We start from the raw sequence: 57,671 nt of genomic DNA on the forward strand, positions 1-57,671 counted from the left end.
AGCGATAACCACATCCGCTTGAGCCATCAATTTCATTGCTGCTTTCGAACCTTGGTAGCCTAAAGGACCACACCATAATGGGTGACTCGCAGGGAAAGAGTCATTGTGTAGGTAGCTGTTCACTACAGGTGCACCTAGTCTTTCTGCTAATGCCGCACACTCTTGAACTGCATCAGCCATTACCACACCGCCACCGGAAATGATGACTGGGAATTTCGCTTCAGCTATCAAGTCTGCTGCTTCATTCAGAGATTTCTCACCACCAGGACCACGGTCTAAACGCGCTGGTTTAGGGATTTCAGTTTGAGTTTCACCGTAGAAGTAGTCACGAGGAATATTTAGCTGAGTTGGACCCATTTCGCTCATCGCACGGTCGAAGCATCGGCCTGTGTATTCCGCCATACGATCTGGGTGCGTTACGTGTCCTTGATACTTAGTGAACTCTTGGAACATTGGAAGCTGGTTACATTCTTGGAAACCACCTAAGCCCATTGTTTTAGTGCCTGTCTCTGGCGTCACAATTACGACCGGGCTATGTGCCCAGAACGCAGCTGCAATTGCTGTTACACAGTTACTGATACCCGGGCCATTTTGCCCGATGACTACACCGTGGCGACCCGATACACGGGAGTAACCATCTGCCATGTGGGCAGCGCCTTGCTCGTGTACTACTGGGACCAATCGAATGCCAGCAGGAGCAAAGATATCCATTGCGTCCATAAATGCCGACCCCATGATGCCGAACATATCGGTAACATCATTAGCAACCATAGTTTCAACGAACGCTTCTGATGGTGTCATTGTTACTGTGCCGGAAACAACCGTACGTTTTTCTTGCTCGCTCATTCTTCCATTCTCCTTGAGTTAACCAAAATTTCATTTTTCGGAATGAATTGTCTCTTTTTCGAATTCATTTTCACCTTAGTAGTAGAATTTTTGCGCGTCAACTTTTTATATTAAATTGGAACAATTCATTCTAATTAATAAAACCGGATCACATTATTGGTAGTTTTTCGTACAAAAAGTGCCGTTAACTTAACTGGAGCTGTTAATAATCGATGACATATCGCGATAGCAGCGACAAGTGATGAGCTATATAGAGGGAAATATGATGAAAGAGGCGGAATTGGTACCAACGCAGCCGGTAAGCGTGAGAGAACGCTTTGGCATCGACAGTAACCTAACGGTGATGGCATTTGAACATCCGGGTGAATATGTGCCGAGAGTCGATCCTAATTACTGTTTTGACCCCGAAGTGACGCTGGCTATATTGGCAGGGTTCACCTCCAATCGTCGCACATTGATACAAGGCACGCACGGAACGGGCAAGTCTTCTCACATTGAGCAAATTGCCGCGAGATTGAATTGGCCGTGTTTGAGGATCAACCTAGACGGACACCTGAGTCGATTGGATTTCATAGGTAAAGACAGCATCGTCATTAAAGACGGAATGCAGGTAACAGAGTTTAAAGAAGGCATTCTTCCTCAGAGCATTCAACAACCCATCGCACTGGTGTTAGATGAGTACGACGCTGGTCGTCCTGACGTGATGTTTGTGATTCAACAACTATTAGAGCAAGACGGGAAATACACCTCTTTAGAACAAAACCGAGTGATCACACCTCACCCTTCTTTTCGCCTGTTTGCTACCTGCAACACGCTTGGCTTGGGTAACTTTTCAGGTTTGTATTCGGGTACTCAAGTGCTTAACCACAGTCAATTAGATAGATGGAACATCATCGCTACGCTCAACTATTTAGACCCACAACATGAAACCAAGATCGTGTTATCCAAGCTTTCAAATCTGAATAATGAAAGTGGCCAGCAGTTAGTAGAGAAAATGATCGCGACCGCAGGATTAACGCGTAACGGGTTTCGGGCTGGCGACCTTTCGACTGTGATGTCTCCGCGAACAGTGCTCACTTGGGCTGAAAACATCCAAATATTCGACGATGTAGCGACGGCATTTAGGCTTTCATTCTTAAATCGCTGCGAAGACGAAGAGAAAGAACTGGTTAGCGAATACTATTTCCGTTGCTTTGGTGAAGCCTTGGAAGCGCATACTCAAAACTATTCGCACTCGGAGTCATAAACCATGGCCAATGTTTCTTCTCAGCAGAAAAAGATCCTCGATATTGGTGTGTCTGTCGCCAGAGCAATCAGTGGTGAACTCGATCTGAACTATCGGGGAGAACGACTCTATAAAGGCAATAGCCCCTGTTATTACCAGTCTGCTCACACCAACGATCTCACCTTTGTGTCTCGTCATGAGTTAACAAACAGCAAGCTCTCAATGCAAGGCAAGATCGATTCATCAGCGCTGCGACTGCTGCTTTCCGACGCTGAACTTCACTACTCACTGAGACCGAAAAACGAAGTCGAACGTCTGTTATATGATTTCTGCGAACAAGTGCGAATAGAATCTCAAGTCCCGCCTTATCTAAAAGGCGTGACCACCAGTATTCAATTCAACTTTGCGTATTGGAGCGACCAATATCATCAAAATGGCTTTACCGAATCACGAATAGGCATGTTGCTGTTTACTCTGATGCAAGTGATTCACACCCGCTTAACTGGCGTTCCGGTGTCTGAGCCTATCGCTGAGACCATTGAATCGATTCGCGCCGGCATCGTGCCTAATTTTGGGCATAGCCTGAAGCGCTTAAAACAACATAGAACCGACCAACAACAGTTTGCACACTGCGCCAATGAGCTTGCGTCTCTAGCACAAGAGCTCATTAACCAAGAGCAAGAGAGTAATAACTCGCCGACACCAACGGTTGAGGAAGACATCAAGATCCTAGCGCAGCTTGCCCTTATCGTTGATGGTGACATTCAAGATCAAGACGTCGATACCGACATCACAGGCAGTAGCAAGGTATTCGAGTTGTCGGGCGCCAATTATCAGGTCTTCAATTCAGAATTTGATCAAGTCATCTCAGCAGACAAACTCGTCAGGCGCGCCCTATTACTCGAACTGAGACAAAAGCTCACCGATGACATCATGGCGAGACAAGTCAATACTCGCCGTTTAGCCGCTATACTTACTAGCTTTGTTGCCACACCACAGAGGAACCGACGTCAGGACCATTTAGAAGAAGGCATTGTTAACGCCCCCACCATCACCAAGCTCATCACGTCGCCATTGGATCGCACTGTCTTTTATCAACCTGATATCGGTGCATCTCATCAATGTGCTATCACGTTTTTGATGGACTGCTCAGGCTCAATGCAAAAGCACAGTCACAAGCTAAGTCTGCTGATGGACACCATTCTCAAATCCGTAGGATTGGCTGATATCCCATTTGAGATCATTGGCTTCACTACCAACAACTGGAACGGTGGCAAGGTTTATCGGCAGTGGCTTAAACAAGGCCAACCAAAACACCCAGGCCGCTTGAACGAAGTTCGGCACATCGTGTTTAAGGGTTTTGATACGCATTGGAGACGATCTCGCCTTGGCATTGCGAGTCTTCGTAAAGCAGACGTCTTTAAAGAGGGGATTGATGGCGAAGCGGTGCAGTTCGCTAGCCAGCGGTTGCAACAGCACACTGCTCAAAGAAAGGTTTTGATCGTGTTCTCAGACGGCTGCCCAATGGATACCGCCACCAGCACTGCCAACGATCAGTTCTATTTGGATAACCACCTCAAACAAGTCATTGAACGTGAGTCGACCAAAAACGGAATTGAGATTCATGGCGTGGGGATGGGAGTGGATTTGAGCCCGTACTACCGCAACAACATTACCTTGGACGTACAAGAGAGCTGCTTGTTCGGGCTATGTAGGAACATCTTTGAGATGCTAAAGCGCTGACGTGTCAGTGAGGAGGGTGTCGTCAAGCATTAAACGAGAATCAAGCCCTCCTCCTTCAAAGATAATTTTGATAAAGAAAACGTTCTAAGCCAAAAACAACGACCATGCAGAGACCGCCATCAAGTACCCACCAATCAACATCAACACAATAAACACCAGCTTTCTGAGTTGATCATTGGACAACGGTGGTGGGAAACGTCGAGCAAACATCGTGACAAGCGCCACCAAGGGAACAGCAATAGCAGATAGCCACAGTATGCTCTGTTCCATGTCGCCTGCAGCGTAGACATTGACCGTACGTGACATCGACGTACAAGCGAACACCATCAGCAGTGTGCTTCGCACCAGATCGAGAGAAAAAGGTTGCCGATAGAGATGATAAACAATCGGTGGACCTGCCATCCCAAATAACCCACCCGCGAGCCCAGAACTAAAACCAGATAACAAGAAAGTTACCGTTGCCGAACGGTCCTTTCTGGTTTTAGGTTTGAACATAAAACTCAAACCTGCGAATAGCACCATCGCACCCAATAGTCCTCGGAGAATATGCGTTGCCGAATCGCTTAACTCGTCCAGCAAGTACACCCCCATCGAAACGCCGGGAATAATACCGATGACCAACACCACCAGAATCTTGAGTTCCCCAAGCAGTGGCTTACCCATCAATGCGACCAAGCAATTGAACAAGGTCACAATACTGACCACAGCGGCTATAACGGGTAAGGAAACCAGATTAAGGCTAACCGTTAAACCAATCACGATGATACCGAGGCCAAATCCGGTGACAGTTTGAAAATAGGTACCCACCGCGATGGTGGCAAGAATAGCGAGTAAAACAGGTAACTCCATCAGCAGTCCTAGTTAGGTTGTTTTTGGGGGTTGATTTGAATGTGAGTATCAGCTTCAGGAGCTAGATTTTAGTATCTAAAATCAAATGTCGATTCATCTCTTTTTTCAGAATCAGCCGCCACGTCAGTCTTTGAATTTGCTGTTTTTCCTTGCTGTGCTTGTACCGCGGTCACCGCGATCACATTAAAGATGTCTTGTGCGTTACACCCTCTTGATAAGTCATTCGCAGGTTGATTCAACCCTTGTAATAGTGGACCAATCGCAACTGCCCCACCTAACCTTTCCGCAAGCTTATAACCAATATTACCGGCTTCTAAATTGGGAAATATCAACACGTTCGATTGACCTTTCACCTCTGAATCTGGCAGCTTTTTCGCGGCAATCTCAGTCACAATCGCGGCATCGAGTTGAACATCCTGATCGACGGCGATTCCGGGACAACGTTGTTTCACTAACTGAGCCGCGTTACGAACCTTATCGACCGATTCATGCTTGGCACTACCGTTGGTCGAAAACGACAGCATTGCGACTTTAGGTTCTTCCATCAGTAGCGTTTGAGCACTGTTTGATGCGGCCACTGCAATCGATGCTAGCTCGGTTTCATTAGGGTTAATCACCAACCCACAGTCACTGAAAATCATGCCGCCTTTAAGATTATGGAAAGGCTCACACAACATCATCAGAAAAAAACTGGACACCAATTCACTGTCTGGCGCGGGGCCGATAATCTGAAGCGCAGCTCGCACCACATCAGACGTGGTATAAACCGCACCATTAACTGTGCCATCCACCAGCCCCTCTCTGACCATCAAATTGGCAAAAACGAGTGAGTCTAGAACCAGCTCTAGCGCATCATCGTAAGTCATACCTTTCGCTTTTCTTAATGTATACAACCGCTCAGCGAGGACTTCTTTGAGTGATGACGCTTGTGGGGAAACAATGTGAATGCCTACAAGATCAATGTGATGTAATTCTGCAGCAGCGATGATCGCTGGTTCATCCCCTACTAGGGTGATGTGAGCGAGCTGTTTGTCTATCGCCATTCTTGCGGCTGCTAGTACTCGCGGGTCCTCAGCTTCACTCAAAACCACTCGCTTACGATCTAAGTGAGCCTTATCAATAATCCGTTCAATCGCCTTCATCTTAAATTCCATTTATTGAGATTAATTGTTCCATAATTTATATTTATATTATTGGAATAGTAAAAAAGATCAAATTTTATTCAGATAATTGAAGAATAATGGTTTGGTATGTACACTCTTAGGCATAGACATATCGCAAGGATGGATCATTATATGCAAACAGAAACACCACCAGTTCAAGGGGATACACCGACTCTCCGACTTTTTGCACTATTAGAGGTGATAGCGCAAAAAGACGAGTTTATTTCTCTTCAAGGATTAGTCGAAGAAACTGGACTGCCAAAACCTACGCTGCACCGAATGCTTCAGCAGTTAGAAGCGGCAGGCATCATTCAAAGAGACGGCGATGAGAAGCACTACAGCTCAGGTATTCGACTCAGAAAGCTTGCCGAAAACCTATTGTTGAATAGCACCATGCACAGTGCCCGACGCACTATTCTTGAAAACCTGAGAGCAGAAGTTGGCGAAAGCTGTAACCTAACGGCGCTATCAAGTGGCGAGATCATCTATCTTGATCGTGCAGAAACTGAAGCACCCCTTCGTTTTCATCTACACCCAGGTTCTCGCGTCCCAGTACATTGCTCAGCAAGCGGAAAACTGTTTTTGGCGCACATGTCTAAGTCACAGCGCAGACGATTAATTGAAAATGTGCCACTGACTCAGTACACAGTGAACACTATTACAGACTATTCGATGTTAGAGAAAGACATCGAAGAAGCGAAAATCCAAGGCTTTGCGATTGATGACGAAGAGTTTTTGCCGGGCTTAGTCTGTATCGCGGTACTGATCCCGTCATCTACGGGTCAATCAAACCTCGGCCTAGCGATACAAGCGCCTGTAATTCGAGTCAAACCTGATGAAGCGATCAAGTACCTACCCGCTCTTCAAAAAGCAGCAAAAGCGCTCGCTAAGATAGAGTCTGATAATTGGAGTCAACAATAGGTCATTTTCTTAGACCGCTTCGAGTGGCTATCGCTTCGAAAGCAACAACTTAAGCACGGACGAACTAACGAGCTAACGAGCTAACGACCACTATCTTCGACCAATCAACGGTTGGTCGAAGTCATTTGAACACTCGCCAACCCGCATATAAGCAACACGTCTAAAGTAATCACAACAAAGGAATCACGATGCTAAACATTAAGAACCAGCACTTACTCTCTTTTATGGTGACAGAAGCGAACAACGCAGTTGCAGTCACAAATCCAGCGACAGGTGAACTCGTCGGACACGCACCTATTTCATCACAAGCAGAGTTAGCAAACGCGATTGAACGTGCTCATGTTGCACAGAAAGAGTGGGCCAAGGTTCCAGCTAAATCTCGTGCTGCATCACTGCACCGTTGGCACCAACTGATCCTTGAAAACAAAGAAGATCTGGCTCGAATCATGACGATTGAGCAGGGTAAACCGTTAGCAGAAGCGACAGGCGAAGTCGTGTATGGCGCGAGCTTTATTGAGTGGTTTGCAGAAGAAGCCAAACGTACTTATGGTGATTCTATTCCTAGCACAGTCGCTGGCAAACGCTTGGTGACCATCAAGCAGCCTATTGGAGTCGCGTGTGCAATTACGCCATGGAACTTCCCTATTGCAATGATCACTCGTAAGGCCGCTCCTGCCCTTGCTGCTGGCTGTAGTTTTATTGTGAAGCCCTCAGATGAAACGCCGCTTTCTGCATTTGCTGTGGTTGAATTGGCTTACCAAGCGGGCATTCCTAAAGATCTACTCCAAGTCGTACTTGGCGACAGCCCTGAACAGATTGGCGAGCTTTTCACATCACACCCACTGATCAAAAAGATCTCTTTTACTGGTTCGACTCGAGTCGGCAGTATCTTGATGGCTCAAGCGGCAAAAGGCATTAAGCGTACCTCAATGGAACTGGGTGGCAATGCACCGTTTATCGTGTTTGACGATGCGGATATCGACGCTGCAGTTCAAGGCGCAATGGCGTCGAAATTCCGTAATGCGGGACAAACATGTGTCTGTGCAAACCGTTTCTATGTTCACAGTAAAGTATACGATGAGTTCGTGGCTAAATTCGATCAAGCGGTTCAGCAGCTTAAGATTGGTAACGGCTTAGATGAGGGTGTCACCATTGGTCCTGTTGTCAGTCAGAATGCGAAGAACAACATCCAAGCATTAATAGACAGAGCGGTAGAACAAGGCGCGACACCTGTGACGCCAACTCAAGAGCTTGATGGGCTTTTCCTTCAACCTGTCATTCTTAAAAATGTGAAACACAGCATGGACATTGTTCAGCAAGAGATCTTTGGTCCTGTCGCTCCTGTGATGCAATTCGAGACAGACGAAGAGCTTATTGAGATGGCAAACGACACCATTTATGGATTAGCGTCGTACTTCTACAGTCAGAACATTCATCGAGTATGGAACATCGCAGAGGCACTTGAGTACGGTATGGTCGGTATTAATGATGGTCTCATCTCAACCGAGGTCGCGCCGTTCGGCGGTGTTAAGCAATCAGGTATTGGCCGTGAAGGCGCAAAAGAAGGCATCGATGAATACATGGACATTAAGTATCTTTGCTTTGGCGGAAAATAAGGTTGGTAGTAACTAGGTTTCGGCAGTGATTAGGGCTCAGAAATAATTAAGTTTTAGTGATCACTAACCTACCCCACTCCCCACCTTTCTCACCACAAAAATGAATCAAAAAAAGCCGCGCTATAAAAGCGCGGCACCTTGGGCTCGGTTAAAGGGGGTTTCTTTTTTTTTAGTATTTTACATTCTCTGTTTTTGTTATTGGGTTGCTTCTCTATCCCTGCGCTTTCAGTTTTAGACGCATAGCATGCAGCACTGGCTCGGTGTAACCACTAGGTTGAGCGCAGCCTTCGAATACCAACTGACACGCTGCTGAAAATGCGATGCTGTTTTCAAAGTCAGGTGCCATATTACGGTAGCTCGGGTCGCTAGCGTTTTGCTCGTCAACTACTGCGGCCATGCGCTTCATGGTTTTCATTACTTGGGCTTCATTACAAATCCCATGACGTAACCAGTTCGCAATGTGTTGGCTCGAAATACGCAGCGTAGCGCGGTCTTCCATCAAACCTACATCGTTAATATCTGGCACCTTAGAACACCCGACGCCTTGGTCAATCCAACGCACTACGTAACCAAGAATACCTTGCGTATTGTTGTCCAATTCGTTTTGGATATCTTGAGCTGTCAGCTTTTGATTACCTAATAGCGGAATAGTCAGAATATCATCAACGTTCGCTCTCACACGCTCGCGAAGCTCTTTCTGGCGGCTTGGTACACTCACCTTGTGATAGTGCAAGGCATGCAAAGTCGCGGCAGTTGGAGAAGGAACCCAAGCAGTATTTGCGCCCGCTTGTGGGTGTCCGATTTTCGCGTCCATCATCTTCGCCATATTGTCTGGCTCTGGCCACATACCTTTACCAATCTGGGCTTTACCTTGCAGGCCACAAGCTAAGCCAAGATCAACGTTCTGATCTTCGTATGCGCCAATCCAAGTCATGGTTTTCAGCTGTGTTTTAGGAGCGAATGGTCCCGCTTCCATACTGGTGTGAATCTCATCACCCGTTCGGTCTAAGAAACCTGTGTTGATGAACACAACACGATCTTTAGCCGCTCGAATACATTCTTTAAGGTTAACCGAAGTACGACGCTCTTCGTCCATGATGCCAACTTTGATCGTGAATCGATCTAGCCCTAATGCATCTTCAATGCGACCAAACAGCTCATTGGTGAACGCGACTTCTTCAGGACCATGCATCTTAGGTTTAACAATATTGATGCTGTTCGCGGTCGAGTTTTGGTAAGCACTGTTCCCTTTTAAATCGTGCATTGCGATTAGCGAAGTGACCATGCCATCCATAATTCCTTCAGGGACTTCGTTACCGTCTGCATCAATAATGGCAGGGTTGGTCATCAGGTGGCCCACATTGCGTATGAACAACATGCTGCGACCTTTCAGCGAGATCTCACCGCCCGTCACGCTAGTGTATTGGCGGTCTGGATTAAGGTTACGAACGATGGTTTTGCCGTTTTTCTCTAGCGACTCTTGTAAGTCACCTTTCATCAAGCCTAACCAGTTACGGTAAGCCAACGCTTTATCTTCACCATCGACCGCAGCTACTGAGTCTTCGCAATCCATAATCGTAGTCAGTGCCGATTCCACCAGCACATCTTTAATACCAGCCACATCAACGCTGCCAATTGGTGCGCTTGGGTCAATTTGAATTTCAATATGTAGATTGTTGTGCTTAAGCAGAATACTTGAAGGGGCACTCGCATCACCTTGATAACCAATGAACTGGTTGCGATCAATCAGAGTGACTTCTTCGCCGTTGTCTAAGGTCGCTGTCAGTGTATTGCCAATACTGACGTTGCTGATGCTGTATTTAGTCACGTCTTTATGGGAAACACCGTTTAACGGTGCAGCATCATCAAGGAAACCTCGAGCGTAGCTCACTACTTTAGCGCCACGAACCGGGTTAAAGCTTCCACCCTTTTCGGCACCATCACTTTCACTGATGACATCGGTTCCGTAGAGCGCATCGTATAAACTGCCCCAACGCGCATTAGCTGCGTTAAGTGCAAAACGTGCATTCATAATAGGTACAACAAGCTGCGGACCCGCTTGTGTTGCAATTTCAGGCTCAACGCTGGCGGTCGTTACTTGAAAGTCATCGCCCTCAGGAACTAGGTAGCCAATCTGCTGTAAGAACTGTTTGTACTCGGCCGCATCTAGCGTTTGTCCCGCACGCTCTTGGTGCCAAACGTCAATTTGATGTTGAAGATCTTCACGCTTGATAAGCAGTGCGCGGTTCTTGGGAGCCAAGTCTTCAAGGATAGTTGCAAATGATTGCCAAAAGTCTTCAGCGACAATGCCTGTTCCAGGAATTACCTGCTCATTAATTAATTGGTAGAGGGTGCTATCAATGTTCAAGCTTCCCTGTTGAATACGACTGCTCATAAAATCTCTCTCAAACTAACTGATGACTACTCATTAAATCTACGTAACTGGCTTAAATTCACGTTACTAGCTCAAATTTACGTTACTAGATTAAACTTACGCAACGGACATAAATTTAGCTAATTTATGCCAGTTATACTGGATATTCACAAAAAAAATACCCTACAAACCGTGTTATTCCGTAACGCCACTCTCGATTTCATTAGCGACACTTTTAATCAAGCGACGCATCCACTGATGGTCGGGATTGGTTTGCAACAATGGACTCCATGCCATCTTCACCTCAAAGGGTTCAATCGCAAATGGCGCAGGCTTGATCAACAATCTAGGGTTATTGCGCTGCAGTTGAGCCGCTTTGGTTGGAATGGTCAGGATCAGATTCTTTTGTTGTGCGAAGAGAATCGCCGACAAATAGTGTCGAGTAAACACCGTGATATTGCGCGTTTTACCAATGCGCATTAATGCTTCATCTATCCAACCTAGCTTTTGCGCTTCGCTTGGGTTGATCCCAACTCCGGTTCCCATTCCAGTCTTACTTACCCAGATATGCTGCGCCTTTAGATAAGACAAAATATCGAAGTTGTCGGCTATTGGGTTATCACAACTAAATAGGCAAGAAAACCCGTCGTGCCAAAGGCTCATCTGGTGGAACGACTGTGGAATATCGTCAAATCGATTGATAATTATATCAACGGTACCTTGCTCTACATCCTGATAACTCACGTCACTTGGCGTCATGATATCCAGTCGTATTTTCGGCGCGATCTCGCTTAACCTTTTCAGAAGAGGTTGAATAATGGTCGACTCAGCATAGTCACTTGCCATGATACGAAACACGCGTTCACTGTCTTCTGCATTAAATTCCGTGGTCGGCTGCAGTGTCTTCTCTACATTAACCAAAATGTTTCGAATCAGTGGCTGCAACTTATGTGCTCGTTCGGTCGGTATCATCCCTTCACTGGTTCTCACTAACAGCGGATCTTCAAAAAGATCACGCAATCGGCGTAGGCCATTACTCATGGCTGGCTGAGTAATACCCAGTTGATTTGCTGCACGCGTTACGTTTCTTTCACGTAGCAACATGTCTAAATACACAAGTAAATTAAGGTCTACACGAGCAATATTCATAAGAAAAATGCCGAACATAATAACTATAAATTAACAAAATTATCACACACATGGTTATTCTTTGTCCATGGTTAGATTTAATCCAAATCAAATGACCTCGCCAAGTTGGCCAACATGTCCACGTGAAACTAAGGAATAGTTATGTCGCAAATTACACAAGATATCGAAAAGATTGAAGTTGCAAAAAGCGCTGCTGGTGCTCCATGGGATGCAATTAACCCTGAATCTGCAGCCCGTATGCGAGCTCAAAACAAATTCAAAACAGGTCTGGATATTGCGCAATACACGGCAGATATTATGCGTGCAGACATGGCGGCTTACGACGAAGATAGCTCTCAATACACTCAGTCTCTGGGTTGCTGGCATGGTTTCATCGGCCAACAAAAGCTGATTTCGATTAAAAAGCACTTTGATGGCAAGACAGACCGTCGTTACCTATACCTTTCAGGTTGGATGGTCGCGGCACTTCGCTCTGACTTCGGTCCACTTCCAGACCAATCAATGCATGAGAAAACCTCAGTTGCAGGCCTAGTAGAAGAGCTATACACCTTCCTACGCCAAGCGGATGCTCGTGAACTAGGTGGCTTGTTCCGTCAGCTAGACGCAGCACGTGAAGCGGGTGATGTGAATCTACAAGACCAAATCCAAGACAAAATCGACAACCACGTAACACACGTAGTACCAATCATTGCGGATATCGATGCAGGTTTCGGTAACGCAGAAGCGACTTACCTAATGGCTAAGCAAATGATTGAAGCGGGTGCATGTTGTCTACAAATCGAAAACCAAGTAGCCGATGAGAAGCAATGTGGTCACCAAGACGGCAAAGTAACGGTTCCTCATGCTGACTTCCACGCAAAACTTCGCGCACTTCGTTACGCTTTCCTTGAACTAGGCATCGACAACGGCATCATTGTTGCTCGTACCGATTCACAAGGTGCTGGCCTAACAAAAGAAATCGCGGTAGTGAAAGAACCTGGCGACCAAGGTGATATCTACAACTCATACCTAGACGTTGAAGAGATTGATGTTGCAGATATGGCTGAAGGTGATGTTTGCTTCAATCGTGACGGCAAGCTAGTTCGTCCTAAGCGTCTGCCTTCAGGCTTATACCAATTCCGCGAAGGTACTGGTGAAGACCGCTGTGTATTCGACTGTATTGAAGCAATCAACGCGGGTGCTGACCTTCTTTGGATTGAGACTGAGAAACCACACATCGGTCAAATCAAAGAGATGATGGACGGCGTACGTGAAGTTCACCCTAATGCGAAACTGGTTTACAACAACTCTCCATCATTCAACTGGACATTAAACTTCCGCCAACAAGCATACGATGCAATGGCAGCAGCAGGTAAAGATGTATCAGCTTACGACCGTGCAAGCCTAATGAGTGCGGAATACGATGAAACTGAACTGTCTGCAAGCGCTGACGAGAAGATTCGTACATTCCAAGCAGACGCATCTCGCGAAGCGGGTATCTTCCACCACTTGATTACTCTGCCGACTTACCACACAGCAGCACTGTCTACCGACAACCTTGCAAAAGAATACTTCGGTGACCAAGGCATGTTGGGCTACGTTGCTAATGTTCAACGTAAAGAGATTCGCCAAGGTATCGCATGTGTTAAACACCAAAACATGTCTGGTTCAGACATGGGTGATGACCACAAAGAATACTTTGCTGGTGAAAATGCACTAAAAGCAGCGGGTGAAGCGAATACGTCTAATCAATTTGATTAATCGCTAACGCTAAAGCCTCCCCCGCCCTTCTCTCTTACTTAGGTAAGATCCGGGGGAAGGCTTTGAGATAAAGCTACTACTGCCAGCTTTATCTCAAAGCCTCAGATTTGTGTTCCACACCACGGTTAACCGAACAACTTCTGTTTAAGCTAACTGTATACATATTTGTTCAGATTCCTATTTGTTGAGATTCTTATTTTTTGAGAGTGCCTATGACTTCAATACCGACACACCTACAAGATGCAAAAACACTGTTATCAGAAAATGGTTTCGCAACGGGTGATACTTGGTATCACGGCACATCTTCAGCTTTACTCGCGTCTATTCAAGGTCAAGGGCTAAAGCGCTCTGGAGACAAAGCGCTCAATGAAGCCGCTTCAAAAACCATGGCGACCATCGGTAACAACTACACCGAATCGGTTGAACCAGTGTTTCTCACCCAAAGTAAAGAACTGGCGTATTACTGGGCTCAGCAAACCATTCGCGAGCGCAGCACTCGTTTTGAGGGTGAAGAGCGCCCTATCGTATTAGCAGTCAATCTATCTGAAAAACAACAAGCCAAAGTAAGGCCTGACGTTGGCGCAATGAGCCTATTAATGATGAGTGTTGGCGAGCAATTCATGGCTCACTTAACTGAGATCTATCAAAAGAACAACATCGCAGGCCCAAGCATCGAACTGCGCACTGCGGATCGTATGGATTATCTCAATAAACTTGGAATGGCCTACATTGATGAAGACATCAGTCGTGCTTGCGTGCAAGAGCTTTATGAACCAGAGCTGTCAGAGCCGGAACTGACCAGTTAATCAGGTTCATTACGTAAGCACTATTCAGAATAAAAAATGGCTCCTAAGTAGGAGCCATTTTTTATGTGCGAAGTTATTCACATGCTAGTTAATCAATAGACCAGTAAATTTATGGACCAGTTGATCTATGGACACAGACGACCTTGCTGTGCAGGTTGCGTCATTTCAATGTCACCTTGTAGTGAGCGATACACAACGGTATTCCACACTTCACCATTATCCATTTCAAACTCAATAGCGTAATTCAAACCCGCGACAACCTGAGTTCGCACACTCAGAATCTGCTTTAGCTCAGCTGAAGTGTTCATTTGGCCAAGAACTGCATTTAAAGCTTGCTTAGCTTGTGGTGTGATAGCGCTTTGCGACCAACCACCTGTCAGGTTTTTAGTGCTACAGATCGGATTCGTATTCTCTTGTGATTGAACTGGAACCTCAGATTTCTGACTGCATCCTGCTAACACAGCGACACTAAACAAGGTTGCTACTCCAAGTAATGATGTTAATCGTACTTTCTTCATAAATTCTCTCTACCTCTGTCATTCACGAGGCGTTACCCGCAATGATGTTTCATATGCAGACAAGCTTAAACCTCGAATGTCATCACTTCATCAGAAATTATGTTGTAACTAATCTGTAAATACAGAGCACTGTCAGAAAACCAAAGCCGGACAATAAGCAGACAAGTAAGTATTTGAGAATACACTAATTTAGGGGTTCATGAATTGATTGAAAAATGGCGAAACCATGTTGTTTAGGATTAGTACAAGTAGTAAACTCCCACTTTAAATGCAGCTTGTTTTTGAGAAACTAAACGCACAAAAAGTTAGGGCAACTTTATAAAGTAACTACTCTCAAACATCAGCCATAGATACATCTCTCATAAACGGGTACAAGTCACATAAAAATAATTAGATAAACTTAGGCGGTTCACTACATGGAATTAATGTCGTCTTTAGGTTCACTGTTGGCTAGCAGCCTGCCTATCGAAAAAAAACAACACGCACTGGTTGAACTCGTACTCCACACTTATCAACCACAACAGCGCACAGCTCTTTTCAAAACCGTGACAGAATATCGTCGAAACCAATTAGAATTGCTTTTCCCTGAACATCAAGCAAAAAGCGACTCAGTAATGTTTGAAGTGATGGACTACCGCGATCTGATTCAGCGCTATCCAAATACCTTATCCACAGAGGTTGCTCTCTTAGAGGAAGCTGTAGGGCAATGCTATATACATTGGTTGGACTTTTGGTGTGAATGTGAAATTTCCGCAATCAAAGCAAAATTACCATTAAGCACCCATGCCCTTTATCCTATGGATCTACCCATTAAAGATAGTGCTTACTATGGTGTGATCATTGACCAAATAGAAAATAGTCAACTCATAGTACAAACGCCAACTCGCCCTCAAGGACTACCAATCAGCGATGCTATTGCTTTAAGCAACCTTGAGGTTTTTATTAAAGGTGAGAAGTGGTATGAGATGATACCTTTACTCCACTTATCACAAACAGGTAAGCACTTTATTCTACTCAAACACCCAACAGATGAAGCCTTTCCAACCCTAGTCTCTTCAGCCCTAATTCAAGATTGGTCAAAATATGAAACTTGGCTAAGCTACGCCCCCCCTTTCTGTAACGACAAATGGAAGTACAGTTTATCCAGACGTGGCTATGAAGGACTTGCAGAGCTACATATTTTTACTCCGCCGGCCCTATCAAAGTGTGACTCTATTCCAGAGTTCGATAGTAAGTTCCAATTACAATTAGCCGAAATGCAAGCTGTATGTGAAATTCTACGCCTAACCGTGAGTGGAAATATTCAACAAAAAGTCTACTTCCTTTATCTTGCTCAAAAAGAGATGCTCAACTTGTTACATCAAGCGGGCTATAAAATTGGTTTCACCATTATAGATCAACCTTTGATACTCGATTTTTACAAGGCTATCGAACCACAAGCATACTTGCCGCTAGGGTCTTGTGACTTGAACGAAACGAACTTACTGACTTACCGCGGGTTATGGAATATTGAACTGATGTTGAAGGCATTCAATCATGTCAACTTTCGAGACTATAGACGGTGCCTCCGTGAAAATAAAAATACAGCGTGGCAAATAATATGAAGACGTTTGATCTTGGGCTAGAGGCGATATTCTATGCTAAAGCCATCACTCTGCTTGCAACGGTCGCTGTTGTTGTAATGTGGCTGTTCTACTATTGTTATCGCCTTAAACAAAAGAACGAAGCGATAGTGGGGACACACCATGTACCTTACATCGCATATTCCATCTGTATTATTACGTGGATCAGCAGTAATGCCTACTTCCACACTGGCTTGTTGCCAGGACTTGGCACCACAGCAGCCATATTCGCAGCAAAGTTGGCCAACCTCAGCTCTTTCCTTGCTTTTGCCTTTGCGTATTACTTCTCGTGTCAGCTCGCAGCCGAAAACCGCAGTGGTAAAATCCATAGGTGGCAACAAACTATTCTCGCGAGCATGACGGGCTACTCTTTCTATATCAATTTGACCCCAGGGTTAACGGTAGAAGATGTCACCATTACGGCTCCAAGCCAATTCGTGATCGAGTTTGGCCCGCATACACCCTACTTTTTCATTGGGGTTATCAGCTTGATTGCCCTTACACTGACTAATCTAGTGACCATGCGTGCCAATAGCAGCAAACTAACATTAGCCAAAACCAACTACATGATTACAGGTATCTTGGTATTCATGCTATCTACAGCAACGATTCACATTGGCGTTGCCTATTTCCTACGTGATTTCTCGCTCACCTGGCTCCCCCCAGCGTTGTCGCTCAGTGAGATGTTGTTTGTAGGCTATGCTCTGCTGACCTCTCGCTTCTACAGTTTTAAATACCTTACATACATAAGCCTTAATGTGCTGCTGGTGTGTGCAATTTTAGTGATACCTTTTTGTACGGTATTTATTCCCCTAACCGACGGTAACCAATGGCTATTAGCGATACCCATCTGCGCGATTATCGGCATTACATGGAGTCCAATCTACAAACGTGTAAGTCCTTACTCCTCATTGCTTGTCTATAGAAACAAAAAGACACCGGTACAACAGATACTCGCATTAGAAGAAGGCTTTAAGTTGTCGATTGACGATGCCATGCGTCGTTTAGGTCGCCAACTGCAAATCCCAGAAGATAAGCTTCGACTAGTTAACAGTAATTACAACGAAACCTTCTACGAAGATTACCTATCTAGCAAAGAGTCCGTTCTAGTGTTCGATGAGCTTTCTGAAGAGCTAGATGATACTGCGCTCGCTAAACGGTCGCTAAAAGCACTTTATGACAAGATGAGTTCGAACAACACCGCGTTGGTAATGCCACTATTCGGACACAAAAAATCAGTCACACACTTGCTAGTATCATCGCACAAAAGCAACAATCGTATGTTCTCTAATGAAGAAATCTCTGCACTGCAAACCTTGTTAACGCGTGTACAAAGCACCATCGAAGCCGATAGACGAATTCGCCAAAGTCGTGCTCTTGCTAACTCGATCGCTCATGAGATGCGTAACCCACTCGCTCAAGTGCAACTGCATTTTGAGGTGTTAAAGCAGCACATTGATAATCAAGCACCAACTCAACAAATCTTGACTGACATTGAGAATGGCCAAGCAGCGATTCAACGCGGGCGGCAACTGATTGATATCATCTTACGAGAAGTCAGTGACAGCTCGCCTGAGCATGGACCAATCACCATGACATCTATCCACAAGGCCGTGGACCAAGCCGTCAGCCACTATGGCTTTGAGAACGAGAAGATCATTGAGCGAATTCGTTTACCACAACACGCTGATTTTGTGGCAAAACTAAATGAAACTCTATTCAACTTCGTCATTTTCAATCTGATACGCAATGCAATCTATTACTTTGATTCTTACCCAGACAGCCAAATTGAGATCAGCACCAAAACAGGATCTTACGAGAACGTTCTCACATTTCGTGATACCGGCCCCGGCATTGACGAAGCCATTGTTCATAAGGTCTTTGATGACTTTTTCTCTTTCCAAAAAAGCGGTGGTAGCGGCTTAGGACTGGGTTATTGCCAACGAGTGATGCGCTCATTTGGTGGCAGAGTGGAATGCCATTCCAAACTTGGTGAATTTACTGAGTTTCACCTGTACTTCCCTATTGTACCCAATGCTCCAAAAGCGGAGACGCTGCGTACGCCTTATTTCAACGGTTGGAAACACAACCAATCGACGGAAGATAAAGCCGAAGCTGATGTAAAACCAGAGAGCCAAACTCCAAGCGGTGATATAGAACCTGAACCGGCAAGTACGCTAACAGAAAGTAAGCAAACAGAACGCACGCAAGCAGAAAATCAACCAGCATCAAGCCATCTTGCACCGACGGTACTTATTGTTGATGACAAAGAAGTGCAACGCACGCTTGTTCAGATGTACCTGAGCCGACTTGGCGTAAATAGCTTGCAAGCTAAAAACGGGGAAAATGCTGTCGAGCTGTTCAGATCACACAAAGTTGATTTGATCTTAATGGACGTACAAATGCCGATAATGAATGGCTTTGACGCAAGCCAGATCATCAAGGCGCGCTCACCTCAAACACCAATTATTGCTTTGTCTGGTGAATCAGGACAACGAGAGCTAGACATGATCAGAAAACTGATGGACGGTCGCCTAGAGAAGCCAACCTCTTTGAACGCACTGCAACACCTACTGGACAACTGGCTAGAGAAAGGCTGGGCGCCAAACGCTTCTAAAGAAACAGAAAATGAATAGCTGACTACGGTTAAGTGAATCAATTAAAAAAAACGATTAGAACTCACTGATGGTTGGCCTCAATCATCGCTGTTTCGATCAAATCCAGTAACCACTTGTATTTGGCAGAATGTTGGTTTTTCTTATGAAGATAGGCAAATACCTCCATTTTCTCTGCATCTTCTTCTAATCCTTCAATCACAATCGAGCGTAATACTCCCTTGTGCTGTTCGATCACCGGAGGCATGCAGGGTGCGATCATGTTGGTATGCTTAATCGTTTCTATTAACCCAACAACTGACGTCGTTCGAAGCGCCATATTAATCGATTTACCTTGGCTTAAAACTTCTTCTTCCAATCGCGAGTGTTTGTTTTGATCGAAGTAAGCAAGGTCAACATGCGCAAATGGAAAGGACAACAAATCATCAATCTGTGCTACATCCTCTTTAAAAGGATGGTCGACTCTTACTGCCAATACAAATTTTAGGGTCACGAGAGGCACAGCAATGATCTCGGCGGGCAGGTTTTCAGCTTCAAAGTGAATAACAAAATCAATCTCGTCACTCTTAAGTCTTTCCAGTGAATCTTGGGAGCTAGTATGACTAATCAACCTCGAAAGTGGACTTTCATCTGAGAGTTGATGAAACAGAGAGGGTGTTAACCAAGGCAAAAGGTGCGGGTTCGCCTCTATCTTAAAATCTTCGCTTAGTTCGGCAGGAGTAAACTGTTTACCCTCTTCTATCGCCGTGACCAACCCGTCCAATAGTGGAAATACACGTCGATACAGTTCATCAGAATAAGGCGTCGGGAGAAACTGCTTATTGGACAAAACAAATAGCTCTTCACCTAATGATTCCTTAAGCTTTTTGACGCTTTGGCTTACCGCTGGTGTCGAGACAAACAGCTTTTCAGCTGCTTTGCGCAAGCTTTTTTCCTGATATACCACCACAAACACTTTCAATAAGTTCAAATCGACATTATTCAGTTTCATACCCAAACCATAAACCAATACTTAACGAATAGTTAAGTTTATATGAATTAACTTAACGATGTCCACTTTGTATAGTTACCTCACCTTCACGCAGTACACGGATGTAGTGAGATAAATTTATGAGGCATCTATGTTATTACAACGTTCAATCCTTTCTCTAACTCCTTTGTTTCTGGTGAGTGTCGCTTTCGCGGAAGAAGCCGAAATTCAAGATATGTCAGATCCGTTAGCCGTCTATACACAAGGTGGCTTCGGTTACACAGACAAAGGCTTAAACCTGAAAATCGGGCAAACCTATGACACTGGTAGCGATACGACCATGGGTATGAATGTCTTCGAAGTCAAAGGCATCGCTGGTGAAGCCATTGGTTGGAATAACCGAGGCGCAGATGACAGTATCGATTCGATTCGTTTCAGAAACTTCGGCGTAGACTTAACCAATGGTCGAGGCACACAAGTCGATATGTCTTGGGATTTCGATAGTAATCAAGGTAGTGCGTCATACAGCTTTATACAGGCTCTTCCACAAATGGGCATGTTTAACTTCTATCCGCTTGCGGGTGTTGGTGTTGCTGCAGGTGAGGAGTTGGTTGAAGGCTCTGGAGGCAACCTCGACGCGGATCAACTTCGTGATCGCTACAACATGCACGGTACTTTCTACGTGGCGGGTATGTACGCAAAAATGCAACTTACCGACAAGATTTGGTTGAACTATAACCCTATGTATTTAGGCACGATGTCTGGTTCATCAACGTTCAAAGATTATGGATTCGAGGGCAGTGATTCTGTACTCGCACATGAGTTTGCTGCGAGCTACCAGATTAACCCAAGGGCGAACGTTCGTTATTTTGCAAACTGGACAGAAAACACCAGTATCGAAGACGGTGATCACCGCATCGAATTTAACTATCAGTTTTAAGCAGTCACTTTCTGTTTGGATGAGCTCTTTCAGTTTGAACCAATGATTTCGGTTCAACGAGCCATTCCCGTTTTGACGAATAATTTTGAGTTTTTGAGGACACATTATGAATATGATATCTAAAGCCTTTGTCGGTAGTTTCACTTGCCCATTACGCTCAGCTGCCATGCTAGTTTCTGTAACAGCCTTGTTTTCAGCCACAGCGATAGCAGGCAACGGTGATGCGACAGAAACGATCCAAACGCGAGCAGGTGACTTTACTTTCGAAACCGACTTTCTTCATGGCATTCCAACACAAGAAAGCTCAGCAAAACTGTTCGAACTGATGGACTATCAACGCGCGTCACAAGCTTACATTTGGTCCGTGCCTTTGGTGTCAAACTACGCATGGAAACAAGCCTATGCCGACATGGGTGCAGAGGATGGTCAAATTACTTATGTTGAGTCTCATGAATCTAAGCTAGGAGGTTTAACTTACAATACCTCTACGCCTTACGCGATTACTTGGTTTAACGTAGAGAAAGAGCCCGTTATTGTAGAAATCCCCACAAATGAACTGCGCGGCGCAGTACACACTATGTGGCAAATCGGTATTTCTCAGATGACTGAGCCGGGCGTCTACGTGGTAAAAGCCAAAGGTTCTGAAACGCCGAGTAACCTGCCAAAAGGCGCAAAAGTATTTGAGTCTGATACCAATAATGTTTTCTTGGGTGTTCGCTTAATGGCTAAGTCAGATCAGCAACGTATGAAAGACTTAGAAGCATTAAAAATTACTGACCTTAACGGCAAGCCGCTCAGTAGCAAAGGCGTGAACTTCCCTGAACGTGGTGACGATGCTAAGCACCCACGTGGTATGGCATTTTGGGATACGTTGAATGAAGCGATCCAAGCCGAACCTGTGGCAGAGCGCGACCGCATAATGCACGACATGTTACGCCCACTAGGTATTGAAAAAGGCAAAGCATTTACCCCATCAGCTCAGCAGCGTGACATCTTAGAACAAGCTGTAATCATGGGGGAAGCTATGGTTAAGAATATCGATTTCAACAAAACAGAACGTCTACCACATGCGGCTTACGGTAAAGAAGGGAATTCGTGGGAAATCGCAACGGCTTCAACACCAAACCAAGACCGTCACTATGGTATGGACCTCGATGGACGTGCAGCTTGGTTTTATGAAGCCGTCACTAACGACATTGCAATGCACGGTTTTGAAAATGGCGGTTGGGGACAGATCTACCTAGACAACTACCGTGACGACAATGGCAAAGGGCTAAATGGCAGTAACCACTATACTTTGACGCTAGATGGAGATGTAAATTTCGCCGATTTGTTCTGGACAATTACTGTCTACAACGTAGAGAACCGCGCCATCATCGACAACGATATTGAACGTGCCGACGTGGGTTCAAACATCGAAGGAACGGTCAAAGACGCACAAGGTAATTACACCTTCCACTTCTCGCCAACTAAGCCAGCAGGTGTGAATGAAGCGAATTGGGTGCAAACTCGAGAAGACGAAAACTGGTTTGTTTACTTCCGCGCCTACTCACCAAGTAAAGCATTTGTAGCGCAGCAGCCTGAAACCTTGTTGCCTAACTTTAAACGTGTGGACTGATCATCTAGAGCGAATCACAGATCATTTATCTATGCGTCTAAAAACTAACAGGCTCATAGAGCAAAAGAAAAGAGGAGCCTCAGAGCTCCTCTTTTTCTTTTCTATCTTCACTAATAACCGGGTAAGACCTTGATAGGTTTAATCTAAAAGTGAACGAACGTAGTCTGCAATGTCTGGGTTTTGGCAATGATCAAACAAGCATTGTTGGAAACGCTCACTGCCAACCGCTGTTTTCACGAGCTCTTGGTCGATTGCTCTTAGAGAATCAATAAAGTTATCTTTTACCACCGCCGCTTTCACTTCATTCAAAATTGCTGCGTTACGTTGCTGTGGTTCTGCACGTTCTAGTGGATACCCATTACCACGCTCGCCTGTGAACGCTTTTTCAAAGATATAACGAATGTTGAGTTCACCTGCCCAGCCAAAGCCTTTAGCAAAAGCGAGAGCGAGAGCATTACCGTTATTGATTTGGTTAAACAAGAAAGCATCTGATGGCTCTAGGCAGTAACCACAAACCACACCCGGATGCAGGTTCAATGACATCAAAGCACCTTGCCCTGTTCCACATCCCGTCACAACAAAGTCCACAGCCTTTGAGTTAATGAGAATACTCGCCATGATACCTAAGTGGATATACGTTAAGTGGTGATCATTCTCGTCGGTCATACCTAGATTAAAAACATCATGACCAATGCCACCCGCCACTGACTCTAGCTCAGCTGCAACCATGGCATTTTTACCTGCCTGACTGTTTTCCATCATTAGTGCGATTTTCATTTATGTTCTCCTGCAAGATTGCTGCAAATTTAAAATTCTTAACCGTGTTTGTTACAAGGTCAGTTAACGAGCTAACCAACCACCATCAACAGCAATGGTATAGCCGTTAATGTAATCCGATGCTGATGAGGCTAAGAACACACAAGGACCTGCGATATCTTGCGGTTTACCCCAACGTTCAGCCGGAATACGCTCAAGAATCGCTTGATTGCGCACAGCATCTTCACGCAGAGCTTGAGTATTGTTCGTTTCCATATAACCGGGTGCTATCGCATTCACATTGATATTGTCGCGCGCCCATTCGTTCGCCATCGCACGTGTCACTCCCATCACAGCACTTTTTGAAGCCGTATAGGAAGGAACTCGAATGCCACCTTGGAATGAGAGCATCGATGCAATATTAATGATCTTTCCGCCAGTGCCTTGAGCCTTAAACTGCTTTGCAACAGCCTGAGACATAAAGAACACAGTCTTAGTGTTCACGTTCATTACGTCATCCCAATCTTGCTCTGAGAACTCAATAGCATCTTGGCGGCGAATAATTCCTGCATTGTTCACGAGAATGTCGACTTGGCCAAACTCAGCCAAAGTGCGCTCTATAACCTCTGGAATACACGCTTGATCGAGAAGATCAGCACTCACGTTTAGGAACGAATGACCTGCTGCACTCATTTTCTCAATAGTCTCTTCAGGTTCTGTTCGGTTAACACCGACAACCTTACAACCAGCTTCCGCTAGGCCTAATGCAATACCTTGCCCAAGCCCCGTGTTGCAGCCAGTCACTATCGCTACTTTACCTTCCAGACTGAATGACTCTAAGATCATGCTCGCTTCCTCAATTACATTGGATTCATTGCGTATCATTACTACCAATAATTAAATAATACAATAAGATGTAAATGCGAGGGCGACGTTGTAGAAGTTCGATCTTGCACCAAAATCAGTCAAGCAAGTTGAAACGAGCACCACAAACTAAATGAATGGGAGAAGTGATTTGAAGAAGAGAAGCCTATAACCCACCATGAACCATGAACTCGAAGATCACGTAAATCAGATATTTTAGGGATTTGGCAACAATTCCATGATTTAAAAGAGTAAAAGGGTTATACATAATGATGTGTTATCTAAAATACTGAAATTATCATGACGCTCAAAGAGATCCTTAACATTCCCAATGTCCGCTACTTCTTAATGTTTCGAAGCAGCTACTTTGCGCGTTTTTACTACCCTATATTCACCCTACTCTATTTAGATTACGGGCTAACTCTTTCTCAATTCGCGATGCTTAATGTAGTTTGGGCAGCCACCATTGTGCTTGCTGAGGTGCCGTCGGGCGCGTTCGCTGATACCTTAGGCCGCAAGAAACTAGTGGTGCTGTCTTCGATCGTGATGTTTGTTGAGATCGCCATGATAGCGCTAGTGCCAACCGGAAACCCCGACTTGGTGTTCATTGTCTTTCTGATTAACCGGATACTCAGTGGCTTAGCAATGGCACTGGCCAGCGGCGCCGACGAGGCATTGGCTTACGACACCTTAAAAGAACAAGGCAATGAAGAGTTGTGGCCGCGAGTGCTGCAAATCCAGCTTCGTGTCGCCTCAACCGTCGGTATCTTTGTCACATTGATTGGTGCGGCGATGTACGATGTAAACTTCATGGCGAACATCTTTGATTTCCTTGGATTAGCCGAGCCAGAAAGCACTAAAGATCTGATGCGTATTCCTGTGTTCGCCACCCTATTTGTTGCGATGATCGCTATCTATGCAGCGATTAATATGCGCGAAGAGAAAAAGGTGATGCCAAGTGACCAAACCAAATTGGCAACCACCATCTCAAGTCTTAAATTGACGATCGATGCGGGTAAGTGGGTATTTGCTACGCCTTACGTGCTGTTCATCTTGCTCTACTACAGCCTATTCGAACACACCTCACGCATGTTCCTAACCATGAACAGCCAATACTATCTGGCCATTGATATTCCAATTATCTACTTTGGTTTTATTGGTGCGGGTATCAGCTTGCTTAAGATTATATTGGCAGGACAAAGCCGTAGGCTAGCAGAAAGCATGGAGGCTAAAACCTTCATTGTAGTTATGGGATTGGCAAGCATGGCAACTTATTACTGGATCAGTTTAGGTTGGTCGATTTACGGAGTCATTCCGGCACTGGTATTAATCTTTATCATCATGACGATGAACATTTTCATCAGCTACCACCTGAATAAAAAGACCGAATCACACAACAGAGCCACGGTTCTCAGCTTTAAAGGGCTGATGTTTAACCTCGGATACGGCCTGATCGGTATCTTGTACGCTTACTACTATAAGTTGGTGTCTCAGGGCTACACCGAACAAGAGATAGAACAGAACCTTGCCTTCTTGGCCTCACTGTCTTCGTTTTTCTATTACTTCACCTTACTGTTCATTACGATCAGCGCACTGTTCTATTTCAAGAACCGAAAAGAGCCAATTTTTTGAGGCGGCTAGCTATATTGTGTTGAAGTTCAACGAGCTAACTCTTCAAAGGTTAGCTCGCACAAAGTTCTGATTTACCCAAATAGACTATCGCCTGAAAATGGACGCTCAATAAACAAACAAGCCCCTTCTTCTATTGGTTAAATTTGTTAATATAATCATAATTTTATATAACACACGGAAGCGTCATGTCATTTAGTTGGATAGCCTTTACTCTTCTCGCAGCCTTCAGCCAATCTTGGCGCAATGCCTTTCAAAGCAAGTTAAGTGGCACCATGAGTGTTGCTGGTGTGACGCTGGCGCGTTTTATCTGGGCAGGCCCAATCGCCTTAATTTATCTGTGCGCCCTCTATCAATGGAAGCCAGTATCCACACCTGATTTTTCGGGTGAGTTTGTTTTCTACATTATTGCAGCAGCCATTATGCAGATCCTCGCGACGGGCTTAATGGTGATGTTATTTAAGCTCGAAAACTATGCGATCGGAGCAGGCTTAGCTAAGTGTGAAGCCCCCGTATCTGCTGTGCTATCCGTATTGTTTTTTGGTACTGCTTTAACACTAACAGGTTGGGTCGGCGTGCTTATCGGAACATTAGGCGTACTAATCATGAGTAGTTCTTCTGGTTGGCGAAGCTTGTCTCCGAAAGTATTTTTGTTAGGTATGGCGTGTAGTACCGCTTTTGCTTTAACGTCTCTTTGGGTACGTGAAGCTAGCTTGAGCATAGGGCTTCCCTTCCCCCATAGCGCTGCTTGGGTGCTGTTTCTGGTGATAACTCTTCAGACATGCATTATCTGTACGTATCTCTTTTTCAGAGAGCGAGACACGCTGCGCCAGATATTCAAGAAATCTAAACTGGTCATCATGACAAGCTTAGCGAGTGTTATCGGTTCTCTGGGTTGGTTTAGCGCAATGTCACTTCAAGCCGTGCCGTACGTAAAGACACTCGGGCAAGTCGAAGTGGTCTTCATGGTGTTGATATCCTATTTCTGGTTAGGGCAAAGCATCGCGCGCAAAGACATTCTTGCGCTCATCTTGCTTTCTATCGCAGCGGTATTGGTTATGTGGCAGTGACGAGCTCGTTAATATGACTAGGACAAATTGAAGTCATATTGCGACCGTTTGTTTTCGCTTGATATAACGCTTTGTCGGCTCGGCTAATAAAACCATTCCAACTCTCATGTGGGTGAAGCTGAGCAACACCAAAACTCGACGTCAGAAACATCTCATTTCCTTGCACTGCTGAGATCTCTGAAATAGACAATCGCAGCTTACAAGCAGTAGCCTGTGCTTGTAGGAAATTAACATTAGGCAATAAAATCATTATCTCGTCTCCGCCAAAACGAAACGCACTGGCTTTGGGCGATGTTTTTATCGCACTTTGAACCATTTCAGCAAAAGACTTGATCACGAGGTCACCTACAATGTGTCCGTGTTGGTCATTGATCGACTTAAAATTATCAATATCCATCATAATGGCACTGACAGGCGCAGTCTCCGCCTGCTTCATGATAACTGGAACCATCTCATCTAATGCTCTGCGGTTTCCCAGTACCGTTAGAGGATCGCTGTAGGAGAGTTCGTGAATAGAACTAAGCAACCTTGCGTTAATCAGCCAAAGCATTGTAAAGCTCATCGACACAATAAGAACGATACTCACTAAAAAGGCAAGTTGATGAATGAGCGTGGCCGCCATGAAATCCTGGAGCTCAGCGGAAAATAGTGTCACCACAACTCGAAAAACCATAAACCCGCCATATATCGTAAATGACAAGGCCATCATCCGAATACCTAGAGTCAAGTCATCACGCCGGCCCTTTAATACCGCAAAGGCAGTGCAAAGAGTCACAAAAGCCAGATATAAACTAATGAGGATAATTCGAGCCTTGATGGAAGGCTCATAGAACGTGAAGTAAATAAAACATGGCAAAAGAGCCAACATCATTAGACTACTGAGGTAGGTGCATTTGAGAGAGTATTCTCGAAACAGACATAAGCTATACAAGGCGAGATGAAAACCAAGCGCAATGACCATATTGGCACCAATAACGGTGACCCAATCAGGGAACTCCCCTCTTAGGCTCAACATCAACGGCCCAGTTCCGATAACAAATATTGAAATGGAAAAGATTGAAAGCCCTTTAATGGACTGTTGAGTGAATTGAAATAACAACAAGCCAATACAGTAAATGAAAGAGAACAAAATAATAATAAAATTAAGTGTTCTCATATCCAGCGAAAAACCATCCATGATTTTCTATCTTCCATACGCAAACCAAATCACAACATGGTTAATAATCATACAAGCCAAAGAAACATTCACTATATGAATCTTTATATTTTATAAAATAAGGGATAGATCACATATGCAGAGATTCTTGTCGCATGAGTCCATGATCTGAATAGGCATGTAAAACTCGTCCACACATGGCTTCATAGCATCACGGAATCTACAGGCTTCTGCACTCGTTACTTGGTTGAATGACGACTGTCTGGCATTATGCGCCCAAGAAACCTGTGGTTATTACACAGCAAAGAATGAACGAAGGTAATCAGTGGTAGAAAACAGCCAACAATTAAGTGACCGTTACGACGAATATGGTTACTTTGTTATCAGAAATTATTTCGATGAAGCTCAAATTGCATCGCTTAGAAAAGTCGTGCTGAAATTCCATGAATCATGGAAAGCAGACAACGAAGAATTCTATAAAGAAGAAGCATTTAACTCGTCTTTAATTACGGGAAGCGAATATTTGCTCGCCGACGATAGAAGCGTGCTTTTCGACTTCATCAGCTCGAAGCAAGTGATGGGCGTGGTTGATGCGGTGATTCCGAACAAACCGGCATTCATGAATACACAGCTGTTCTTCAACCCGGTAAATCCGCAACAAAAAGACTTCTGGCATCGTGACTGTCAATACGACTACGACGTTGATGACCAAATGAAAGTCATCATGGAAACCCAGGTATTGCATCTGCGAGTGCCCATTTTTGATGAGCCCGGTATGGAGCTTATCCCCGGCACTCACAAACGCTGGGACAATGAAGAAGAATACAACGTTCGCCAAGAAGAAAATGGTAAAGTGAGCAGCGATGATATCTCTGGTGGCAAGCAGATACCGTTAGAAGCGGGCGACTTATTGGTGTTTTCAGCGGATATGATCCACCGAGGCCGATATGGCTTGGATCGTTTGGCTTTGGATATTTTGATCTTCGATTCGGCGGCAGACTATGTCGACTACGTTGATGACGATTGTTTACCGACTCCAGCCATGCTGAGCAATATTACCGACCCAAGATTGTTTATGAACACGCTACACTTAAAATCGATGCTTTGCTCGTAAGAGATTAAAACAGTTACATCAAAAGTCACATGACTTGAAAATAATAACAAATATGTTCACATTTATTTCATAGCGCTCGCAATAAGATAGCTTCATATTCAATATTCGAGATAAGTAATATGAAAAAATTAATTACTAGCATGTCACTACTTACAGCACTTGTTTCGGGTGCTGTTTTAGCCGAAGTGAATGGTGAAGATTTTAACGAATTCCCTAAACAAGATGCTGCGCACTGCTTTGGTTGGGCGGCAGGCTTAGATAAAGACCAAGATTACGCTAAGTTTATTGTCGAGCTATCGAAAGATCGCACAGTGAGTGTCAAAGAAGATCCTTATATAATGGAAGAGTTCGGCACTGCAATGGGTTATTCAGAAGCGATGTTAGAATTTGCCGGGAAAGAAGCTGCGGATGCTAAATATAAACTAGTCTGCGATCCAATCAAACAAAGCTATGGCTTTTGATCGCGAGGTTTCACCGCTACGTCAAAGACTTGATACAAAGGCTCCACATGGAGCCTTTAAAGTGTACTGACTCAGTCAGGGATTCCGAATAGTAAAACTTATTTATGAACCTTCGCGATTTTCATTCCATGTATCCAGAACAAATTTTAATTGAACCAGGCAACAACTCGTTCTTTCAAGCTCGCATTCTTTCTCCAAATCCAATACAAGCCTTCCTCTAGCTCTTCAACGCTCATACGACTTGGCTGATAAACCGGATGGCTACCATCGTACTTGGACCAATCTTTAGTAAGAAGTCGCCCTTCTCGCTCTAGCTGATTAAAAGACTCCGAACCGGGAAACGGAATAATGTAGTGCGGGATCACCTTATCAACCTTGATATCTTCGACGAACTTCTGCGTTTGTTTGAAGATAGAAGTGTCATGTTCATCAAAACCGAACAAAAAATCTCCCCATACTTCAATACCATGAGATCTTATCTCAGCGATGTACTCTTTCATTTTAGATGGTTTCACAAAGCCTTTTTTCTGAGCCTTTAAAGCCTCTTCAGATGGCGTTTCTATGCCTAATAATACAGCTTTGAACCCTGACTTCACCGCAGCACTAAGCAATTCGGTGTCACGAGCAATCAAGACTGTCGTTTCCCCATAGAAGCTCATGTTAAGCGGCTCAATGGCTTTAAATAGTGCCAAAGCATATTCACGGTCATGAGTGAGATTGTCGGAGTGTAACTCAACCCACTCAATACCTAATGTCTTGAGATCCGCTAACTCGCTGACGATATTTTCGATTGGCCTTTTCTGGAACTTATCAAAGAACCTTGGCACTAAACAGAAGTTACATTTAAATGGGCAACCTCTTGTCACAACTACTGACCATGTATAATTGTACGCTTCAGGATTGATGATATTTGTTGGGTATGGATTGAGCATACTGAGATCGACAGGCTCGGAGCTTTCATAAATAGGCTGTAGCGAACCAAACTCTGCGTCACGTAGTAACTGAACCCAGTAGTTCTCAACTTCTCCCATCGCCAAACAATCCGCATATACTGCCGCTTCTGAAGGGTTAAACTGAGTATGTAACCCCCCGAGGATCACTGTTTTGCCTTTTTTCTTATATTTAGAAGCTAGCTCATAAGCCCGATAAGCATCTGGAGTCGACATAAATATCACCACCAAATCAGCATCATTATAAAGGTCGGCTTTTGCACCTATGGTCTCATCAACCATATCTAGCTTGTACCACTTTGGTGTCGCAGCAGCGGCGGCAAAGATGTTTTGTGGAGGTCCCCCCGTAGAGGCTTTGTATTTTGAGTAATCGCTGCCAGCAGACGCTTTAATTAAATAGATTTTCATAACGTATCCTAGTTATTAAATTTTGCTTTGCTACAAAGAGCTAAAAAACTCAAAGACTCTATTGTCCATATAGAAATATACCCCTCCCATCACAAACCAACTGATGATGATTAAGGTAAACAAAACTGGATGTTCTTTTAGCTCAATACGTTCAACAAAGAAGGCTTCTTTTGCGCGAAGATTTTCCCATCCCCAAAACCAACAAAATAACCCCCAAATCAGAAGTAGATGAAACTTAAGAGCAAACAAGGCCATGGTCAGAGCCAGCAATGTTTTCCACTTAGACATTACTTCAGGCACGTTCATCTTTCTTAACTCCCAGTTATTAAACTAGGAATCATTGTAAATAGGTGTTGGTCAACTTTTGGTTAACTAATTTCAATTTAAACAATCGATTGCCAACAACATCGATGTTAAGCAATATTAGCGACCCAAGATTGTTTATGAACACGCTACACTTAAAATCAATGCAGTACTCATAATCCATAAAGGTGCCCTAACTATGACTGACACTAAGCAAAATACCCGAATTAGCCAGTTCCGTTTCGGTCAGCCAAAAGAATCTCTCAAGTTAGAACATGTCGCTTTAGGGGCGCTAGACAAAGATAAAGTTCGCGTACAAATTGAAGCGACTAACATCAACCCTAGTGATCTGTTGTCGATTTATGGTGTGGGCCAATACAAACATAGCCACCAGCCGCCGAGAGTACCGGGATTTGAAGCGGTAGGAAGAGTTGTAGAGTCCAGTCATACTGAGTTTGCGGTAAATCAGCGAGTGCTCGTAGCAACCAGTGGAACATGGCAGACCTATGTCGATGTATCACCTGATGACCTGTTCCAAATTCCTCAGCATCTAGAAAATGGCTACGCCTGTCAGTTGTACATTAATGCGCTAACTGCATGGGTGTTGACGACAGAAGTGGCTAAGCTGACCCAAGAAGATGTGTTGATCATCAACGCGGGCAGTTCAGCCATCGGTAAGATCTTCTCCCAGTTATCAGCATCACTCGGCTTCAAAATCATTGTCGTTACATCACAGCCGACACAATACCCAATCACTTCCAGTTGGGTGTTAGATGCAAACGACGATTTAGCTTCTCAAATTAAGGCGTTAGGCTTGCCGATGCCAACTGTTGCCTTTGATGCGATTGGCGGCTCACCCGGAACCGATCTTATTCACACCCTTGGCAACAATGGGCGCTTTATCAACTATGGGACGCTGTCTCTGGATTTTTACGAACCACGCTTCTTTGAGTACGCGAAAAGCCAAGACATTGATTTCAAAACCTTCTTCTTACGTTATTGGGAGGAAGCGGAAGGTAAAGATGTTCGCCGTGATAAGTTCACGACCATGCTAGATCACTTCATCACAAACGACATTCAACTCGACGTTGACCGCTATCTGCCATTCGATGAAGTGCAAACCGCGATTGATCTCATTGAATCGAAAACCACACGCTTGAACGGCAAGATCATCTTGCTGCCTGTATAGTTTGGTGGAATTGAGCACACACTATTTACGCCAAACAAGATACAGAACGAATAACCCGCCAAGCGCTGCTGTCACAATACCTACTGGCAGTTCTTGTGGCGCTAATATGGTTCGGCTAATCACATCCCCAAACAGTAAAAGCACCGCGCCCCATAAGGCAACCAAAGGCAGAGCTCGCTTGTGAGTGACACCTGAAAATGGTCGAACTAAGTGGGGTACCATCAAGCCAATAAAACCGACCACTCCGGTCATCGATACAATCGACGCAGTGCAAAACGCACAACAAAGAAAAATCTCGCTTTGTAGGCGGTGCACATTGATCCCCAATGAGCTTGTCGTCTGTTCACTCACCAACAAAGTATCGAGCTCGCGATAACGTTTGAAAATCAACACAATAAGACACAACACGCCCGCCAAGGCAAAAATCAAATTATCCCAACGTGCGAGCCCTAAGCCTCCCATCGTCCAGAACAAAATCGAACTCGCCGCTCTCTGGTCGCCTGAATAAATCAAAAAACTCGTGATGGCTCCGAATAGAAATGAGATCGCCAAACCACACAAGATCAAGTTGTCATTGCCCTTTTTCTTCTGCATCGAAAACAGAATCAGAACGGCGGTCGCCGAAACAATACCACCCGAGAATGCAGCCAGTGGCAGTGACCAAACACCCAGAGCGTCTCCCACTTTGGTGATCACCAACACCGCACCAGCAGACGCGCCAGATGACAAGCCAAACAGAAACGGATCCGCCAGATCATTTCGTGTCGAGGTTTGAAGCAACGCTCCAACCATCGCCAGCCCTGCACCCGCGATAACCGCTAACAATGCTCTAGGTAACCTTAGATCGATCAGTATTCGACTGGTCATATCCGGCGTTGGATCAGTGAAAGAGCTCAGCCCTACAATCACTTCCTTAAAAGACAAAGGGACTGAGCCAAATTGTAAACTCATCATGAAGGCGAGCAGCATGGCAGTGATACCTGTTAGCCATGCTGCTCGATATTTATCAAATAAAATCAAAGGACTACTACTCTTATCAATAACAAGCTTTCATATAACAACCTTCCCGATCACTCAGAAACGAACGCCTCTGCAAGTTTCTCAATGGCATCGATATTGGCAGGCCCAGGGGTGAGTTGTTCATAACGCAGTTTGACATAACGACCAGAAGTGACTGCATTGGTGTATTTCATTAACGGATGGGCTTCGAGGAAACGTTGCAACGAATCCGCACCACTCGCCGATTGGTAATCAAGAAGGATAATCACATCTGGGTTTTCACGAGCGACATTCTCCCAAGAGGTTCGAGCCCAACTTGCTTCCATGTTACCAGTGATATTTTGGCCACCAGCAGCTTCAATCATTGCGTTTGGCATTCCGTACTTACCCGCGGTGAAAGGCTTGTCTTCACCCGAATCAAACAAGAACACTTTTGGGCTCGGCTTACCTGATGCTTTCTGCTTTTCTGCTACTTTTTCAACTCTCTCTTTCCAGCTGCTTACCAAAGCCTCGGCTTCTGCTTGCTTGTCGAAAATAACGCCTAGCTTTTGCATGTCGCCATAAAGCAGATCCATTGTCGCGCCTTCCTTTTGACTCTGGGTATGAATACAGCTTTCAGAAAGTACCAAGGTATCAATCCCGTATGGCTTCAGTGTTTGAGGTGTCACTTCACCACCCACTTTCATTCCGTAATTCCAGCCAGCGAAAAAGAAGTCAGCATCAGCAGCAATCAATGTTTCTAATGAAGGATACTTAGGTGCTAGCTCAGGAATATCTCCTAAACGTTCTTCAAACGAACTCGACATCTTATACCACCCTGTAATACCCGTAACGCCCACCATCTCCTTTTGAAGACCAAGAGCAAACGCCATCTCGGTCATATTGATGTCGTGTACAACCGCACGCGAGGGGCGCTTTTCAATGGTCAGTCGGCTCCCACAGTTATCAACCGTCACTGGGTATTGAGTGCTTGTCGCATGCGCAAAAGAGAAAGGTAAAAGAAACAAAAGACTGGAAATTACAGGCCACTTCATTGGGCTGCTCCTATTAAAGAGTGATTAGAGAGAGTTAAGTGAGTTGAGTAAGTTGATGCAGCTTCAAAATGATGGATGGTGCTGCACAGATTAGGATGATTGAACGTGAGAACGCGCAATCCAAAAACAGGGATCATGTATCGGTCTTGCATCACCGCCTCTGGGGCTGAGAACGCCACCATTTTTTGGCCTGACATCAACAGGACTTTGTCGGCGAATGGCGCTACCAAAGGTAAATCGTGCAGCACCACGACAGACGCAATGCCACGTTGTTTAATTAGGCTCAGAAGTTCAAGACGAGCGAGAGGATCAAGGTGGTTTGTGGGTTCATCTAAGAGTAAAAGCCTCGGCTCTTGTGCAAAGGCGCGAGCAATACTTGCACGTTGCTGTTCACCACCGGACAGCTCACCAAAGCACCGATGGCTTTTGTGAATCAGCCCGACATCTTGCATCGCCTGCTGAACCGCTCGTTTGTGCTCTTTTGCACTACAACAAAATGTATGAGGAGTTCGGCCTAAGCCAACATACTCAGCAACACTCAAACGAGGATCAACATGCTCATGCTGAGTAACCACCGCGACTTGCTTGGCTATCTGCTGCCGCTCAAGGCTTCCAAGTGCAATGCCAGACAACATCAACTCACCCGCGACGGTTTTGTATTCGCCTGTAATGCCTTTCAGCAAACTGGACTTTCCACTTCCATTGGGCCCAATGATGGCAACGCATTCACCGTCGTTCACATCAAATGTCACATCGGAGACGGCCCTCCAGTTAGCCAAGCCATCAGCGCAGAGCCCGCGCACAGACAATACAGGTTTATTCAAATTCCCACCGAACATCCAAAAACAGCACTTATTGTTACGTTATAACATAACAATAAATTAAATGCATAGTTAATAATAGAAATATTAAGACCGCGCTAAGAAGCATTGGAAATGGCAGGACAACTCAATCACCTTGAACAAAGACAGAAGTGCTTACGAAAATTGATTCACTGAGAAAGTTTGATTCAAGGAATTGAGTATTGAGAACGCAGTAAAGAGTTGTAATGCGTTTCTCCATAACTTAAGTGGTTACGAGATGGTCATGAGTCACGTTTATTTGAAACATCAGTAAGTTATATCACTACAAATATGACACTGATCACCCATAAGGTAATCTCGATTCTATATGGTAGCGTCATACTTAAAACCACGATGCAAACATACTGATGAAAAGACACATACTATCAAGCGCCATCCTACTCTCTCTAGCCTTTCCCACCTTTGCAGCTGATGGCGACATACACGATGTCACGATACTGGGTACTTCAGATATCCACGGTCATTTTATGGCGTGGGATTACGCGGCAGATAAACTCAACACTCGTGGTAGCTTGAGCCAAATCGCGACCAAGGTTGGTGAGATCCGCAAAGAGCAATCTAACATTATCCTTGTCGATGCTGGCGACACCATCCAAGGCAACTTCGTAGAAACCTTCAAAGACGAGCCTGTTGATCCAATGATGCTTGGCTTTAATCACATGAAATACGATGTATGGGTTTTAGGTAACCACGAATTCGACTTTGGCCTTAAAACGCTCAACAGAGCCGTTACCCAATTTAAAGGGCAGTCTCTCGGCGGCAACATCAAGAACAAAAACGGAAATCCATTCTTACCGGGTTACACCATTCTAGAACGCGGTGGCATTAAGATCGGTGTGATAGGAATGGATACCCCAATGACGGAGGTTTTTGCGCAAGGTACAAACCGTTTAGAAGGCGTCACTTTCACTAATCCAACCTTGGAAGTGAAGAAAATCGTCAAAGAGATTGATGATCAAGTGGATGCCATCGTATTGGTTGCCCATATGGGGATTGAGAACGAGAATGACATTGCCGACACCGGTGTCACCGACATTGCCAATGTAAACCCAGAGCTTGATGCCATCGTCGCTGGTCACATGCACACTCGCATTGATAAAGCCGTTGTGAATGGCGTTATCATTACTGAACCCGACAAATATGGCCGCGCCTTATCTCGTATTGATCTTCAATTTGAAGAGCGCGATGGCACATTCACTCTCGTTAACAAAGACAGTTTCACCTATAAAATTAAAGGTATCGACTCTGATGAGAACATGGACGACCTATACCAGCCTTATCACAAACAACTCCGAGAAATGGCGAATCGACCTGTCGCTCAGCTTACCGGCGTTGATTTAGTCCCTGAAAATGAAATCCGCGGTATCCCTCAAGTCCACGTTCAAGACACGGGCATCAGTGCGCTATACCAAGAAGCGAGCTTCTTCTATGCCCCCAAAGCCAATGTCATCGCACTTCAAATAGACAACGACAATGCAGAGCTCGATGTTGGCCCAATAAAAGCCAAAGACATCGCGTACAATTACCAATACGCAGGTGGCGAAATCACTGTCTATCAGATGACAGGCAAAGAGTTAAGAACCTACATGGAATGGTCTGCAGGCTACTTCAACTCAGTACAACCTGGCGATGTGACCTACAGCTTTAACCCTGAACGTAGAGCTTCAAAATATTCGACCAATGACTTCTTCGCGGGCGTGACTTATACCATCGACCTCACTCAACCTGCAGGTACCCGCATCACCAACCTCGCGTTTGCTGATGGCACACCGGTTACTGATCAAACCGAAATCCGCATTGGTATGAATAGCTATCGAATGGGTCATCTAACCAAGACAGGCGGTGTGCTAGAAGGTGAATCGTTCCCTGTACTCTTTGATACGGAAGCAGAGTATGGAGAAGAAGCAAGCACGATCCGTAACATGACTATCAAGTATCTTAAAGAAGAAAAGAACGGTCAGTATGAAGGCAAACCTCAACAGCGATGGGCACTTTCGGGGTTAGAGAGCCGTTACAATGAACAACGAGAGATAGTGAAGTCATTGATTAATGATGAAACCATATCAATCCCCACCAGTGACGATGGCCGCTACACAAACATCGCTTCTATCAACGTAAAAGAACTGATGTTCAAATCTGACGAAGCCAAACAAGCAGCCATAACCACACGCGAACAAAAACTGGCGCAAGCTAATGGACAAGAGAGCAAACAGATCAAACGCGAAATCGCTCTGATTGAAGCGCTCAATTAACCCCTGACCTCAACCAATAACGACTTAACGACGCTTAGATCGTGGTTAGGTCGTTGTCGTTCCCATCTTCCAACACCACATCTGTACTGAGCAAAACGGTTGATATTGGTGAATGAGCTGCAAAGGCTAACTGATAGCTGGACAAAAGCTACTTAGAACAGAAGTTCTAAGAAGGTTAGCGTGGATAATGAGAAGTGGTAAGACCTAGGATAACTAGACATTTTCTATCTCCAAGGCACATCACTATTCCTAAAGCTCATTATCAATAGGCTTTCTTTATAGAAAGCCCGTTAAGCAATGTATAAGAATGGGGGTGCCTAAATATCAATGATAGCTATCATTACTGAGCAGCTTTTACTTAGTTTCATACAAACACACGAATTCTTCAAATAGCTGGAGATATTTAGATGACATGAACAAAAAGCATGCTTAATGACTAATTATTAGACTACCTTTAAAGTGTGATTTAGCGCAATAACTGCTGTATTTAACGTAATTACTGCTATATTTACAGCAGTAATTGACGGATATACAACGATTTACATTGCCGAGTCCGTCAGGTATGGGGTAGTATAGCCACATTAAGTACGTCTGAAATATGATTACGTCAACTATTAAGGAGTTTGCCATGCCAGAATGGTTTATAGATGCAACACGCGGTAAAGAACTTTCTCCTGCTGAACTTCGCGAAGTAACTAATGAAGTGGTTCGTACTGCTAATAATTGTAGCGAAGAGGCTAAAAGCCTAACTCCAACTGAGGATGACCGTCAGCGTCGCTACTCAATGTAATTAATTCGAACATATTCATCAAAGCGACTTTTTAGTCGCTTTTTTTGTACAAGGAATTCAATGAAACCCCCATTTTTCATATCTCTATTCGATACAACCAAATATAAGTTTACACTGAGTAATCTCATACGAGAATCTGTTGATTTAGAATTGGCCGATGTCACTCAAAAAATGCAGCTAGATGCTATAGCGTGCACTCTTGAAGAGCTAGGCACTAAGATCATGGTTTGTGAAATTGATTATGTAGATAGGGGATATTTAGATGATTACCTTAATTACTATGTAGGTAGTCATGCACCAACACCAAAGACATGTTCTAGAATTCACTTCTTCGCCGGCGATGATAACTATTTAAATTTTGGCTCTGAAGACTTCGAAAAGATCATCTCTGGAGAAGGGGATGAATCCAAGTTAGGTGAATATTTAGGCTTCATGGTAGTTAAACCTATCCCTATGACTTTTATAGGCCGAACATGCCTAAGAATTCCTCCCAAATTTAATAACCAGAATACTCGTATTATTTCGAGAGAATATACTGCAGACCTGTTTGGCATGAAAAGGACGTTCAGTTCACTAGCATTTCAGGAGCAAGATAGGGTCACGTCGGCGTGCACTTCCGCTTCAATTTGGTGTTTACTACACGCTTTAGGCAAAAAAAAGGTCGTCAGTCCTGCAAGAATTACGCTTGCAGCAACTGAGGAAAATAAGGTCATTAATAGTTTTCCATGCTCAGGTTTAAATTCTACAGAGATAGAACGTGCTCTAGAACACTTTGGTCTGAAACAGTGGTTTGTCAGATCTGATTCTGAAAATTCAGTAAACCAAACTCAGATATCATCGTATGTAAAAGCTTATATTGATAGTGATATCCCTCTAATTTTAGGCGGTGAATGGTCAAGCCTAAGTGAAAATGCCTCATATAAGGTTGAGGGCGATCATGCTGTCACCATTATTGGCTATCAAACTAACGAACAAAATGATTTAGAAAAGCTTATCGTACTGGATGATCGTAGAGGGCCGTACACTGTTTTACGCTTCGTAAACAGTTTTTCAGCTAAAGTTGGAGTAACGCCTCGCACAGTTCTCGTTACAGAAGACCAATACTTGCAGATAGATGATAGAAAATACAACGATGTTATGTCATGTAATACACTGACTATAGCGACAGATCCAAGAGTAAGAGTTAGCTATAGAGCGATTGCTCAAACAGCAGAAATGCTGACCACTATGTTTACTAACCTAGCAAATACGCTTTATATTAATCCGAAGTCATCGGAGCCTTTGTTTAGTTTGCAATGGTCGGCTAGGTTACTTAAAAGTACTTCATTCAAAAGAGAGGTAAAAGATAATCCTGCTCTCGACTTCGCTTCAAAACTAAAGCTGTTAACCAGGAGCTTACCTAAAAACGTCTGGGTCATCACTATTTCAGGCAGCGAAGGATATATGTTTGATATCGTATTAGACTCAACAAGTTTGCCGCAAGGTGATGCTTATATGGACGTAGTTTATTACGGTAATAATAGAGAGTTTGTTGAACCACATATCGACCAACTCTACAAAGACCAGTTCCAAATATTAATGAGCCAAACCAACCCTGAGGAAAATTATCACCTACCAATCCTTAGGAACTTAGCATTAAAAACAAATAATCACTTTGCTTATCTCGATGAAAAGTTTGGAGTGGCGAGAATGCCGCAACAGATAAAAGACACGGAAATCGCTGATTATCACCTAAATAATCAAAGTAATTTGCTGTATCTTCAGAATTCATTTGATAATAAATCGGACACTAGTCAAGACCGCTTTATTGATCTGTTAAATGAACAAGCGATGGTTAAAAAACAGTGGGCACAAGGGTGTGAAGATCTTGTTCATAGGCAAACTCTAATTTGGGTTATCTCGCAATATGGCGCATTATTCATCGGTGAAGATAGTAGCGAAACTGGCCACCCGACATTAACAGGGGCTAAACCTGCTAGAATTGGCGGTGAATTGATAAGAAAACAGGATGAGCCAGATACTATCTACGTTAACTTTTTTTCTGGCCGCTATTCAGCTAATTTTGATAATCTCCCTGAAAAATTGAAGTTCTTACAGAATGCCATGGTAAAAATTAATAATATTCTTGGTAATAATGGTTATGAGTTTAAGCTTGATGATCGCTTAAACACCGTCTAAAAATTGGTTGGCCACTTGTTGTAGGTGGCCAACATTTTCAAATCTTTGTGCTCTGTTTAACTTTGTATTTTCATCAAGTTCTCGCCATCAAAGTCCATTTGAGTAACTAAACCTCTTCGAGGCGCTATGTGATCCAAAGCGGTGAACATCGATAAAAGACCTCTAACAAGATCAATTAGCATCTGCTACCACACTTTACGGGCTGTTCTAGAGGATTACCAATCAGCAACTGAAAGAGTATGGAACACAAAAAATGTCAGATGGTTTTGAAGAATGATAAATACGGGTATATAGATTCTTTTTACAAGTACCAACTGGCAACACATGGACGCATTTAGAATAACTTTCGGTATTGTGATATTGGGCTAAACGGCACTGTGAATGAGCTTTACTTTTGGGGCAGAAATAAATCTCATGATGGTTTCACGCGTTCTAAACACGTCTTGGGGCTAAAACAAGTTAGCAAAACAACACCAACCCACCCCGCTTTCATAAAGAAAACCTTTAACACGTTAAACCATGATTTATTGCACTTAAACGTGATCACGAACCATCTGACGAAAAATCCAAGAGCCTCCTCGGTGACTCATAGCTTCCACTAACATCTGTATTCTCCCTCACACTGATCTATTTCCCTCTTTTCGAAGTACAAGTTATTAATAATTCGATATAAATCGCTCTATTGTTTGAAATTGTTGTCTACAGTTTTATAGAGCTTGTCGCTTCGGTAATTGCCACAAGTAACGACACCTTTTGATGGTTAGTTTTGGTTATAAGGAAAGGAAATGGAAAGCCCAATTGTCACACTTACACATGCCAGCAAAAGCTTTGTTGATGGCAACGATACCCATCACGTGTTGGACAATGTCGACTTCGCTTTGGCGACAGGGGCAAGCGTGGCTTTGACTGGGGCGAGTGGTAGTGGAAAGAGTACTCTGCTTAACATCATTGCGGGGTTTGAACCTCTATCCGGTGGCGAACTATCTGGTGGAGAATTGTGGCTTGATGGCGAGAACACATCAAATTGGAAAGATCCACAGTGGAGCCGATTCCGTCATCAAAAACTAGGCGTTATCTTTCAGCAGTTCAACTTGTTAACCCCACTCAACGTAAAACAAAACATCGCCTTCCCTCTTCATTTAAATCAACAGAAGTGGAGCGACTGGTGCGATTATTTAGTTGACGCATTGGGTATCAGCGAGCTACTCGAAAGACATGTATCCGCACTCTCTGGCGGTCAGCAACAACGAGTCGCAATAGCGCGCGCGCTAGCCCATAAACCCAAACTATTGCTTGCCGACGAACCCACTGGCAACCTCGACCAAAAAGCAGGGTTAGAGGTTATGAAGCTGCTGAGTGAAATCACTACACAAGGCAACACTGCCGTGCTTTTGGTTACGCACAGCCCAGAATGCGCCAGCTTTATGCAGACAAAATTGGTGCTAGATGATGGTTGTTTAAGGAACATAGATCTAACCCCAAGAGCAGCAGCGTTGTGAGTAATCCAATGAAGCAAACTGGCTTTGCTCAGAACCAGCTCACCCATACCAAACTGACTCTGAATCTATTCGCGGCGCACTATCGTCAATCACCATTGCAAGCCGCAGCGATTCTGATCGGCATTGTGTTAGCGGTCACCTTGTTTGTCGCAGTGCAAGCCATCAACCTCAATGCCAAGCGCAGTTATGCAGAATCGACCGAGCAACTTAGCACTCAAGCGCAGAACCTTATCATTCCACCAGCAGGGCAAAACTATTTGCCGGAATCGCTCTACTTCAGCTTAAGACAAAGTGGATTAAGCGCAGCGCTACCTGTTATAGAAGGGCGAGTAAGAGACGAGCAAGGTCGACGTTGGTCAGTTCAAGGCAGTGAGTTGATCGCCGCCCTCACTTCAAGATCTCGTCACGCTCGCGTCGACGAACAAAGCAACACTCAAACCAAAGAACCAAACATTTCCCTGTTCGACAATGCCTTACCTTTGCCGCAACTCTTAGCGGGTGAACCCATTGTGATGATGAGCCAGTCGCAACACCAGAACTTGGGAGGAGTAGACACACTCACTTTGGATGAAGTGCTCACTCAAGTGGTAGTGCTACCAGATGAATGGCAGCTCGGTAGCCGAATGTTGATGGATATTGGGTTCGCTCAGCAACTGCTTAACAAGCAAGGGCAACTGAGCTACATCGCTATTTTTGACACTAAGAGCGACACTAACAGCAATGCTCAGGATAAATGGCAAAGCCTTATTGGCGAGCAAGGGCAATGGATATCCAACAACCAAAGCACGGATCTCGGTTCAATTACCGATAGCTTTCACCTTAACCTCACCGCCATGAGTTTGTTGGCGTTTTTAGTTGGCCTGTTCATCGCTTACAACGGTGTGAAGTACAGTTTGCTGAAACGTAATCGGCTGTTGGTACAAATTCAACAAGCTGGGATTGAGCCAAGCATCGTATTTTCAGCTCTGTTAGTCGAGCTGACTGTTTTAGTCACACTGGGCGCGTCGCTTGGTTTCATTCTCGGCATTCAACTCAGCCATTGGCTACATCCCACCGTCGCAATAACGCTTGAGCAACTTTATGGTGCAACACTGCTTCCCGGCACATGGCAGTGGCAATGGTTAGTGCAGGCACTGCTACTCACGCTAGCCGCAACGCTTGTCGCGTGTTGGCAGCACTTTAAACAGCGAGTGCGACAACCCCTCTCTTCCCATGGCGGTTTCTATCAAGCGCCGGAAACGTCTAACGAAAATCAGCTGTTTGTTATCGGGTCAGTATTAACTATTCTCGCGTTAGCAGGGTTATGGATGAGCGAACATCATCGCTTCACCATGGCGTGGCTTGGAGTGTTAGTGGTGTCGATTCCTTTGTATTTGCCCAAAACGCTCAGCGTGCTAGCGAACTGGAGCGAAAAACGCACCCAATCGGGGTTAATACAATATCTGTTCGCTGAGCTGCGTGAACTTATCTCCCCGCTCTCCCTTGCCATGATGGCGTTGCTTCTCGCTGTCACCGCCAATGTGGGAATGAATACCTTAGTCGGCAGCTTTGAATCCACGTTAAAGCAATGGCTTGAACAGCGCTTACATGCCGATATTTACGTTAGCCCTGCCCAAGGTGAAATCGCGAATGTGGAACGTGCGTTAGAGCAGTTTGAAAATGTTGAAACCGTTTATAAGCAATATTATGTCGACGATAACTTGCAGGGCTTACCTACTTTGCTCGGCACCAAAGACAAAGACACACTTGAGCAAACCATGGTATTTCAATCCCACCTTGATGATTTCTGGACGCGCTTTTACCAAGGTGAATTCGTGGCGATCAGTGAACCCACTGCGGTGAAGCTCGGCTTGTCCCTTGGAAACCAACTCAAGCTCGACGCTATCCAAGACAAAACACTCATCGTCGGGGCGATTTTCCACGATTACGGCTCACCGAATGGCGAAGTGTTACTTGCACCTAATTTATGGCTCGAAAGCGGGTTTACTGACTTACCCACCAGCTTGGGAATCAAAGTCTCTGGCGACCCACAAGTGGTGTACGAACAGCTACGCCAACAACTCAATTTGCACCCTAGCCAGCTTTACGATCAAGCACAGATCAAATCGATCGCTTTAGATATCTTCTCACAAACCTTTGCTATCACTCGGGCGCTTAATGGCGTCACTTTAATGGTGGCGGTGATTGGCTTGTTCTGCGCCTGTTTCATGTTGCTCGATGCACGCAAAGCCGCTATTGCAAGGTTGTACGCGCTCGGTGTTAGTCAGCGAAAATTGATGGCGATGGTGGTCGGGCAAATCGTAGTTCTGGTCGCCTTCACTCTGGTTATCGCTTTACCACTCGGCGCTATGGTCGGTTATGTATTGACGGACATCGTCACCCTGCGCGCCTTTGGTTGGAGTTTAAATTACGTCTGGAATTGGAGTGACGCACTCAGCATCGCAGCCATCACCATTTTAGTGGCTGTAATTGCGACCTTGATTCCGCTGTGGCGTTTGGTCAGTAAACCCGTGGTATCCAGTTTGCAAAGTGAGGTGTTGTGATGAATCGATCAATGAGAGTTTTCGTTCTCACACTTGGCATCTTGCTCGTTCTAGGATGTGAGGAGTCCACTCAACCATCAGCTCAAAATATGGGTTCGATACTTGGCGCAGAAACACAAACCGACGATGAAAAACCAAAAGAGGCTGACCAATTCACGCCGGTAGTTAAAGGTGTCGATCTTACCTTCCCTGCCGACCATCAAGCACACTCTGATTTTCGTCATGAATGGTGGTACTTAACCGCAAACTTGATTGATGAAGAAGGCAATACGTTAGGCGTGCAATGGACTCAGTTCCGCTTCGCGGCTGCACCACAGGGAAGTGGCAATAGCACCAAGGAAACTACGTGGCAAAGCCAACAGATCTACATGGCACACAGCGCTGTCACCACTAAAGACAAACACTATGCCGATGAAAAATGGTCACGTGACCAAGCTAAACTGGCGGGTGTCAGCACTTCCCCATTTCGTGTCTATCTTGATGACTGGCAATGGAACTCTTCAAGCGATGATCTATTCCCCGCAACCTTGGACGCTAATTCAGATCAGTTTGGCTACTCGCTTAAGTTAACCAGCAACGCGCCTTATCAAAAGCAAGGCGTACAAGGCTACAGCACTAAAAGTAGCGATGGCAAAGTGGCTTCCTACTACTACAGCCAACCATTCATTAATGTATCGGGCGAGGTAACTATTGATGGAGTAACCCATCTGGTTTCTGGCAAAGGTTGGATAGACAGAGAATGGAGCTCTCAGTTTTTACTCGACTCGCAACAAGGTTGGGATTGGTTTGCGCTAAGGCTGAGTGATGAAACCAGCTTGGTGGTATTTCAACTTCGAAACTCAACAACAGGCAAAGCCAGTTATTCCCATGCAAGGCTGATGAAACAAAATGGCTCTGGCATCGCGATTAAGCAGCAAGACATCCGCTTAACCGCTATCAAGCAAACAGAAATCGACGGACGCGATTATCCAACAGAATGGCAAGTTTCGATTCCAACTCAACAAATCGAACTGACCGTCTCGGCACTCAATCCAGAAGCAAAAATGCCACTGTCTGTACCCTATTGGGAAGGGCCAATCGTTATTGAAGGAACACACTCTGGTACGGGCTATATGGAGTTGACTGGGTACTAAGCATACCGGCACGAACACCATTACGATCCAAAGCTTTTGCTATACCGAAAATTTTACTACCGTGGATATAACTTTGTAGATCTCGACTTAATTCATTGTTTTGTCGAGGGAAAACGTGAAACCCATCGCAATACAACCCCTATTTCAAATACAACGATGTTTAAAGAGTAATACCCTAAGAACCTTCGCTAAGGCAAAGTCATATATTTCGAGAATATTGTTATTGTGCTAATGGACACTTACTTTTCTTACAAGACAAATAACGATAAAAAGGAGTTCGCAACAAATGAAAGCATCACTTAAATTTATCACTCTTTTGATCTTAGTTATTTCAATTCTAGGATGTGAAGATAAAAACGACGTCTATGCTAACCCTCCTAGCCATCTATTAGAGCAACTAGAAGCATACTTCCCACTGTCTATTAAGTATGTAAGAAAAAATGAACAAATAGCACTAACCCAAGGTATCCCTTTACTACCTCAATACGTTGAAATTGCACATAAGATTGGCATCAAATATCCTGAAAAAATCCGCGTACATTATGCCGATTCAATTCCTTTGCCTGAAAATGAATCGTTGCTATTTCAAATGCAACGTTTGGGGCTTGACTCTCCTTACTTTACGGGTTCAACATTTGGTTATGGCATTTGGATCGCTAACAAAGCAAAAGGTGACAAATTACTACTTTCTCATGAATTGATTCATGTAAAACAAGTCGAAGATTTGGGGCTTGAAGCATTTACTAAAAAGTATTTATTGCAACTAGCCATCTTTGGTTACGTTGAAGCACCGATAGAAATCGAAGCTTATGAAAATGCAGGTAAATACTTATAGCCTTATTCATTATTAAACTACTTATCAATCGATTCAACGGACTCCAATAGCACTTTGTAATGATTAGTTTTTTTGGTTAGCGTACTCGCATATTTTTTTGCGTATATAACGTTTACGTATATAGCTTCGTCGTATAGTTTCCACAAATTGACAAGGCATTAGGTGTTCGAGAGAATTATGAGTGACTACCAACTGACTGTGATTAGCCAAGTTTGGGTTTTATTAGCCTTCTACCCCATGGTTTCTTATCTCTACTACTTAAATTCCAGGTCGATTGCTCAATCTGCTCACGGCCTATTATCCTTAGTTGGATTTTTTTATGCTGTTGTTGCATGCGAATTTACTCAGTTTGACCCCCTGTATTATTGGTATTGGCCTATTGGTCTGTTTTTTGTCCTATCTTTGCTTTCAACAATCTACTCATTTAAAGCCTTTAAAGGGAAGAAATTAGTGCATCTCATTCATGTGGTTACCATCCTCTCGAATGTACTGACCAGTTTTGTTTCGTTAATGGCGGTAGCCCATGATTGGATATAAGCGCAAACAAATATTTAAGATTTCGAAGGTCTTGCCACGCGACTGCTTGCCAACCCACTAGTGATATGAAAAAGCCATCACGAGGATGGCTATTTACGATTAGAGATTATGGAGGCATACCTTCATAACGCTCGTCAAAACGCTATTTAGTCAAATCGGCTTTGATTTGATCAACTTGATTCGCCAAAGAAGTATCTTGGAAATATTCACTGTGTGTTTTTCCTAAGTACAACTTCTTATTTGCTACTCGTTGATCCAACTTGTCTTTAACAATAGTGCCTTGTGCCAACTTATTGTTTAACTCAAGCGCAATTGCGGAGCTGTCTGAGACTATACTTCCTTTCGTATCGTAGTAACGAACTTGGCTGATATTCGCATCAAATGGGTCACAGTAAGCCGCTCCTAAGTCACCATTTTCAATAATGCTGCTGTATTGTGCTTCGCTGATAGGCGTCTCTTTGTTTAATACGAACTGGCTTCCTCGCACACACCAGTTAATTCTTGTTCCAACACCAGGGAAGTATGCCGAAATCAAGTTAACTGCATAGTATGTATCTGGGGCTGACTGGTTTGGTTTTGCATATTTATCAATCACCTTACCACCAACAACTTGGAACTCGACTTCGCCATTCTTATAAGACTCTAAGAAATAGCTATTTCTAAACATCTTGCTGAAACTGACGTTATCTACAGAACGGCCACTGTCGGATTTGAAGCTTTTCAGTTGCTGCTTATGTTGAATGCTACCCGTTGTAATGTTCGTCACTAAACCAACCACTGTGTTTTTCGCAGCGTCACTTTGCCAAGCAGTATAGTTACTTATATCTTGTTGAGGTGTGTTTGTCGTAGCATCGGCATCTACACTGTACTTGTAACTAAGCTCGGTAATGTCTTGGCCTACTTTATTGACCTTGGCATATGACTTGTAACGACGCGCTTCGCAATCTTGAAAATTTGCATCATAGTAGAAATAACTGATCCAATCTTTAGCTTCGATAGCTTCTGTAGTGTGAGCAGAGTAATCGACAATTCCGTTTGCGCCATAAACACCATAGAAACCTTTGAGATCTTTTTGCTGCTTAGATGATAGCTCTTCATTAAATTCATCGTCCCAACCAATACTGTAAATATTAAACAGGTTTAGAGACTTGATACACTCTTTGATATCAGTACTACCTATAGCATTAGCTGTATACATGACGGGACTACTATAAGAGTTTTTTGCAACGTCATCTTTTGGATCTGCAACACTTCCTGATGCCGGGGTTATGGACATTTGAGGAACTACGGTTTTAGTCTTTTTAGGTGGTGGCGCAGCGCTATCGCTACCACCACCGCATGCAGAAAGTGTTACAGCTAATACTGATATCGTTGGGATAATAAATTTCAAATTTTTCCTCGGCATTTTGAGCAAGTGATTATATAAATGATCACTCAAATACGATCAAAAAACTAAATGCTTATATAACCAAATTCAAACCATTGACGAAACAGACGTGTACGTCCGCTATCAACACCGAATTTAATCTTTTAATAACAAAAACTTAAATATAAAAAGGGAAACATCAATTATTAATACATCGGATGAAAGAAACCAATCACAACAAACGGTTCTTATACTGTTCTGGCGTCTGGTTCGCGTAACGTTTGAACATGGTGATAAATGGGCTGGCTTGGTTATAGCCCAATGTAAGAGCCACCTCTTTGACCGATTGGCCGTTTCTTAACAAGTCCATCGAGTACAGATAGCGGACACGTAATCGCCACTCTGTAAAGCTCATTCCAAGCTCCGTCTGGCAGTGGCGAGAAAGGGTTCTTTCCGTGGTGTGGACACGTTCAGCCCAATCTTTCAGTGTCACTTCATCGGTTGGGTTTTCTTCAACAGAAGCCAATATAGGCGCGAGGTACTTATTGTCGGTCGAAGGCAAGAAGTGGTGTTCAACCTCACGCTGCGCAAGTTGGTCAAGCAGTACCTGAACGAGCCTTTGGTCTTGCTCTGTTTCCGCAACATTTATCCCACGATCGCGAAAATCATCGATGATAGAAGACACAATCGGCGTGATCTTTATAAGGCTGGTTTTATCTGGCAGGTGTTGCGTGAGTTCTGGGGCGATATTTAGCGAGCAGTAGTCCAAAGGCTTACGGTTATAACTGCAGTGCATCACCCCGGCCGGTACCCAAATCGCTAGATGTGGTGGCGCTAGAAATCGAGTGCTTTCCGCTTCCATCTCTAATATACCGCCACTGATCAATTGAACCTGTCCCCATGAGTGGCTATGAACTCGGGTTTCAGTGTTCGAAAGAAACGCTTCAAAATTCATAAATACGTTGGATGGTGCCTTGTCAATTGATAAGGATGGATGAAGGTTTCTGGAGTGTTTTTTCAAACTTGTCTTCCTATCGCGCCTGATGTCTTTATAAAGATACTTGTAAGTATAACGACCTGTCAAACTAGCCGCATCAACTCATTCGCCACGGAATTCACATGCATTATCTCTTACCATTTTTTACAGTCTGTATCTGGGGCGCCAATGCAATCGTCAACAAGCTTGCTGCAAGCACCATAGAACCTAGCGCGATGAGTTTTTACCGTTGGTTTTTTGCGATGTTAATTCTCACGCCTTTCTGTATTCGCCCAGTAATGAAACAGTGGGCGGTCATTAAACCAAACCTATCAAAATTAGCGTTCCTCGGCTTTTTGGGCATGGTGTTGAACCAATCTCTAGGTTATTACGCGGGCTTAACCACAACCGCTTCTAACATGGCACTGATCACTTCTTTGGTTCCATTGATCAGTGTGTTTTTAAGCGTCCCTCTGTTGCACAAGTCGATTTCTAGTTTGAGTATTGTGGGCGGTGTGTTGTCACTGTCAGGCTTAGCTCTGATGTTAGGTAAAGGCGACCCGTTATTCTTCATGCATCAAGAATTGACTCAAGGCGATGGCTATATGTTAATTGCGGCCTTTGTTTATGCGTCTTACTGTGTGTTATTGAAACGCTGGAAAATGCCAATCAGTAGCTGGGTGGTGATTTACATTCAGGGACTGTTTGCTGTCGCGATGCTTACGCCACTTTGGCTTACCAGCGAACAGCTTTTACCACCGCAACAAGCGATACCATTGATAGCTTACGCCGCGGTGGCCGCTTCAATTTTAGCGCCTTGGATGTGGGTGAAAGCGATTGATACCATTGGCGCGGATTCAAGCGCGATGTTTATGAATCTGATGCCAGTTATCGCGATTGTATTAGCTTCCACCTGGCTGGGTGAAAAGATTAACCAGTTCCACATCATTGGTGGTGCAATGGTGATTTCCGGTGTCATCCTTGCTCAAATCAAAAGAAAACCAAGGCTTGAGGCTCCCTTACCTCAGCAAAACTAACCCCGCTTAACCAGCGACAATGCCCCATTCCATTTTCCACTCAGTACCTGCCTCGTTAGCAGGTACTTTTGCTTATTTTCGATTTCTCGATTCATGCTCTCTAATTTTATTTTTCGTTCATGAAGCTTTTAAGTACACTTAATAATGGTGTTTGCTATTGCAATATCTCGCCAACTTCCATTTAATGCACTAAGTACGGTTTAAGTGTTCAAAGCGTTAGAATAACTCTCCAGAAAGCAGGTAACTGTTGATCTAATCGCTCTCCTATGGTAACACGGCTCATGTAACCCAGGTCACTATGAGCCATTTAGAAAATTTACAGCAACGAAATAACCGTCTAGTTACTTTGGTTTATACAAAAGTGAACACTTTAAAATCGATATAAATTTAGCTTTAACACCTTAACTTACCGATAAATACAGATTATTATTGCAAAATGTATTAAAAGAGTTTTCTAGCAATAATACGAAAGGAAATATCTACGCGAAGGTTCTATACTTTTCGAACAGAAAGTGAGCTTATAAGAAAACAATCAAAACTATCGTTTTGGGATTAATTAAGATACCATCACTTAAACTAAACCGGATAAGCAACGGTTAGTTGGCTAACTCAAAAAGGTACCGATATGAGTACCACACGGCTTAGAAACACCTAGCATTCCGCTAGGTGTTTTTTTTTGCAATCCCCCCTTCCGCCAGCTTGCTCGATAGAGTACTCCTCTGTTGGAGCGTCACGTCCACCTCCTTTAAACATCAATAGTCATCAACTCGCCATCTGTTTGAAAAAATAGTCTTGTTCGTGAGATTATCCGCTTTAATTTATGTCATCTTAAGTATATTGTTATTAGCAAGTAACGAGCATGTTATTCAGAACAATAATAATGAAGGAAGATAGATGAGCAGTCACAATAGCCGACAAGATGGTAAACGAGACGTTACTCTGCGTTTTTTAGCTGAACCCGGGGATGTGAACTTTGGTGGTAAAGTTCATGGTGGTGCCGTAATGAAATGGGTCGATTTAGCGGCTTACGCTTGTTCTGCTGGATGGAGTGGTAAGTACTGTATTACCGCTTACGCTGGTGGTATTCGATTCGTTGCTCCAATCCATGTGGGTAACCTTGTTGAAGTAAGTGCGAAGGTCATTTATACAGGTTCATCTTCTATGCACATCGCTATCGATGTTCAAGCCAGCGACCCAAAAGAACTCAACAACCGCCTAACGACTCACTGTATCGTGATTATGGTCGCTGTTGATGAAAATGGTAACCCGACTAAAGTGCCAGAATGGGTACCAGAAACATCAGAAGACATCGAATTAAGAGATTCTGCTATTCGCCTAATGAACATGCGAAAACAGATCGGTGAAGAGATGGAAGCACACGTAAAGTATCTTAAATAGGCGCAGCTAGCAGATATACTCTACAAAACCTTATTACGATGCCAGGCAGTACTTGCTTGGCATTTTCAATTCCCTCTCTATACCCAAGTAAATCCGTTACACACCTAATGCTGACTATAACGCGTGATACCCAGTCAAAAGTTAAAATGATCCGATACTTGTTCACGGATTTATTTTGACTGTAATAAAGTCGTCATTTTGCTCTGTTTAAATACCGCCAATCATAATGGATGTATTTAAATTTCTTGGAGCCACTTTTGAGCACAACATTTCCCACCCTTTGCGAATCTACACTGACGAACTTGAAGGCAGTTGAGTATCAATGGGTTAGAAGTTTGTACGTCGAAGGCTACGACACGAATGAAATTAACCACTATATCCAAGCTTGTTTTGGCGGTGATCAGACGTTTGCGGATCTGTTTCGTCGCGTAGCTCTTTATCAAGACAGCATCTATGTTTTACTTCAGCATTTAGGTTGCGCACCTTCTAGCAAAGAGTTCTAGTCTCACATCACCTCTTCCTTTTCTCCTTCCCTTTTTGAAATATTTACCACTAAATCAATAACTACCGAGAATACCCACCACAAAAATTAACACGAGCCTGCCTTTATAGGCACTTTCTGTGTAATAGACCGATCCGTTGCATGCAAATTATTGAAGTATCACGCATGGAAATATTACACATATATCAATAGAGCTGTGGCCCCCTATACTGAGTGTCTGATTTGTGAGACTCGTTGATGTCTTCAATTAGAGAGATGAAACCGGAAAAATCCAGGAAAGAGGTACTTCAGTATTTAATGACTGAAAGAAACCAAAAAGACTGAGATAGAGATAGAGATAAAAGTAGCGGGCATAAAAAAACCCAAGTAAGTACCTGGGTTAGAGTTACAAAAACCACTAATCATTAATAGCGTAAGGAACCTGATTAGTAGCCAGCTATGCGTAACCTGAGGGTTATTTTTATTACTGATCGGCGGCCAAACCAAGTGATGTAATAAAAATGCCAATATAGAGCGACCTAACGGTCGCTCTTTTGTCTTTCTTATAAGGACAGCTTATCCTTTTACACCACCCGACGTCAAACCGCCAACTAACCAACGCTGAGCCAGTAAGAACACGATAGTAATCGGAAGTGCGGAAAGTACAGCCGCTGCCGCAAAGTCGCCCCATAAGTAGTTCTGAGGATATAGGTACTGCTGCATACCTACCGCTAGCGTGTAAGAGTTCACGTCCGATAATAGGATGGAAGCAACTGGTACCTCACCAACAACACCAATGAAAGATAAAATGAATACAACCGCTAGGATGGGTACTGACAGTGGTAATAGAACCAATCTGAACGCTTGCCAAGGTGTTGCGCCATCTAATGCTGCAGCTTCTTCCAAAGAGTTATCAATCGTCTCAAAGTAGCCCTTAATCGTCCAAACGTGCAATGCAATACCGCCCAAGTACGAGAAGATCAGACCGCCATGCGTGTTCAAGCCTAAGAATGGGATGTATTGCCCTAATTTGTCGAACAGTGCGTAGATAGCCACTAGAGCCAATACCGCAGGGAACATTTGAAAAATCATCATCGCTTTCAGGATAGTTTCTTTACCTTTAAAGCGCATACGAGCAAATGCGTAAGCCGATGTTGTCGACAGTGTCACAATAAGAATTGACGTAATACCCGCTACTTTTATTGAGTTCCACAGCCAAGTCAGTACTGGGAATGGAGGCGGAGTAACTGAGCCATCAGCATTCGTCACGGACATACCCAGAGCCAATTTCCAGTGCTCCAAAGATGGGTTATCTGGAATCAAGCTACCGGTTGCAAAGTTACCTTCGCGGAATGAGATAGCAATAATCATCAGTAGTGGGAAAATAATTAGCGCTAAGAAGCACCACAGCGCAATATGCGTTGCCCATACTCGGTATTTAAGGCTCTTACCTTGTACCATAGCCATTGTCGTGCTCCTTAATCTTGAGTCAATTTAGTGAAACGAAGGTTTAGTAACGCTAGGGCACCAACCAATAGGAAGATAAGCGTTGCGATTGCACTTGCTAGACCAAAGTCTTGACCGCCGCCGCCTTCGAATGCAATTCGGTACGTGTAGCTTACAAGCAAGTCTGTGTAACCCGCTGGCTCAGAAGTACCAATCATGTTCGGGCCACCGTTCGTCAATAGTTGAATCATTACAAAGTTATTGAAGTTAAAGGCAAACGCTGCAATCAATAGTGGTGTTAACGGTTTTATCATCAATGGAAAAGTGATTCGCTTGAAGTTATCAAGGAAGTTAGCACCATCGATTGCTGACGCTTCGTACAAATCTTCAGGAATCGCTTTTAGTAGACCCATACATAGAATCATCATGTAAGGGAAGCCTAGCCAAGTGTTAACAATCAACACCATGGATTTCGCTAAGATCGGGTCGGAGAACCAGTTTGGGCTTAAACCAAAGATACTCTCAAGCACCATGTTAATCTCACCAAAGCTCTGGTTGAATAGGCCCTTAAAGATAAGAATCGAGATAAATGCTGGTACGGCGTAAGGCAAAATTAGTAGAACACGATACACAGCACGGCCTTTCAGCTCTTCCCACTGCACAACGTTTGCCAGAACCAAACCAATTGCAAGTGTGAAGGCTACCGTACAAATGGAGAACACAACCGTCCAAATAAAGATGCTGATAAACGGTTCTTTGATGCCGTCATCTTTCCAAACACGTTCAAAGTTGGCTGTACCAATGTCTACAACAAATCCTGGAGAAATGGTGTTACCGATAAACTCACCTTTCTCGTCAACCGGTTGGTAGAAACCCACTTCCATGTTTGGTTTCAATATTTCACCAGATTCATTGTTGTATAACGTTTCCCCGTCATCTTGAAGAGTGTAAAGCGGTGCAACGGCAGCAAATTTACGTAAGCCGCTCATGCGGATGTCATCACCATTTGGCAGATGGAAATCGACACCACTGATCACAGAGCGATTTTGGATGATCGCTTTGATCTTCTCTTTTTCACCTTGTACAGAGTCAATTGCAGATAGGTCCATCTCTGTTGATGTCATGCCTTCCAGAGAAAATACATCAGTTGCTAACAGCTGGTCGCCATCTTTCACAACGATCTGGTGACCGTTATCTGTTTTGTACAAAGTGAATGGGTAGCTTTCACCGCTTTGGAATGAACGGTCTAAAAGAACGGTTTGAGTACGCTCTAGAGAGAGCTGGTTTTTTGCGCTGTAGTTAGTAAACGCAAGCCCTACGGTATATGCCAGTGGGAAAAGAATGAATAAGATCATTCCGGCAATACCGGGGTAAATATAACGGTGGGCGTAAGTTTTCTTACTACCAAAAATGTAAAGAGCCAAAGCCGTTAAAATCACAGTAAGCAGCGCAAATGCGAGCTCACCGCGAGAATACATTAAAATTGTAGCGTAGCCATTAATTAAGCCAACACTACCAAGCAACCCCCATTTGATGAAGACGCTTTTACTGCCTGGAAGGCTTGATGGTGCCGGGATCGCATCTGAACCTTGAACTGACTGCATAGAGGAACCTGCTAACGAGATATAAAAATAGAAAAGTAAGGAGAGGTTGCCCCCTCCTTAAAAGGTAGTGCTTGGTTGTTACTTAGTCATTCGAGCTTCAGCACCTTTTAGTGCTTGCTCTACTGATTGACGGCTATCAACTACGTTGCCAATAGCTTCTTCCATGCTGTACCAGAATGTTGTGAACTGAGGGATGTTAGGCATGATTTCGCCGTTCATCGCGTTATCCATTGTTGCTGCAATACGAGTGTCGCTGTCTAGTTGACGTTGGAAAGAGTTAAGAGCAACAGCGCCTAGTGGCTTGTCGTCGTTCAAGCTCTTCATACCTTCATCAGTTAGTAGGTAGTTTTCCATAAACTCAACGGCTAGATCACGGTTTGGAGAAGCGGTGCTGATACCACCAGCCCATACACCAACGAATGGCTTAGACGCTTTACCGTTGAACTTAGGCAATGTTGCTACGCCGTAATCTACGCCAGCTTTCTCGATGTTTGCCCAGCCCCAAGGACCGTTAATTGTCATTGCAACGTTACCTGCTACGAATTCAGACTCAGCAACTGAGTAATCCATATCCGCAGAAATAACTTTGTCTTTTACCATCTTCTCAATGAAACCTAGAGACTTCTGAACACCGTCAGTCGCTACGCCTGCATCTTTAATGTCGTAACCTTCCGCTGTTTGCTTGAACGCGTAACCGCCGTCAGCTGCAAGTAGAGGCCATGTAAAGTAAGCGCCACCACGTAGAGGCCACATGATTGCTTTCTTGCCATCTTTTTGAAGCTTAGCGTTTAGTGCAGGGATCTCTTCCCAAGACTTAGGTGGGTTAGGAACAAGTGCTTTGTTGTAGATAAGAGAAACTGACTCAACCGCGACTGGGTAAGCGATTGTTTTACCTTCGTAAGAAACAGCATCCCATGCGAAGTCTACGATACCTTCTTTAGTTTCCTTAGAAGGTTTGATATCAACAAGAAGACCTGCTTCAGCAAAACCACCAAAACGGTCGTGTGCGTAGAAAATCATGTCTGGGCCATCGCCAGCTGCTGCAACCTGAGAGAATTTCTCTTCTAGTTTGTCTGGGAAAGCGACGGTTACTTTAACACCAGTATCTTCTTCAAAGCGTTTACCTACTTCAGCCATTCCTTCATAAGCTTTGTCGCCACCAACCCAAATAGTTAGTTGACCTTCTTCGATAGCAGCGTTTGCACCAAAAGAACCCAGAGCAACGATTGTGCCTAGAGCTACAGCGCTTAGAGCGTTTTTCATGTCAATATCCTTTTTATATTTATACGTAGGGCGCATTCAATTAAGACGAGCCAGTTTTCGGAGGCTATGATCTGAGAAAATCAATGACAGCTCATCATCCTAGCCACTACGCCCTAGCTATTATGGCCTAATTTCGTGATCGTCATCCGGTAAGATTGGCGAGCGAAGTCACAAAGTAGATACTCATCGTGATCCACATCACCGTTATGCGGTGGATTTATTTGAACTGGATCGCCAGTTATAGATAACCCCCTTTATCTACTCCTCCCCTCCTACTCCCCCTAGTTAATTTTCTATTGGGAGGATGTACCATTACGCGAATTCACCGAAACTGCATTCATCCAAGAGTGGATAGTAAGAACCCTTTACCAGCGAATGTTATGCGTTGACGCATTCTTCATTTAGTTGGCTTCACTGCCCGCTGTTGTCTTTATTAAGCATCGAGCTAAATCTGTGATTGAATCACGGGGGAGATTTAGCTGGATGTGGGGGAAATAGGCACCAGTTTGGCTATGACGGGTGGGCTTGGTTAAAGAATTCAAGTCCCACCCACTTTTTTCTTACTCACTCAATACTTACCAATTCCTACAGTTACTGCTGACCCAAAAATTCCTTATAATGATAAGCAGTAAAACTTAAAATTTGATCGATCGAGGACAAGCTAGATGGCGAGTGTCACGTTAAAAAACGTTTATAAATCATATGGTGATGTACAGATTTCTAAGGACGTAACCTTAGACATCAACGAAGGTGAATTCGTAGTATTCGTTGGACCATCAGGTTGTGGTAAATCGACGCTATTACGCTGTATCGCAGGTCTAG

Annotated in this window: 47 protein-coding genes (2 of these 47 running past the window's edge); 27 read left to right on the top strand and 20 right to left on the bottom strand. The window is 44.1% G+C overall.

Annotation, left to right across the window (positions count from 1 at the left end; all coding sequences use genetic code 11):
- On the bottom strand, nucleotides 1–846 hold the 5' portion of the coding sequence (xsc, locus tag ACED59_RS00850; RefSeq protein ID WP_004731917.1) for a sulfoacetaldehyde acetyltransferase. 966 nt of this gene lie to the left of the window's left edge; 846 of the gene's 1,812 nt are visible here — the first part of the coding sequence; it begins with the start codon at nucleotides 844–846; its stop codon lies off the left edge, out of view.
- A gap of 262 nt (nucleotides 847–1,108) precedes the next feature.
- Here xsc and ACED59_RS00855 point away from each other — a divergent pair, with 262 nt between their 5' ends.
- Both ACED59_RS00855 and ACED59_RS00860 read left to right on the top strand, forming a co-directional pair.
- On the top strand, nucleotides 1,109–2,092 hold the full coding sequence (locus ACED59_RS00855) for an AAA family ATPase (protein ID WP_017097760.1): 984 nt from the start codon (nucleotides 1,109–1,111) through the stop codon (nucleotides 2,090–2,092).
- A 3-nt stretch (nucleotides 2,093–2,095) separates the two neighbouring features.
- Entirely contained in the window at nucleotides 2,096–3,814 is a 1,719-nt protein-coding gene (locus ACED59_RS00860; protein ID WP_371704850.1) for a cobalamin biosynthesis protein CobT, read from the top strand.
- Between the two features lie 84 nt (nucleotides 3,815–3,898).
- Here the strand turns inward: ACED59_RS00860 and ACED59_RS00865 are convergent, their stop codons facing one another.
- Together ACED59_RS00865 and pta are read right to left on the bottom strand one after the other, a co-directional pair.
- Entirely contained in the window at nucleotides 3,899–4,663 is a 765-nt protein-coding gene (locus ACED59_RS00865; protein ID WP_004731924.1) for a TSUP family transporter, read from the bottom strand.
- A 68-nt stretch (nucleotides 4,664–4,731) separates the two neighbouring features.
- Complete coding sequence (pta, locus tag ACED59_RS00870; RefSeq protein ID WP_017097738.1) at nucleotides 4,732–5,805, bottom strand: phosphate acetyltransferase; 1,074 nt, start codon at nucleotides 5,803–5,805, stop codon at nucleotides 4,732–4,734.
- 153 nt (nucleotides 5,806–5,958) lie between these two features.
- Here pta and ACED59_RS00875 point away from each other — a divergent pair, with 153 nt between their 5' ends.
- Nucleotides 5,959–6,747: an IclR family transcriptional regulator gene (locus tag ACED59_RS00875; protein WP_004731927.1), complete on the top strand. Its 789-nt coding sequence runs from the start codon at nucleotides 5,959–5,961 to the stop codon at nucleotides 6,745–6,747.
- Between the two features lie 188 nt (nucleotides 6,748–6,935).
- Complete coding sequence (locus ACED59_RS00880; RefSeq protein WP_017097739.1) at nucleotides 6,936–8,363, top strand: NAD-dependent succinate-semialdehyde dehydrogenase; 1,428 nt, start codon at nucleotides 6,936–6,938, stop codon at nucleotides 8,361–8,363.
- Between the two features lie 211 nt (nucleotides 8,364–8,574).
- Here the strand turns inward: ACED59_RS00880 and ACED59_RS00885 are convergent, their stop codons facing one another.
- Complete coding sequence (locus ACED59_RS00885) at nucleotides 8,575–10,758, bottom strand: malate synthase G (RefSeq protein WP_017097740.1); 2,184 nt, start codon at nucleotides 10,756–10,758, stop codon at nucleotides 8,575–8,577.
- A gap of 174 nt (nucleotides 10,759–10,932) precedes the next feature.
- Nucleotides 10,933–11,886, bottom strand: a complete 954-nt coding sequence (locus ACED59_RS00890; RefSeq protein WP_017077357.1) for a LysR family transcriptional regulator — start codon at nucleotides 11,884–11,886, stop codon at nucleotides 10,933–10,935.
- 141 nt (nucleotides 11,887–12,027) lie between these two features.
- On the opposite strand from ACED59_RS00890, the gene ACED59_RS00895 reads away from it, so the two are divergent.
- Entirely contained in the window at nucleotides 12,028–13,626 is a 1,599-nt protein-coding gene (locus tag ACED59_RS00895) for an isocitrate lyase (protein WP_017097741.1), read from the top strand.
- A gap of 212 nt (nucleotides 13,627–13,838) precedes the next feature.
- Complete coding sequence (locus ACED59_RS00900; protein WP_032499336.1) at nucleotides 13,839–14,432, top strand: hypothetical protein; 594 nt, start codon at nucleotides 13,839–13,841, stop codon at nucleotides 14,430–14,432.
- A 125-nt stretch (nucleotides 14,433–14,557) separates the two neighbouring features.
- On the opposite strand, the gene ACED59_RS00905 is transcribed toward ACED59_RS00900, so the two are convergent.
- Nucleotides 14,558–14,950, bottom strand: coding sequence for a cystatin domain-containing protein (locus tag ACED59_RS00905; protein ID WP_009845784.1), 393 nt, complete (start codon nucleotides 14,948–14,950; stop codon nucleotides 14,558–14,560).
- Nucleotides 14,951–15,366: 416 nt separating this feature from the next.
- Between ACED59_RS00905 and luxM the strand changes: the two genes are divergently transcribed.
- Both luxM and ACED59_RS00915 read left to right on the top strand, forming a co-directional pair.
- On the top strand, nucleotides 15,367–16,554 hold the full coding sequence (gene luxM, locus ACED59_RS00910; protein ID WP_371704849.1) for an acyl-homoserine-lactone synthase LuxM: 1,188 nt from the start codon (nucleotides 15,367–15,369) through the stop codon (nucleotides 16,552–16,554).
- Complete coding sequence (locus tag ACED59_RS00915) at nucleotides 16,551–19,208, top strand: response regulator (protein ID WP_032499780.1); 2,658 nt, start codon at nucleotides 16,551–16,553, stop codon at nucleotides 19,206–19,208. The genes luxM and ACED59_RS00915 overlap by 4 nt, the downstream gene beginning before the upstream one ends.
- 43 nt (nucleotides 19,209–19,251) lie before the next feature.
- Here ACED59_RS00915 and ACED59_RS00920 read toward each other — a convergent pair whose 3' ends face one another.
- Nucleotides 19,252–20,178: a LysR family transcriptional regulator gene (locus tag ACED59_RS00920; protein ID WP_017097745.1), complete on the bottom strand. Its 927-nt coding sequence runs from the start codon at nucleotides 20,176–20,178 to the stop codon at nucleotides 19,252–19,254.
- A 130-nt stretch (nucleotides 20,179–20,308) separates the two neighbouring features.
- Between ACED59_RS00920 and ACED59_RS00925 the strand changes: the two genes are divergently transcribed.
- Together ACED59_RS00925 and ACED59_RS00930 are read left to right on the top strand one after the other, a co-directional pair.
- On the top strand, nucleotides 20,309–21,097 hold the full coding sequence (locus ACED59_RS00925) for a hypothetical protein (protein WP_017091728.1): 789 nt from the start codon (nucleotides 20,309–20,311) through the stop codon (nucleotides 21,095–21,097).
- Between the two features lie 106 nt (nucleotides 21,098–21,203).
- Nucleotides 21,204–22,715 (top strand): DUF1214 domain-containing protein, encoded by a 1,512-nt coding sequence (locus ACED59_RS00930; RefSeq protein WP_017097746.1) that lies wholly within the window; start codon nucleotides 21,204–21,206, stop codon nucleotides 22,713–22,715.
- A gap of 138 nt (nucleotides 22,716–22,853) precedes the next feature.
- On the opposite strand, the gene ACED59_RS00935 is transcribed toward ACED59_RS00930, so the two are convergent.
- On the bottom strand, nucleotides 22,854–23,492 hold the full coding sequence (locus ACED59_RS00935; protein ID WP_017077348.1) for an RpiB/LacA/LacB family sugar-phosphate isomerase: 639 nt from the start codon (nucleotides 23,490–23,492) through the stop codon (nucleotides 22,854–22,856).
- A 63-nt stretch (nucleotides 23,493–23,555) separates the two neighbouring features.
- Nucleotides 23,556–24,317 carry a 2-dehydro-3-deoxy-D-gluconate 5-dehydrogenase KduD gene (gene kduD / locus ACED59_RS00940; RefSeq protein ID WP_017077347.1) on the bottom strand — a complete coding sequence of 254 codons (762 nt, stop codon included), beginning with the start codon at nucleotides 24,315–24,317 and terminating at the stop codon, nucleotides 23,556–23,558.
- 318 nt (nucleotides 24,318–24,635) lie between these two features.
- Between kduD and ACED59_RS00945 the strand changes: the two genes are divergently transcribed.
- Both ACED59_RS00945 and ACED59_RS00950 read left to right on the top strand, forming a co-directional pair.
- Entirely contained in the window at nucleotides 24,636–25,967 is a 1,332-nt protein-coding gene (locus ACED59_RS00945) for an MFS transporter (RefSeq protein WP_017097747.1), read from the top strand.
- 185 nt (nucleotides 25,968–26,152) lie between these two features.
- Nucleotides 26,153–27,034: a DMT family transporter gene (locus tag ACED59_RS00950; protein ID WP_017097748.1), complete on the top strand. Its 882-nt coding sequence runs from the start codon at nucleotides 26,153–26,155 to the stop codon at nucleotides 27,032–27,034.
- On the opposite strand, the gene ACED59_RS00955 is transcribed toward ACED59_RS00950, so the two are convergent.
- Nucleotides 27,021–28,211, bottom strand: coding sequence for a GGDEF domain-containing protein (locus ACED59_RS00955; RefSeq protein ID WP_017097749.1), 1,191 nt, complete (start codon nucleotides 28,209–28,211; stop codon nucleotides 27,021–27,023). The genes ACED59_RS00950 and ACED59_RS00955 overlap by 14 nt on opposite strands.
- Before the next feature lie 304 nt (nucleotides 28,212–28,515).
- Between ACED59_RS00955 and ACED59_RS00960 the strand changes: the two genes are divergently transcribed.
- Nucleotides 28,516–29,304: a phytanoyl-CoA dioxygenase family protein gene (locus tag ACED59_RS00960; RefSeq protein WP_017097750.1), complete on the top strand. Its 789-nt coding sequence runs from the start codon at nucleotides 28,516–28,518 to the stop codon at nucleotides 29,302–29,304.
- Nucleotides 29,305–29,423: 119 nt separating this feature from the next.
- The gene (locus tag ACED59_RS00965; RefSeq protein ID WP_017085371.1) at nucleotides 29,424–29,765 is read left to right on the top strand and encodes a hypothetical protein; all 342 of its coding nucleotides are present in this window, start codon (nucleotides 29,424–29,426) and stop codon (nucleotides 29,763–29,765) included.
- Between the two features lie 146 nt (nucleotides 29,766–29,911).
- On the opposite strand, the gene ACED59_RS00970 is transcribed toward ACED59_RS00965, so the two are convergent.
- Nucleotides 29,912–31,123, bottom strand: a complete 1,212-nt coding sequence (locus tag ACED59_RS00970; RefSeq protein ID WP_017097751.1) for a radical SAM protein — start codon at nucleotides 31,121–31,123, stop codon at nucleotides 29,912–29,914.
- A 30-nt stretch (nucleotides 31,124–31,153) separates the two neighbouring features.
- The gene (locus ACED59_RS00975) at nucleotides 31,154–31,429 is read right to left on the bottom strand and encodes a hypothetical protein (protein ID WP_009845795.1); all 276 of its coding nucleotides are present in this window, start codon (nucleotides 31,427–31,429) and stop codon (nucleotides 31,154–31,156) included.
- A gap of 196 nt (nucleotides 31,430–31,625) precedes the next feature.
- On the opposite strand from ACED59_RS00975, the gene ACED59_RS00980 reads away from it, so the two are divergent.
- Entirely contained in the window at nucleotides 31,626–32,615 is a 990-nt protein-coding gene (locus ACED59_RS00980) for a zinc-dependent alcohol dehydrogenase family protein (RefSeq protein WP_017097752.1), read from the top strand.
- A 21-nt stretch (nucleotides 32,616–32,636) separates the two neighbouring features.
- On the opposite strand, the gene ACED59_RS00985 is transcribed toward ACED59_RS00980, so the two are convergent.
- The 3 genes from ACED59_RS00985 to ACED59_RS00995 all read right to left on the bottom strand — a co-directional run bounded on the left by ACED59_RS00985 (nucleotide 32,637) and on the right by ACED59_RS00995 (nucleotide 35,487).
- On the bottom strand, nucleotides 32,637–33,584 hold the full coding sequence (locus ACED59_RS00985) for an iron ABC transporter permease (RefSeq protein WP_004731972.1): 948 nt from the start codon (nucleotides 33,582–33,584) through the stop codon (nucleotides 32,637–32,639).
- Between the two features lie 101 nt (nucleotides 33,585–33,685).
- Complete coding sequence (locus tag ACED59_RS00990; protein ID WP_017097753.1) at nucleotides 33,686–34,648, bottom strand: ABC transporter substrate-binding protein; 963 nt, start codon at nucleotides 34,646–34,648, stop codon at nucleotides 33,686–33,688.
- The gene (locus tag ACED59_RS00995) at nucleotides 34,645–35,487 is read right to left on the bottom strand and encodes an ABC transporter ATP-binding protein (RefSeq protein WP_017097754.1); all 843 of its coding nucleotides are present in this window, start codon (nucleotides 35,485–35,487) and stop codon (nucleotides 34,645–34,647) included. Before ACED59_RS00995 ends, ACED59_RS00990 begins: the two co-directional genes overlap by 4 nt.
- 371 nt (nucleotides 35,488–35,858) lie before the next feature.
- On the opposite strand from ACED59_RS00995, the gene ACED59_RS01000 reads away from it, so the two are divergent.
- The 8 genes from ACED59_RS01000 to ACED59_RS01035 all read left to right on the top strand — a co-directional run bounded on the left by ACED59_RS01000 (nucleotide 35,859) and on the right by ACED59_RS01035 (nucleotide 47,278).
- Nucleotides 35,859–37,763: a bifunctional UDP-sugar hydrolase/5'-nucleotidase gene (locus ACED59_RS01000; RefSeq protein ID WP_017097755.1), complete on the top strand. Its 1,905-nt coding sequence runs from the start codon at nucleotides 35,859–35,861 to the stop codon at nucleotides 37,761–37,763.
- A gap of 628 nt (nucleotides 37,764–38,391) precedes the next feature.
- Nucleotides 38,392–38,553: a hypothetical protein gene (locus ACED59_RS01005; protein ID WP_017097756.1), complete on the top strand. Its 162-nt coding sequence runs from the start codon at nucleotides 38,392–38,394 to the stop codon at nucleotides 38,551–38,553.
- Between the two features lie 60 nt (nucleotides 38,554–38,613).
- A complete protein-coding gene (locus ACED59_RS01010; protein ID WP_371704848.1) occupies nucleotides 38,614–40,731 on the top strand; it encodes a hypothetical protein in 2,118 nt (705 codons plus the stop codon).
- A 785-nt stretch (nucleotides 40,732–41,516) separates the two neighbouring features.
- The gene (locus ACED59_RS01015; protein WP_017096222.1) at nucleotides 41,517–42,230 is read left to right on the top strand and encodes an ABC transporter ATP-binding protein; all 714 of its coding nucleotides are present in this window, start codon (nucleotides 41,517–41,519) and stop codon (nucleotides 42,228–42,230) included.
- An 8-nt stretch (nucleotides 42,231–42,238) separates the two neighbouring features.
- Nucleotides 42,239–44,773 (top strand): ABC transporter permease, encoded by a 2,535-nt coding sequence (locus ACED59_RS01020; protein WP_029223708.1) that lies wholly within the window; start codon nucleotides 42,239–42,241, stop codon nucleotides 44,771–44,773.
- Nucleotides 44,773–45,906 carry a lipocalin-like domain-containing protein gene (locus tag ACED59_RS01025; RefSeq protein ID WP_029223709.1) on the top strand — a complete coding sequence of 378 codons (1,134 nt, stop codon included), beginning with the start codon at nucleotides 44,773–44,775 and terminating at the stop codon, nucleotides 45,904–45,906. Before ACED59_RS01020 ends, ACED59_RS01025 begins: the two co-directional genes overlap by 1 nt.
- Before the next feature lie 286 nt (nucleotides 45,907–46,192).
- The gene (locus tag ACED59_RS01030; protein ID WP_017096225.1) at nucleotides 46,193–46,741 is read left to right on the top strand and encodes a hypothetical protein; all 549 of its coding nucleotides are present in this window, start codon (nucleotides 46,193–46,195) and stop codon (nucleotides 46,739–46,741) included.
- Nucleotides 46,742–46,918: 177 nt separating this feature from the next.
- Complete coding sequence (locus tag ACED59_RS01035; protein ID WP_017096226.1) at nucleotides 46,919–47,278, top strand: hypothetical protein; 360 nt, start codon at nucleotides 46,919–46,921, stop codon at nucleotides 47,276–47,278.
- Between the two features lie 142 nt (nucleotides 47,279–47,420).
- On the opposite strand, the gene ACED59_RS01040 is transcribed toward ACED59_RS01035, so the two are convergent.
- Both ACED59_RS01040 and ACED59_RS01045 read right to left on the bottom strand, forming a co-directional pair.
- Nucleotides 47,421–48,668: a hypothetical protein gene (locus ACED59_RS01040; protein ID WP_017096227.1), complete on the bottom strand. Its 1,248-nt coding sequence runs from the start codon at nucleotides 48,666–48,668 to the stop codon at nucleotides 47,421–47,423.
- 208 nt (nucleotides 48,669–48,876) lie between these two features.
- Nucleotides 48,877–49,665, bottom strand: coding sequence for a helix-turn-helix domain-containing protein (locus ACED59_RS01045; protein WP_012600208.1), 789 nt, complete (start codon nucleotides 49,663–49,665; stop codon nucleotides 48,877–48,879).
- Between the two features lie 98 nt (nucleotides 49,666–49,763).
- Between ACED59_RS01045 and ACED59_RS01050 the strand changes: the two genes are divergently transcribed.
- The 3 genes from ACED59_RS01050 to ACED59_RS01060 all read left to right on the top strand — a co-directional run bounded on the left by ACED59_RS01050 (nucleotide 49,764) and on the right by ACED59_RS01060 (nucleotide 52,558).
- The gene (locus ACED59_RS01050; RefSeq protein ID WP_017096228.1) at nucleotides 49,764–50,657 is read left to right on the top strand and encodes a DMT family transporter; all 894 of its coding nucleotides are present in this window, start codon (nucleotides 49,764–49,766) and stop codon (nucleotides 50,655–50,657) included.
- 894 nt (nucleotides 50,658–51,551) lie between these two features.
- On the top strand, nucleotides 51,552–52,055 hold the full coding sequence (locus tag ACED59_RS01055; RefSeq protein WP_012600206.1) for an acyl-CoA thioesterase: 504 nt from the start codon (nucleotides 51,552–51,554) through the stop codon (nucleotides 52,053–52,055).
- A 230-nt stretch (nucleotides 52,056–52,285) separates the two neighbouring features.
- The gene (locus tag ACED59_RS01060) at nucleotides 52,286–52,558 is read left to right on the top strand and encodes a hypothetical protein (RefSeq protein ID WP_012600205.1); all 273 of its coding nucleotides are present in this window, start codon (nucleotides 52,286–52,288) and stop codon (nucleotides 52,556–52,558) included.
- 554 nt (nucleotides 52,559–53,112) lie between these two features.
- On the opposite strand, the gene malG is transcribed toward ACED59_RS01060, so the two are convergent.
- From malG to malE, 3 genes are all read right to left on the bottom strand, one after another.
- Nucleotides 53,113–54,003 (bottom strand): maltose ABC transporter permease MalG, encoded by an 891-nt coding sequence (gene malG / locus ACED59_RS01065; protein ID WP_009845806.1) that lies wholly within the window; start codon nucleotides 54,001–54,003, stop codon nucleotides 53,113–53,115.
- Between the two features lie 11 nt (nucleotides 54,004–54,014).
- Nucleotides 54,015–55,586: a maltose ABC transporter permease MalF gene (gene malF, locus ACED59_RS01070; RefSeq protein WP_017096229.1), complete on the bottom strand. Its 1,572-nt coding sequence runs from the start codon at nucleotides 55,584–55,586 to the stop codon at nucleotides 54,015–54,017.
- Nucleotides 55,587–55,664: 78 nt separating this feature from the next.
- The gene (gene malE, locus ACED59_RS01075) at nucleotides 55,665–56,849 is read right to left on the bottom strand and encodes a maltose/maltodextrin ABC transporter substrate-binding protein MalE (protein ID WP_017096230.1); all 1,185 of its coding nucleotides are present in this window, start codon (nucleotides 56,847–56,849) and stop codon (nucleotides 55,665–55,667) included.
- 665 nt (nucleotides 56,850–57,514) lie between these two features.
- Here malE and malK point away from each other — a divergent pair.
- A protein-coding gene (gene malK, locus ACED59_RS01080) for a maltose/maltodextrin ABC transporter ATP-binding protein MalK (RefSeq protein WP_009845809.1) crosses the window boundary here: on the top strand, nucleotides 57,515–57,671 show its beginning. Its footprint extends 956 nt past the window's final position; 157 of the gene's 1,113 nt are visible here — the first part of the coding sequence; it begins with the start codon at nucleotides 57,515–57,517; its stop codon lies off the right edge, out of view.

The sequence above is a fragment of the Vibrio sp. FF266 genome (genome assembly GCF_041439695.1).
Taxonomy (GTDB): Bacteria; Pseudomonadota; Gammaproteobacteria; order Enterobacterales; family Vibrionaceae; genus Vibrio; species Vibrio tasmaniensis_A.

What these genes read in the sequence shown, in the direction of transcription:
- ACED59_RS00875 (WP_004731927.1), top strand. Translation starts at nt 5,959, where the DNA reads ATGCAAACAGAAACACCACCAGTTCAAGGGGATACACCGACTCTCCGA.
- ACED59_RS01060 (WP_012600205.1), top strand. Translation starts at nt 52,286, where the DNA reads ATGTATTTAAATTTCTTGGAGCCACTTTTGAGCACAACATTTCCCACC.
- ACED59_RS00855 (WP_017097760.1), top strand. Translation starts at nt 1,109, where the DNA reads ATGATGAAAGAGGCGGAATTGGTACCAACGCAGCCGGTAAGCGTGAGA.
- ACED59_RS01015 (WP_017096222.1), top strand. Translation starts at nt 41,517, where the DNA reads ATGGAAAGCCCAATTGTCACACTTACACATGCCAGCAAAAGCTTTGTT.
- ACED59_RS00975 (WP_009845795.1), bottom strand. Translation starts at nt 31,429, where the DNA reads ATGAACGTGCCTGAAGTAATGTCTAAGTGGAAAACATTGCTGGCTCTG.
- malF (WP_017096229.1), bottom strand. Translation starts at nt 55,586, where the DNA reads ATGCAGTCAGTTCAAGGTTCAGATGCGATCCCGGCACCATCAAGCCTT.
- malE (WP_017096230.1), bottom strand. Translation starts at nt 56,849, where the DNA reads ATGAAAAACGCTCTAAGCGCTGTAGCTCTAGGCACAATCGTTGCTCTG.
- ACED59_RS00865 (WP_004731924.1), bottom strand. Translation starts at nt 4,663, where the DNA reads ATGGAGTTACCTGTTTTACTCGCTATTCTTGCCACCATCGCGGTGGGT.
- ACED59_RS00980 (WP_017097752.1), top strand. Translation starts at nt 31,626, where the DNA reads ATGACTGACACTAAGCAAAATACCCGAATTAGCCAGTTCCGTTTCGGT.
- kduD (WP_017077347.1), bottom strand. Translation starts at nt 24,317, where the DNA reads ATGATCTTAGAGTCATTCAGTCTGGAAGGTAAAGTAGCGATAGTGACT.
- ACED59_RS00935 (WP_017077348.1), bottom strand. Translation starts at nt 23,492, where the DNA reads ATGAAAATCGCACTAATGATGGAAAACAGTCAGGCAGGTAAAAATGCC.
- ACED59_RS00955 (WP_017097749.1), bottom strand. Translation starts at nt 28,211, where the DNA reads ATGGATGGTTTTTCGCTGGATATGAGAACACTTAATTTTATTATTATT.
- ACED59_RS00915 (WP_032499780.1), top strand. Translation starts at nt 16,551, where the DNA reads ATGAAGACGTTTGATCTTGGGCTAGAGGCGATATTCTATGCTAAAGCC.
- luxM (WP_371704849.1), top strand. Translation starts at nt 15,367, where the DNA reads ATGGAATTAATGTCGTCTTTAGGTTCACTGTTGGCTAGCAGCCTGCCT.
- ACED59_RS01010 (WP_371704848.1), top strand. Translation starts at nt 38,614, where the DNA reads ATGAAACCCCCATTTTTCATATCTCTATTCGATACAACCAAATATAAG.
- ACED59_RS00880 (WP_017097739.1), top strand. Translation starts at nt 6,936, where the DNA reads ATGCTAAACATTAAGAACCAGCACTTACTCTCTTTTATGGTGACAGAA.
- ACED59_RS00990 (WP_017097753.1), bottom strand. Translation starts at nt 34,648, where the DNA reads ATGAAGTGGCCTGTAATTTCCAGTCTTTTGTTTCTTTTACCTTTCTCT.
- ACED59_RS00905 (WP_009845784.1), bottom strand. Translation starts at nt 14,950, where the DNA reads ATGAAGAAAGTACGATTAACATCATTACTTGGAGTAGCAACCTTGTTT.
- ACED59_RS00920 (WP_017097745.1), bottom strand. Translation starts at nt 20,178, where the DNA reads ATGAAACTGAATAATGTCGATTTGAACTTATTGAAAGTGTTTGTGGTG.
- ACED59_RS01030 (WP_017096225.1), top strand. Translation starts at nt 46,193, where the DNA reads ATGAAAGCATCACTTAAATTTATCACTCTTTTGATCTTAGTTATTTCA.
- ACED59_RS00995 (WP_017097754.1), bottom strand. Translation starts at nt 35,487, where the DNA reads ATGTTCGGTGGGAATTTGAATAAACCTGTATTGTCTGTGCGCGGGCTC.
- ACED59_RS01035 (WP_017096226.1), top strand. Translation starts at nt 46,919, where the DNA reads ATGAGTGACTACCAACTGACTGTGATTAGCCAAGTTTGGGTTTTATTA.
- ACED59_RS01000 (WP_017097755.1), top strand. Translation starts at nt 35,859, where the DNA reads ATGAAAAGACACATACTATCAAGCGCCATCCTACTCTCTCTAGCCTTT.
- malG (WP_009845806.1), bottom strand. Translation starts at nt 54,003, where the DNA reads ATGGCTATGGTACAAGGTAAGAGCCTTAAATACCGAGTATGGGCAACG.
- ACED59_RS00900 (WP_032499336.1), top strand. Translation starts at nt 13,839, where the DNA reads ATGACTTCAATACCGACACACCTACAAGATGCAAAAACACTGTTATCA.
- ACED59_RS00945 (WP_017097747.1), top strand. Translation starts at nt 24,636, where the DNA reads ATGACGCTCAAAGAGATCCTTAACATTCCCAATGTCCGCTACTTCTTA.
- ACED59_RS00985 (WP_004731972.1), bottom strand. Translation starts at nt 33,584, where the DNA reads ATGCTGCTCGCCTTCATGATGAGTTTACAATTTGGCTCAGTCCCTTTG.
- ACED59_RS00965 (WP_017085371.1), top strand. Translation starts at nt 29,424, where the DNA reads ATGAAAAAATTAATTACTAGCATGTCACTACTTACAGCACTTGTTTCG.
- pta (WP_017097738.1), bottom strand. Translation starts at nt 5,805, where the DNA reads ATGAAGGCGATTGAACGGATTATTGATAAGGCTCACTTAGATCGTAAG.
- ACED59_RS00970 (WP_017097751.1), bottom strand. Translation starts at nt 31,123, where the DNA reads ATGAAAATCTATTTAATTAAAGCGTCTGCTGGCAGCGATTACTCAAAA.
- ACED59_RS01055 (WP_012600206.1), top strand. Translation starts at nt 51,552, where the DNA reads ATGAGCAGTCACAATAGCCGACAAGATGGTAAACGAGACGTTACTCTG.
- ACED59_RS00890 (WP_017077357.1), bottom strand. Translation starts at nt 11,886, where the DNA reads ATGAATATTGCTCGTGTAGACCTTAATTTACTTGTGTATTTAGACATG.
- ACED59_RS00925 (WP_017091728.1), top strand. Translation starts at nt 20,309, where the DNA reads ATGTTATTACAACGTTCAATCCTTTCTCTAACTCCTTTGTTTCTGGTG.
- ACED59_RS00860 (WP_371704850.1), top strand. Translation starts at nt 2,096, where the DNA reads ATGGCCAATGTTTCTTCTCAGCAGAAAAAGATCCTCGATATTGGTGTG.
- ACED59_RS01025 (WP_029223709.1), top strand. Translation starts at nt 44,773, where the DNA reads ATGAATCGATCAATGAGAGTTTTCGTTCTCACACTTGGCATCTTGCTC.
- ACED59_RS01020 (WP_029223708.1), top strand. Translation starts at nt 42,239, where the DNA reads ATGAAGCAAACTGGCTTTGCTCAGAACCAGCTCACCCATACCAAACTG.
- ACED59_RS00930 (WP_017097746.1), top strand. Translation starts at nt 21,204, where the DNA reads ATGAATATGATATCTAAAGCCTTTGTCGGTAGTTTCACTTGCCCATTA.
- ACED59_RS01050 (WP_017096228.1), top strand. Translation starts at nt 49,764, where the DNA reads ATGCATTATCTCTTACCATTTTTTACAGTCTGTATCTGGGGCGCCAAT.
- ACED59_RS00950 (WP_017097748.1), top strand. Translation starts at nt 26,153, where the DNA reads ATGTCATTTAGTTGGATAGCCTTTACTCTTCTCGCAGCCTTCAGCCAA.
- ACED59_RS00895 (WP_017097741.1), top strand. Translation starts at nt 12,028, where the DNA reads ATGTCGCAAATTACACAAGATATCGAAAAGATTGAAGTTGCAAAAAGC.
- ACED59_RS01005 (WP_017097756.1), top strand. Translation starts at nt 38,392, where the DNA reads ATGCCAGAATGGTTTATAGATGCAACACGCGGTAAAGAACTTTCTCCT.
- ACED59_RS00885 (WP_017097740.1), bottom strand. Translation starts at nt 10,758, where the DNA reads ATGAGCAGTCGTATTCAACAGGGAAGCTTGAACATTGATAGCACCCTC.